This is a genomic window from Enterovibrio baiacu, assembly GCF_004120195.1.
Taxonomy (GTDB): Bacteria; Pseudomonadota; Gammaproteobacteria; order Enterobacterales; family Vibrionaceae; genus Enterovibrio; species Enterovibrio baiacui.
Map to the genome: position 1 here is coordinate 1 of NZ_SCHN01000016.1, position 57671 is coordinate 57671.

Genomic DNA, 57671 nt, shown 5'->3' on the forward strand with positions numbered 1-57671 from the left:
GACATTGTCGAAGCTCGGGGTGTCGCCGTCATCCACATCAGTGATCGAGAGCGTACCAGAGACACTGGTTTCTGGTGTGTCCGCGCCTAAATCAATGCCGCCAGTAGTAACGCCCGTGACCACAGAAGCATCATCGCTGCCTGTTACCGTGATGGTAATTTGGTGCTCAGAGCCGTCCGAGGCCGTCACTGTGATGGTGTCTGTCGCAGAATCTCCATCACCCAGAGACTGTGCATTGTCAGGGTTGACCGTGTAGGTCCATTCGCCGTCGGTCAGTGTCAGGCTGCCGTATTCACCTTCCACCGTGCCGTTTTCAAGGGTAGGTTGCACGGTGGCATCTGGGTCGCTGATGTTGATAGAGCCAGAGACAGATGCATCGCCGCCTTCAGCCACACTTGCACTCAAGTCGCCTGTGACGACTGCGGCATCGTCGGTGCCTTCAACCGTCACCGTGATTTGATGGGTGGAGCCATCAGACGCCGTTAAGGTGAAGGTGTCGTTTGCCGATTCACCGTCCGGTAAGGTTTGTGCGTTTTCGCTGTTAACCGTGTAGGTCCACTCGCCGTCAGTGAGTGTAAGGCTACCGTATTCACCTTCAATCGTGGTGTTACTGATGGTTGGGTTTTCACCGTTATCCACATCACTGATGCTGATAGAGCCCGACACCGAGGTGCCTTGATCCGTGGTGTTGCCCGTCGTATCGCCCGTCACCACCGCCGCATCATCCGTGCCTGTAATGGTAATCACGATGTCTTGCGTGGTGCCGTCTGAGGCGGTCACCGTGATGGTGTCCGTCGCGGTATCGCCATCAGCGAGTGATTGGATCGATGCGCTGTCCGCGGTATACGTCCAAGCGCCATCGACCAAGGTCAGCGAACCGTATTCACCCGCCAAGGTGCCATTTGGAATGGTTGGGGTATCGCCGGTGTCTGCATCGGTGATCGTGATGGTGCCCGTCGCGGTTTGCACTCCCACATCTTCAGTGATGCTCGCGGTGCTATCACCCGTGATAACCGCCGCATCATCTGCGCCCGTGACATCGACGGTAATTTGTTGCACCGTGCCGTCCGAGGCGGTGAGGGTGAACACTTCTTGCTCGGTCTGGTTGTCGTTCAGTGCATCCGCTTTAGACGGATCGACCGTGTAGGTCCAGTTACCGTCAGTCAGCGTGAAGGTACCGTAATCGCCGTCGATAGAGACATTGTCGAAGCTTGGTGTGTCGCCGTCATCCACGTCAGTGATCGAGAGTGTGCCAGAGACACTGGTTTCTGGTGTGTCAGCGCCTAAATCAATGCCGCCAGTAGTAACGCCCGTGACCACAGAAGCATCATCGCTGCCTGTTACCGTGATGGTGATTTGGTGCTCAGAGCCGTCAGAAGCCGTCACTGTGATGGTGTCTGTCGCAGAATCTCCATCACCCAGAGACTGTGCATTGTCAGGGTTGACCGTGTAGGTCCACTCGCCGTCAGTCAAAGTCAGGCTGCCGTATTCACCTTCGACTGTGCCGTTTTCAAGGGTAGGTTGCACGGTGGCATCTGGGTCGCTGATGTTGATTGAACCGGAGACAGACGCATCGCCGCCTTCAGCAACAGACGCGCTCAAGTCGCCGGTGACAACTGCGGCATCGTCGGTGCCTTCAACCGTCACCGTGATTTGATGGGTTGAGCCATCAGACGCTGTGAGGGTGAAGGTGTCGTTGGCTGATTCGCCGTCCGGTAAGGTTTGTGCGTTTTCGCTGTTAACCGTGTAGGTCCACTCGCCGTCAGTGAGTGTAAGGCTACCGTATTCCCCGTCGATGGTGGTGTTACCGATGGTTGGGTTTTCACCGTTATCCACATCACTGATGCTGATAGAGCCAGACACCGAGGTGCCTTGGTCTGTGGTGGTGCCGGTGGTATCACCTGTCACCACCGCAGCATCGTCAGTACCTTCAATGGTGATCACGATGTCATGGGTATTTCCTTCACTGTCAGTCAGTGTGAGGGTATCTGTGGTGCTTTCCCCTTCACCGAGTGACTGCCCTGCGCCAGGGTTGAGTGTGTATGTCCACTCGCCGTCGGTAAGGGTCAAGCTACCAAATTCGCCTTCAACCTTGGTGTTTTCAATGGTGGGTGTGTCACCAGTATCTGGGTCAATAAGCTCAACAGTGCCTGACGCGCTTGGTGCAACAATTCCAGAGCCTTCTGTCAGCGTGCCCGTGGTTTCACCGGTGAGAACAGCAGCATCATCCGTGCCAGTAACATTGATGATGAGCGTGTGCTCTCCACCTTCTGAATCGGTGATCGTGATGGTGTCGGACACTGTGACACCACCGTCGAGTGATTCAGCAAGTTCTGGATCAAGGGTATATGTCCAATCGCCATCCACCATGTCGAACGTGCCATACTGACCACTTTGTGTGGTGTCAGGTAACGTTGGGTTGTCGCTGGTGTCTGGGTCTTCAATAGACAGGCTTCCGCTCGCGACGAGAGACGCATCATCGTCTGTCACGTTGCCAACGAGATCGCCACTTATCTCGGCGGCACTCTCGCTACCAGTGATCGTGATTTCAATGTCATGCACTGTGCCGTCAGATGCGGTAATGCTGATGGTGTCTGTGGCCGTTTCCCCTTCATCAAGGTACTGCGCCAACTCAGGGTCTAGCGTGTATGTCCAAGCGCCATCGACGATTTCCAGCGAACCGTATTGGCCGCTGATCGTGCTGTTTGGCAAGGTTGGATTGTCGTTTGAATCTGGATCGACAAGGTCTACCGTACCGCTGGCAGTGAGCAGGCCACCTTCAGCGACGGTGCCCGTTGTGCTGCCTTGCAACACAGGTTCTTGATCTGTCCCTGTAATGGTAATGACGATGTCATGGGTTGAACCGTCAGACGCTTCAATCGTGATGGTGTCGGTTGTGATGTCACCTTCGTTCAGTGACGCAACGCTGTCAGGGTTGAGGGTATAGGTCCATTCGCCATCAACAAGGTCTAGTGAACCAAACGTACCGTCTACGGTGACATCTGGCAGGGTAGGGTTATCATCTGAATCAGGGTCGACAATCTCAATCGTGCCGCTGGTCATCAGATCGCCACCATCATCTAAATCGCCTGTCGTGTGACCGCGTAGTTCTGGCGCATCGTCCGTGCCTGTGACAGTGATAACGATACTTTGCGTTGTACCATCGGTCGCTGTCAGTGTGATGGTATCGGTGTCTGTATCGCCCTCTGGAATTTCTGAGGCAGCGTTTTTATAGAGGGTGTATGTCCATGCACCATCTACCAATTCCAACGCCCCGTATTCGCCTTCGATGCGGGTGTCTTCAAAACTTGGTGTGTCGTCACCATCAACGTCTGAAATACTGATTTCACCGCTGACTGTCAGGGTTTCACCGGTTGTTGTGTCTGTGAGGTCGCCTGTCACTTCCCCGCTAACAACGGGGAGATCATCCGTACCCACAATGTTAATAACGATGTCCATCGGCGTGCCGTCAAGTGAATACACCGTGACAGTGTCTGCCAGCGGGTCACCCGCGTCTAAGCCGTTCAGCATGTCGTTGTGAGACGGATCTGTGGTGTACGTCCAGTTACCGGCTTTGTCGATGGTGACTTCGCCGTACGTACCTGTGTAGGTGCCCGCGTTGAAGAAGTATTCGCCGTAATCGGCGTCCGATACCGTTGCGCGGCCTGAGGTGGAAAGCTGACCGTCTGTTTCGTTGATGGTGGCAGACTGCATGCCACCAAACGTCGCCACATCGTTTGTGCCATCAATGGTGATGGTGATGCTTTGCATGGTGCCATCTTCAGCGCGCACTGTGATGGTGTCGGTAAGGTGATCACCTTCACTTAGGCGATCAATCGCGCCTTTTTCATCAGTGGTGCTGTACGTCCACGAACCGTCTTCGGCAATGGTCAGTTCACCCCATCGGCCTTCAATAGTTTGCGCCGTGAAGGCACCGTCAGTGCCATCAACATCCGTAGACGTCAATGAACCTGTGGTTGACATGGTGCCATCTGATTCAATGACCGTACCGGTAATGTCACCGGCAATTTCAGCGGGATCGTTAGTGCCGATAATGGTGACAAGCAGTTCTGTTTCGGTGCCGTCTACAGAGCGCACAGTGATCGACTCGACCAGGGTCTCACCTTCTGCTAGCGCATCAAGTGCAGAGCTTTGGTCTGGGTCGGATGTGTACGTCCAGTTGCCCGCGCGGTCGATGGTGACAGAGCCAAAATCACTGAGATAGGTGCCTGCCAGCATGAAAGACTCACCGTAGTCGGGATCAACGGTATTGATTGAGCCGGAGACACTTATCACGTCGTTGGTTTCGTAGACATCTCGGGTTGAAATACCCGAGAAAACAGGCGCGTCGTTGACACCTTCAAGCGTGATAACGATTTGTTGTTCTGTGCCGTCTTCTGCACGAACCGTCACGACTTCGGTCAGGGTGTCGCCCTCACCTAGGCGTTCAATTGCGCCAGTCGGATCGGTAGACGTGTATGTCCATGCGCCGTCAGCATTGATAGTGAATTCGCCGCGCGGTGTCGCAATGGTTTCTGCAATGAAGACATTGTCATTGCCGTCGACATCCTGTGAAGAGAGTTCGCCAGATGTCGATAATGTACCGCCGTTATCAACGACAGTCGCGGTAACGTCACCATCAATTACAGCATCATCATTTGAGCCATTGATGGTGATGGTGATTTGGGTTTCGGAACCATCAAGTGAGTAAACAGTGATGGTGTCAGTAATATGTTCGCCGTCTGTGAGCGAATTGATGGTAGGTAGGCTGCTGTCGTTTGTCGCATAGCTCCAGTTACCTGCCGCATCAATGGTGAGTACGCCATATTGACCATCAATGTCACCGGCTTGCATGAAGGATTGACCCGCATCTGCATCTACCACATTGATAGAGCCTGCTGCAGACAAGCCGTCTTGACCTTCAGTGATGGTGCCTGTGCTGATGGCTGAGAAGACAGCTTCATCGTTCACCCCTTCAAAGGTGATTTCAATTTGTTGTTCTGTGCCGTCTGCGGCGCGTACCGTCACGACTTCGGTGAGGGTATCGCCTTCGCCAAGGGATTTAATCACGCCCGTTGGATCGGTAGAAACGTACGTCCAGTTACCTGCTGCGTCGATGGTGAGTTCACCGCGCAGAGTAGAAACGGTTTCAGCGACAAAGGCATTGTTTTGTCCATCGATATCTGTGGAAGAAAGCTGTCCTGTTGCCGTCAATCCGCCTTCTGTACCCACGATGGTACTGGAGACCTCGCCCGCGATTTCAGCTGGGTCGTTCGTCCCCGTGATGTTCATGACGATTTGATGTTCATCGCCATTGCTGTCTACCAAAGTAATAATGTCAACGGCTTGCGCACCCTCTGCAAGTGGTGCTGCGGCTTCTTTGTCGACGGTGTACGTCCAGTTCCCATCCACTAACACCAAGGTGCCATAATTGCCCTGAACGGAGGTGTTTGCGATGGTGGTGTTGTCATTTGTGTCTGGGTCGGAAATGCTAATGCTGCCTGTCGCAACCGCATTGCCTTGGGCGTTATCCTGCACTGTAGACGTGGTATCGCCAGTGATTTGGGCGACATCATCAGTGCCTGTGATATCAATGGTGATCTGATGCTGTGAACCATCAGATGCGGTCAGTGTAATCGTGTCTGTGCTTTCTTCGCCTTCCGCCAGCGACTGGGTTTTCTCACGGTCAACCGTGTAGGTCCAATTGCCATCAACCAACTCAAAGATGCCGTATTGGCCTTCGATACTTGTGTTATCAATTGTGGCTGTTTCGCCACTGTCAGGGTCAGTAACAGTAATAGAGCCCGTCGCTGTTGCAGCGCCTTCGGTGGAATCTTGAACCGCTGCGGTTGTGTCACCTGTTACCACGGCAGCATCGTTAGTGCCAGTTACCGTGATGTCAATGGTGTGTTGTGAGCCATCCGATGCGGTGAGCGTGATTGAATCAACCGCCTCCTCGCCTTCCGCGAGAGGTTCGGTCTTCTCGCGATCAACGGTGTAGGTCCAATTGCCATCAACCAATTCTAACGTGCCGTATTGACCTTCAATGCGGGTGTTATCAATCGTGGCTGTTTCGCCGCTGTCAGGGTCGGTAACAGTAATAGAGCCCGTCGCTGTTGCTGCGCCTTCGGTGGAATCTTGAACGGTTGCGGTTGTGTCACCTGTTACCACGGCAGCATCGTTCGTGCCTGTTACCGCGATTTCAATGGTGTGTTGTGAACCGTCTGATGCTGTGAGCGTGATTGAATCAACCGCCTCCTCGCCTTCCGCGAGAGATTGGGTCTTCTCGCGATCAACGGTATAAGTCCAATTGCCATCAACCAACTCAAAGGTCCCGTATTGGCCTTCGATACTTGTGTTATCAATTGTGGCTGTTTCGCCGCTGTCAGGATCGGTAACAGTAATAGAGCCTGTGGCTGTTGCTGCGCCTTCGGTAGAATCCTGAACCACTGCGGTTGTGTCACCAGTAACCACAGCTGCATCATCGGTGCCTGTTACCGTGATATCGATGGAATGCTGTGAGCCATCAGATGCCGTTAATATAATGGAATCAACGGCTTCTTCGTCTTCTGCCAACGATTGCGCTTTGTCTGGGTCGAGCACATAGGTCCAATCGCCATCGACAAGTTCGAAGGTGCCGTATTCGCCTTCAACGCGCGTATTTTCGATGGTGGCCGTTTCACCATTATCAGGATCGGTCACTGTAATGGAGCCGGATGCCGACGTGACGGATTCGCCATCGGTGACGTTAGCCGAGACGTCACCTGACACTTCTGCGGTGTCGTCTTTGCCGGTGACAGTGATGGTTACTTGATGCGTTGAGCCATCTGTGGCGGTGAGGGTGATGACATCGGTTGCTTCTTCGCCTTCGGCAAGCGGTTTGGCTTTATCTGGGTCTAAGGTGTACACCCAATTGCCATCGACCAGCACCAAGGTGCCGTATTCGCTTTCGACAGTAGTGTTCGGAATCGTTGTTTGATTGTTTGAGTCGGGGTCGGACACGTTAATTGAACCCGTTACGGTGATTGGGCCATCACCATCGTTGTCTTCGAGTTCTGCTTGTGTATCGCCAGACACGGTCGCGGGTTGATCAACTGTCGAGTCAGGATTAGAAGAGTCGGCGCCAGATCCTGTTGAACCAGACGTGTCGGTTTCATCCGTCTCTTGGTTTGCGAGCAAGCTATAGCGGGAGTTGCTGATGGCATCTATCTGTTGGGGCGATAAACCGGCTTCCGCTAACATGGTGCTGATGAAGCGTGGGATGCCTCCCTCTTCACTACTGTCAAATTGATTGCTTTCGATAACAACCTGCGCGCCCCAGCTTGAGTCGGAGACCTCTTCGCCTGCAGCGGTTTCAGCATCTTCGACTTGCCCTGGATCTTGCCCATCTTCGATTGCGGCAATGATATCAATGACATCTGAGGGCAAATTTAGGCTTTCAACGCCGTCTTCGCCGACCAACAATGCGTCGTCGAGAACATCAATTTGTTCTTGGTCTTCTGTAACAAGCCAAGCATTTTTTCCCTTTGGCACAGAAATTACATCGCCAGTGTTCAGCTGCATGTTTGGTTGAGCAGGGCTTACTTCCCCATTTTTATCAACCACAAACGCCTGACCCGCTACCTGGCTAAGCACTAAAGTGACGGCCATATCCTTCTCCCGAACGCTTCCGTTTTAATTATGGAATGTGTGTCTCACAATCAACTCGCTGTATAAACTTAGTACAGATCAATCGAAGCTGAGAAAACGATCAAGCCATCTCCAAGATAATGATTAATATGTGTTTCATATATGAGACTGGTGGCATTTAATGAGGATGTTTTTGGTCGAACTGTCTAGAAAAAAAGATAATAAATAACAATAAAGTCGGCATGGCTTTAATGTTTCATAGCAGCCAGTGCGTAGCAGTGGAACTAAGTAATTGATGAACAGTGGGCAAGTGGAATTGGCAGGTAGGCAAAAAAGCCACTAGTTTTATTAGATAAATACATGCATCCAAAGTGCGACAGAGAGAAAGGCGTGTACGCCACAAAAACGTTGATTGCGCGGAATGACAGGGGGTTCCTGCCATTGACTGTCCGTTTTATTTACAGCATTTCTCTTACTCTGCCTTTACGGGACGTTAAGCGTCTGCGCTTAGCGAACAACATCGAAAGGAATGTCTAATGAAAGGTTTGGTGAAAAATGAGCCCGTCATCGTGCTTGCTGATGAAGATCTTTCTCACATCGATTTCTATCAACAAGTACTCAGCGAAAATGGCTTTTGGCTCCGTTCTGTTGCCACACCTGGAAAACTTAACACCATTCTCGAACAGCACCCCGTTAACATTCTTGTACTGAACATGGATTTCCATTTTTCCGATGGCGAGTCGTTGCAACAAGAGATTCGAAAAATCCGCCAAATTCCTACTTGTAAAGACACCCGCATTCTTCTTACGACCAACCAATTCTCTTCAGAACAAAAACAATTGGCGTACCGCGTGGGTGCGAGCGACTACATGGTGTATCCTATCGCGCCCGATGAGCTGTTTCTGAAAATGGGGATGCATTTGATCGCGGGTGCGCGCAAAGGCATTCCGAGTGCACTTAGCCGAAGCTTTAATGTGTTGGCTGAAACCAATATGTCGCTGTACCCCTTACTGGCGACGGCGGCAAGTTGCGCACAAATGCTGAAAAAAACATCGCTCAGTAACAAGCAAGCGGTGTATGTGGATAGCCTTCATCGTGCCACGAAGCGTGCCACGGTGTTGAGCGACAACCTTCAAGATTTTGAAGAGCTTTCTACTCAGTTCCTGACGTTGGAAAACACGCCTTTTGACCTCGACCAATTGCTTGAAAGTCTGCGTGACTATTTACTGGGCGAAGCTGAAAGCCGAGAAGTTGAATTGCTGTTCAATGTTCCCCTCGACGTGCCGCGCTCTTTGATTGGCGACCCAGACAGATTGCGCCGCATTCTTCTCAACCTGATTTCAGAAGCCATTTTGATTGGCGAAGGTTGTCCGATTGTACTGAGCATTAACGCCGACAATCTTTCTGATCATTCAGTGACGCTGCGCGTCTCGATTCAAGAGAACATTGCGGAAAACGACGAGCCGTCAGATCACCTTGAGGAACTCGCTGAACGCGCCATGATGGCGATGTCTGAAGTGGACGAATCTCTCCACCTCCTTATCGCCAGCTACCTTATTGATTCGATGGGTGGTCGCGTATTAATGGACGATGAAGAAGAGGCATCGGGCGTTCATTTCTGCCTCGACATGCAAGTCTCTTCTGTGCCATCAAACAAAAGTTTTGCCGTGCCTGTCGACTTGCGAGAACTCCGTATTTTAGTGGTTGATGACAACCCCTCATCGATTGCTGTCCATTCCGCAATCATTACGTCTTTAGGTTTTGACTGCGAAGCGGTGAGCAGCGTGGATGAAGCCTTCAGTGCCATCGAAGAAGGGCACCTTGATTTAGAAGGCGAACCTTTTGACCTTGTGCTGCTTGATTGGCACATGCCGGGCAAAAAAGGTTACCACCTCTTAGACAAGCTTCAGGCAGACATGCCGAAAGAGAATATTCCCTTAGTGATAGTGATCAGCGCCTTCGATAAAGCACACATCGATCAAGAAAAAGGCAAAGGGAAAATCGATGGCTATTTGCACAAACCGATTTCCGCCTCTGTCATGTTCGACACCATCATGGATGTAATGGGGCAAAACTTACCGAAAACACACCGCCGTGTGCTGGACGCGCAGAACCGTTTGTCAGGCGTGTCTGTCAATGGCGCAGGCCGCCGTATTTTGGTGGTGGATGACATGCCAATCAACCAACAGATCGCGCAAGAAATACTGATCAGTAATGACTTCCAAGTCGACATCGCACAAACAGGCAAAGAAGCGCTGATGAAGGTGTGCCCAGCGCCTGAGTTGTATGACGTGATTCTCATGGACTTGGAAATGCCAGAAATGAACGGCTTAGAAGCCACGCGCATTATTCGCGAAACCGCAGACCCCGAAAACTTACCGATTTTGGCCGTGACGGCGCATACCATGGAGCGCGATCGACAGCGTTGTAGCGATGCTGGCATGAACGACCATGTGGCGAAACCCATTGAAGCGGAATCATTACTGCAGAAATTGGCGGTACACCTTGGGCTTGCGGTAACGACCACGGATTTACTGGTGTCTGAGACAGAGGAAGAGGAAGACGAATACGACTACGTTGATACCGAAGAAGGCATCAAACGTGTGATGGGCAATGACACCCTCTACTTCAAATTACTCAGTGATTTTGTGCATCAGGCGCGTGTGCAAGAAAACATGCTTTATCAGCACATTGAATCTGGGCAGTTAAAGCAAGCGGCAGAACATGCGCACACCATTGCGGGTAGCGCAGGGAATTTGTCGGTGATTGCGCTCAGAAAATCCGCGAAGCAATTGCAAAACGTCCTGATGGCGTTGGGCGATCATGATGCAGCGCTGAGCCAGTTCAAGCGTGATGTTGACAATGCCATTAAAGAAATCGGCCAGATTTTGCTGAAACGTGGCGGCATAGCCATCGATCCTAAACGCGAAGGTGCAACGCAAAACACGGCGGGCGCGACGGACAACGGCGCAGCGAATGCCTTCATGAACAGGATGATGCATTTTAAAAATCAGGTCATGGCCCAAGATCTCATGGCGATTGATACTTACTACCAACTGCTGGTGGATTACTGTGACGTGGCACCCAAGCTCAAACCGATCGGTGACAAGTTGATCAACCTTGAATACACGGAAGCCATGGTCGCTTTGAATGCCTATTTGGACGATGAGTTAAGCGGAAAACCTCAAGCGGAAGTGGTGGGAGGTGCGAATGATAAACGTTAGTCAGGATGCACTCGACAAAGACACCATACTGCTGATCGACCCGTCTCCGAACAGTATTCGCATACTCAATGCCATTTTGGGTGAGGAGTACCGCGTGATCTTTTCGACCACGGGGAAAACCGCCAGTGTGTTGGCGAAATCTGAAAAGCCCCGTCTGATATTGATGGATGTCGATTTGCCCGACATCGATGGCTTCGAACTTTGCCAGAAATTTAAAAATGACATTAGCACGCGCGACATTCCCCTCATTCTGATCACTGAATCTCAGGAAGACGAAGGGCGCGAGATGGGCATGAAAATCGGGTGTGCCGATTACATCAGCAAACCCGTGTCACCCGCAGAAGTGAAACTGCGTATTTATAACCAGCTTCGACTTCGCCGCAATGAAGAGCTGATTTTGCAGCGCGCGCTTTATGATTCGCTAACAGGGTTGGCTAACCGAAACCTGACCCTTGATCGTCTGCGTTACGCAATCACCCATGATTTACGCCGAGGGCAACTCACCGGCGTGATGCTCGTCGACATCGACGGCTTTAAACTGATTAACGACACCCTCAGTCATGATGTGGGTGACCAAGTCTTGGTCGAGCTGTCAAAGCGCATCACCAAAGTGGTGCGAGAAATTGATACCGTCGGAAGGGTGAGCAGTGATGAGTTCCTCATCGTCCTTCCGGGTTTGCACCAAACCGAAAACGCCTGCCAAATTGCGAGCAAGTTGCGCAAGGCCATCAATAAACCCATCTCCATTAACGGTGATGGGGAAGTGCATGTCACTGCCAGTATCGGGATTTCGATTTCGCCACTGGATTCGGATGACTTTAAGCGCCTATTTGCGAATGCCGATGTTGCTAAACAACAAGCCAAAAGTGGCGGAAAAGACTGCTACCGCCTGTTTACGTCTGAAATGAACGACAGCGTCCACGAGCGCGTGCGCATGGAGTATCACCTTGTGTGGGCGTTATCGAAAAATGAATTTTCGCTCGTTTATCAACCCCTGATAGACATGCAAACCAACAAAGTGGTGGCCGCAGAAGCCTTACTGCGTTGGAATAACGAAGAGCTTGGCTCTGTGCCGCCCGATAAGTTTATTGCGATCGCAGAGCAGTCCAACCTGATTTATGAAATCGGGAATTTTGTGCTCAGAACGGCCATTCGAGATTTTGTGAAATTGAAAAATTCCTCGGGTGAGCTGTTGCATTTGGCGGTGAATATATCTCCTCAGCAAATTCGCCAGCCTAACTTTATCGGCGATCTTGAAAAGCATTTAGACCATGACGGTTTTGACCCGTCTCGCTTAGAGCTGGAAGTTACAGAAGGTCTGTTGTTGACCAAGCAATGTCAGGTCAAAGAGATGATTGCACACCTGCACGACATGGGTGTGATGCTGTCTATGGATGACTTTGGTACGGGGTATTCTTCGCTAAGCTATCTGCTGCAATTCCCGTTCGATGCACTGAAAATCGACCGCTCGTTTGTCGATGGTATTACGGATGTGGAGCTGAATGAAACGCTGGCGACAGCCGTGATTGCAATGGCCAAAGGGCTGCGGATCAAGACGGTGGCAGAAGGTGTTGAAACGGCCGAGCAGTTTGAAATGCTCAAATCGAAAGGCTGTAATTTGGCGCAGGGCTACTATTTAAGCCGACCACTGCCGCTTGAAGGCTTCAAAGCTTTCCTTGAGGAAAACAAAGAAATCGTGGTGCCTGAGGCGACAGAAGTCAGCGATGACAAATCGGAAGACTTTTCCATCTAGTGTCGAATCTGAGCATATTATTTAATCTCACTGCCTCGCCGGGTGAAGGGCGAGGGAAGCGCGACTTAATTCGGGTAAGGGTTGTCTAACCAGCCTGCGACGGTTTGAACCGGGTCACCACCCTGAGGAGGCGTTAGCCACACTGCAATCGCATCGACTGAAATGTCGAGCGAAGTAGGTAGCGTATATTCCCAATGGTTTTTCCCTGCTTTCTTCGCAAAATCCACCACGACGAAATCATGGTCTAACGTTCTTCCTCGGTTCTCGCCACGCTTAACCTCGGTCGTTTGGTTCATTGCCACGAGCGCGATATTAGCAACCAAGGTTTGTGTTCCTTCGTAGTCGAGTCGGAGTTTTTTGTCTGACAGCATCACCGTCAATTTGGGGGCTCTTGGGCCATTGGCGTAAGGAATGGCTTGGCGAGCGAAAAAACCGCGCCATTCTTGGTCGTTAATGAACCACCCCGGCGTGTACACACCGCTCGATTGCCCTTGGTTGACCTTGTCTCGCTGACGCTGGCTATACGCGGGATCGGCAAAGGTGTCATCCCAACCGATGTAGTTCCAATAATCGACATGAAAGGCGAGGGGGATGACTTTCTTCCACAAATCAGCGTTACGCTCTAGGGCATTGAGGGTGGCTTCTGCAGGCGGGCAACTGCTGCATCCCTCTGAGGTATAGAGCTCTACGACGGTCGCGGGCGCATCAGCATTTACCCAAGTTTGACCGACGCTTGCAAAAGGAATTGCCGCCGCCATTAGCACTAACTTTTTCATTCGTTGTACCTACACCTGCATCTTGTTATGTCGATACCCATACAGACCTGATGATGAGTAGATTCCTTTCAGAGGGAGATAGGTGATGCACCATTGCGGAGAAATGTGACTGAACAATTGTTTGTGGTGTCTTTTTCTCCGACGAAAAAATTGGCGTGGCGCATACGAACTATCACTGTCATACCAACGTATTACGAATTAATCGCACACACACCGTAGATTGACTGCAAGGCAGTGGTCATAATAAAAACGACGCAATGAGGAAAGGAAGCAGCAACATGGCCGAAAAAATCAAAATTGATATTGTCTCTGATGTGGTATGCCCGTGGTGCATTCTTGGGTATAAACGCCTTGAATCGGCAATTGATGAACTCGGCATGCAAGATGACATTGATATTCAATGGCAGCCCTTTCAACTGAACCCGAATGTGTCTCCGGAAGGGGTGAATCTTCATCAACACTTAATGAAAAAATACGGCATGTTGAAGATAGATAGCGACCGCAATCGTCAACAACTGACAAAGCTGGGCCTGCAGGTGGGTTATGCGTTCAATTTTTTTGAAGACATGAAAACACTGAATACTCGAGACGCACATGTTCTGCTGGCGTTTGCAAAGTCAGTAGAAAAGCAGACTGCTCTGAAATTGCGATTATTTGATGCCTACTTCAAAGAGAAGCAGGACATTTCCGACCGTGCTGTGCTTTCAGATTTACTCGTCGACGTTGGCATTGACGCCGAATCGGCCATGGCACAGCTTGATGATCAAGACGTACAACAAGCCTTTGACGCGGAAAATGCGTATTGGAGAGAGCTTGGTGTTTCTTCTGTACCGACGTTTGTTTTCAATCGAGAAAGCGCAGTGTCTGGTGCTCAACCCGTCGAAACGTTAAAGCAAATTTTGCAGGAACTGGCTTCCTAGCCGTCGTACTGACAACGTAAAGAGAAACGCCGCGAAGCATCAATGGCTTTCGCGGCGTTTTTGTTTGAAGGGGCATATGCCGGGCATTTTGAGGTTGCATGGGTATTCTTGAATTACATGCGTTGTGTTAGTGCTAACTTCGCCCCTAGCCCAACAAAGATTCCACCAGTGATGCGATTAAACCAAAGAGAAACCACGTTTTTGGAGAGTGTCTTTTTCAGCACGTTAGCTGTTGTACCGTAAAACATGAGAGATCCAAATGACAATGTCATGAAGGTGATCGTCATGATGAAAAACTGGGGTGCAATGGCGATTTCAGTGTTTAAAAATTGTGGGAAAAAAGACGCAAAGAAAATAATGGGCTTTGGGTTTGTCACCGAAAGCAAAAGGCTCTCGAAAAAGTATGCGCGATAGGGTTTTGTAGATTTTGGTTCTATCCCTTTTTCCAATGGGTTTCGATTGCTTGAAGCAATAATTTTAATGCCAAGGTAAATCAAATAGCAGGCACCAACGGCTTTAAAAAGAGTAAACAATACCGAGGATGTTGATAGCAACGCACCCAGCCCTAACATTGACACTGCCGATAGCACAAACAAGCCAATAATGTTTGCCAAACTTGATGTAGCCACCACCGTCAGTTTTCCGGTTAGTCCATTTCGAATCGCGAGTAAAATTGCAGGGCCTGGGCTAGTGATATAGAAAAACGAGACCGTGGCATAGAGGATAAAAGTGTCCCATTGCATCATGCATTTCCTTTGCGTAACAGTGTCATGTAGAAAGCGTAACAACCGCCCATATACGAATCAGAGTCGGTGCTCAATGGCACTTTAACGTAACCCCTTTCCCTTTTTAAAGCGTTGTACTTTTGTTCGTATGTTTTTCATTGGCGAAGAGGTGTTGAATTGAATCATTCGTCCCAACGTCCACGTTTCATACCAGGGTTCGCCATAAAGTTCATCATCGCTGAGGTGGGCAATGAGCGTCAGAATTTGCGCGGTCGTTGTATCGAGTTTGTCCAGCAATGCTGCGTATTGCCATTCAATATATTCGCGTTGGAAGTGTTGGGCGAGCAAACCCAGTTGATTCCATTTAAAGCCCGTGTCGGGAAAATCAACAGGCAGGTCTTGCGATGTCAATGTGTGCCATTTTAACACCAACTGACCCCAACCAATCAGGTACGCCACGGTGTCGCAGACACTGATTTGCGTGCCTTTTACGTTGCCTTCCAAACCAAGTTCTCGCGTCATGTGTTCAGGCACAGCGCGGTAATCGCACATTAATTTAGCGTGGGCATCGCGGATCGCCTGTTCTAATGCATCTTTTGATTGTGGAATGGATGACATGCGTTCGCTTCTACGTGATAAGTGATTGGAGAGTCGTCATTAATCGTCACATTGAAAGTAAGCTGTTGCTCATCGTATTTCAACACTTTAGCGTGCTGATTTGATGGCGGTCTCTGTTAGTATCTCTCCCTCTAAATGTGATAAGGAAAGGCGCAGCAGATGGCGGTGACACACAGATTATTGATTGGTAGCTACACCCAACCGATGGGCAGCATTGATGGTGAGGGTGAAGGTATTCTTGCCGTTGACCTTAATGCTCAAACAGGCGCATTTTCTGCACCGGCTATCGTGTCGCGCTGCGAGAATCCCTCCTATGTGACCGTTGCTGACGAGCATGTATTTGCGGTGACTGAGTTCGCGCGACAAGAGGGCGCAAGCATCGGATTTCTGACGCATCGCGATGGCATTATCAATGAAGTGTCATCGGTCGCGATTGACGGCGATTATCCGTGCCACGTTTCAGTGAATGCAACACAGGATATGGTGGTGGCATCAAACTACGGTTCTGGCAGTTTTAGCGTGTATCGCCTTGAACAAGGGTCACTCACACACTTTGATACTGTGCAGCACACGGGTGCGGGGGCAAACCCTGATCGACAAGATGCGCCACACGCCCATTTCGCTCAATTTTTGGCAACGTCAAACACCTTAGTCACCGTCGATCTGGGCACCGATCGCGTGAGCTTTTACCCTGTGTCCGACGCGCACCTTGATCGAGAGAATGCGCAGCATGTGGTTTTCCCGCCCGGCAGTGGTCCGCGCCATTTGGTGTTTAATCAGCAAGAAACGCTCGCCTATGTGCTGTGTGAGTTATCCGAAGAAGTGACCGTGCTTGAGAGAGAGGAGAATGGTGTTTGGAAGATCGTTCAAGCGTTTTCGCCCTTTCAAAAACACAATGATGGCGGCGCTGCGGCAGCGATTCGTCTTTCCAATGATGAGCAGTTTTTATATGTATCAGGCCGTCAGCAAAATGTCATTTGCGTGCTTAAAATAGAAAACAACAACACGCTATCTTTACAACAAACGATAAGCACAAATGGTATCAACCCGAGAGATTTTAATCTCACGCATGATGGTGAATGGCTGGTGGTTGCTAACCAAAATACCAGCAACCTCGTGAGTTACCGCGTTGATAAAACAACAGGTTTGCTCTCGCCGTCTGGGCATGAATTTGCGACGGGCAATCCTGTGTGTGTTGCCTTGCTCTGCTAGTCAGAAAAACGAAGCAATACCTTTGCTTTGAATGCAAAAACGGCGCTCATCGCGAACGCCGTTTTGGATTACTTCATCGCGATGTTGTTGTTCTAGAGCTGAAAGCGATAGCCAAACTGCAAGCTAAGGTTCTTCTCCGTAAAGTCGTCCATAAGATCACTGTCTAACTTACCTTGTGTGTAACGAAGACCGACAAGGAAGTTCGAGAAGTTTCCATCCACACCCGCTCCCCAACGAATGCCATCAAGACGTTCACTGGCAGTATCGGAATAGACGCGAAGTGACGAGTATCCGATAAGGCCATACGCATCAATCGCATTTTCACCACCAAGCTCAAAACGTTTCCCAATTGGCACGTTGGCGGCAAGAGAGTAATCCTCTTTATCTCCCGAGTATCGCTTCTCAAAGTCATCGTTGGTGATTTTTGAAAACGCCAACTCACCCCCGAGCATAAAGCCGCCTTCGAAGATGTTTTTTCCACCAAAATGGATACCGAACTTTCCACCGGTTTCGTCCGCGAACTCATGCGCACCAAGGCTGGCAGCCAGGTAGATGTCTTGATCTGCTATGTTCGCGACGGCTGGCGTTGCCGCGAGTGAAAGGCAAATCAACCACTGACATTTCTGCATTACAAAATCCTTTTTATTTTATGCTTTTTACTAACCCTTCTTTGTTTGCACCGTTTTCTGCGTGTGTTCCTTTCTTTGCTTAAAAGTCACAACACAGGGCGGAAAAAGTGCGAGTTTACTGTACATCTACGTTTAGTGATAAATCTGTATCGAAAACAATACTTAGGCGAATAGATATGCACTCACTCAAGGCGAGGTGTGAGGTTGCGTTTGAAGGGAATGATGAAGGTGATGAGATGTTTAAATGAGAACGAATGTTGATGTTTGTTTGTCGGAATTTGTACTCCAAAACGGCATTTAACTGAGCGTGCAGCGAAGCTCAACGGTGTTGCCTTCGGGATCCTTGATATACAGCGAATTCCCATAACCTTGAGCGCCATACCGTTTTGTAAATGCGGGCGTTTCGACGCCGTGTTGGTTGAGGTGTTGAAGAATGTCGCCTTCGGACCGAGGCGCTATTTGCAGGCAAAAATGATCAAGGTTGTTGCCCGAAGCCTTTGGTGCACCGCCACCCATCGCGCCCAGTTCGCTGTCAACGGTGACGATATCAATCAATGCATTGCCAGCACGCAATTGGGTGAGGCCCGTTTGTTCAGACGTTTGACGCTCTATCGAACAGCCCAGAATGTTCACATAAAACGTGAGCATATCGTCAAGGTGGGTGGTTCTTAGTACGAGATGGTCAATGGCGACGATGTTTATCATTGTGTTGCTCTCAAAGGCAGTGAGATTGTTCGAGTCGCTTTCTTAATCGACGTTTGAAGCTTGCTTCTTTGGCATACCAAACCAGCACACTGTAGGTCATGACGACGAAAACGAATGTGAGTAAGTATAGTGGGAGATAAAGGAAGAGGATGTGAATGAACGAAGGGTCGGCATAGTTGAAAAGGCCAAGGAATGCGCCAATCAGGATGGGACAAGAAACCAGTAAAAAGAGGCGGAGAACGTACACGAACATACCCTGCTTTCGGCGATGTTTCCAAGTGTGAAATTTATCTTCGCTGCGCATCGCTAAGAATGTCCTTATTCTTTGGCAAAAGAGCAGGGTAATCATGAGGGGGGTGATTTGGCATTGGGAGAGGGAAAACTGCGACCGATTTAGTATTGAGTAGGTACTAAATTTCTTGTTATTCATCGGCGATCTGACGTTGCTCTCGCCTCCCTTTTTGCTTGCTGCTGGAACCTTTCGCAGTGCCGATACGAGGAGGAACGCATTAATTCCTTGGTATAGGTCGCATAACCTGAGACAATCCGCCCGATTTCCTTATACCTGAATGGTCTCCTATGAAACTTCTCGTTCGTAACCTTGCTCGCACTACCACTGAACATGAAATCCGTGTTCTGTTTTCTGCTCACGGCTCTGTAGGTCAGTGTTCGCTGGTATTAGACCAAGAAACAGGCCTGTCTAAAGGCTTCGCATTTGTTGAAATGGCCAATGATGATGAAGCGAAAAAAGCGATCGCTAGCTTGAACATGAGCAGTGTGGCAGGCAACGCCATTCGTGTGAAAATCGCGAAAGACTGATTGCCGAACGCAAGATACCAAAAAAAGCCAGTGCCTCAGAGATGCACTGGCTTTTTTGTTTCTGATGTCCTTTCACTCATCAAGCCCGATTGGCGAGTTTCTCTCGCGTTTTTATCTTGTTCTTGATGCCTGTCTTTTCGCCTGATTTGATCACAAAATAACTCAGCACCGCCATCAGGGCTGTGAAACCCGCAAATACCCATACAAAACTGCCAAACTCCTCAAAAAGATCTGACAAAGACAAACCATGATATTGAAACGCGGCCAACACATAGAAGTAGCTTGCACTTGTCCATACCAAAATGGCGAGCCAACGTGTTTCTGCCGACATCAGGGTTTCAGTCTTATGGCCAAAATAAAAGCCCGTCATCATGGCTGGTACTGCAGTAGAAATGACGCCTGCACTGGGCACTTCAAACCCAAGCATGTCTTCAATGACAAAAAAGAGTACGCCCATCAAGATAGAAAGAAGGCACAAAGCCAGCGAGACGTGCAAGAAGTTTGCAGCCTTTGGCGGGGTACTTTGTTGACGCGGTTTTTCGTTTGTGTACAGCATGGTGACGTCCTTGTTTAACCAATAGTTTCTGACGAATGAGGGCGTTTGCCTCTTTTTTCGACCATTAAATCACTGATGAAAAAGGGATGTTGGCTTATTGATGGGATCTTCTCGTGCGCGTTTTGCTATCTGCGGGGGGATTCAGATATTTGGTGATAGGAGGTGCTGTGTCTTCATGGTGTTCTTCAACAAAAGCATGCGCGACACGAGCATGCTTTGTTATGCCGTCACGCGATTATAAAACCGAGGCGCATCTTGGCGAGGTAGGTGAATAAGGTTGAGGTTTGTGGCGATCGCTGTGTTCACCGCCAACGAAGTGGGGGTGCCGAGCGTGATCAATGAACCCACCCCCGCCATGACGGCTTTTTGCACTAACTCAATGCTGCAACGGCTCGTGACTAACAAGGTGTGTGCTGGCTGCAACACGCGGCCTCGCATTGCGGCCCCCAGCGTTTTATCAAGTGCGTTGTGCCTGCCAATGTCTTCTCTGCACAGTAAAATCTCCCCCTGATGATCAACCAGCATGGCAGCGTGGATCGCTCCGCTGATGTGCCCGAGTGATTGCCATTGGCGAAGGGTTTCTCGCAGCGCCAAGATCTTGTCGTCATCGAGCGGCTTTTCGCCGCCCATGGGCGATAAATCAGGAATGGCTTGGCTTAAGGATTCAGCGCCACAAATTCCGCAACCGGTTCGTCCGGCCAAATGCCGTTTAGCTTGTGTGAGGCGAGCATTGGCGCGGTTAGCGAGTTGAACATCAGCAAGAATGGCGTCGTTTTCCTGATCGAGGCTGATCTCGTGGATCTCGTTGCAATCATTGATGATGCGCTCGGTCAGTGAAAAGCCATAAATAAAATCGTCGATGTCTTGCGGGGTTGTCATCATCACTGCATGACTGACGCCATTGAAGCTGATGGCGAGTGGCGTTTCGGTCGGCAAGGTAGAAAAGCAGGTTGAAGCATCTTGGCTACTGATGTAGTGGTGCAGCGAGTGTGGCGCGAGGGTGGAATCACTCTCAAGTTGCGGGATTTCTCTGAACGCTTTTTTTTTCTGCATATCGTGATGTTCTCTTCCTGACGAGCCTTTCATACGTTCCCTCACTCCCATCATAGCGTTTGGCCGAATGCCGTGCTTTTTATTGGTACTAAAAAGCGAGCTCACGCAGTGTCGCAATAACGTCAAACTCAGGCGCAAAACCGCACTTTACCCCACTGGGGGCGCATTACCATGTTTGAGATAAAGTCAGCGTTTTTGCGCGTGAGAGCAATGAAATAGCTACACTTTTTTAAGCAACCCGCATGCATCGGGAACGCGTTTGATTCATCAGTGATTCAGGACAACGGAATGACAAATTATTCAGGGTTTGGGTTGTTTAAACATGCGCTCACGTTTCACGAAAACTGGCAGCGTGCATGGCGTAACCCTACGCCAAAACCCTATTACGACGTGATCATTGTGGGTGGCGGCGGACATGGGCTGGCGACGGCGTATTACCTAGCCAAAGAGTGTGGCGTAAAGAACGTTGCTGTGGTTGAAAAAGGGTGGCTTGGCGGCGGGAATACGGCGCGAAACACCACGATTGTGCGTTCAAACTACCTGTGGGATGAAGCGGCACAACTCTACGAGCACTCACTCAAACTGTGGGAAGGGCTCTCGCAAGAACTCAATTTCAACTTGATGTTTAGTCAACGCGGCGTGCTCAACCTTGGGCACACCTTGCAAGACATGCGCGACATTGAGCGCCGTGTCAGTGCTAACCGTTTGAATGGCATCGACAGTCAAGTGCTCGACACCGCGGGCGTGCAAGATTTGGTGCCGTTGCTCGATTGCTCTGAACGTGCGCGCTACCCCGTGATGGGCGCTAGCTGGCAACCCCGTGGGGGCGTTGCCCGTCATGATGCCGTCGCGTGGGGTTTTGCGCGGGCGGCTGACCAGCTTGGCGTCGACATGCTTCAGCAAACGGAAGTCACTGGTCTTCGCATCGAAGGCGGCAAAATCAAAGGTGTTGAAACCCCGAATGGGTTTATTGGCGCGGGCAAAGTCGGCTGTGTTGTTGCGGGTAACTCCGGTGAGCTAGCGCGCATGGCAAACATGACGCTGCCGATTGAATCTCATCCTCTTCAGGCCATGGTGTCTGAGCCACTTAAACCCTGTATTGATACGGTGATCATGTCGAATCAGGTGCATGGGTATATCAGCCAATCTGACAAAGGCGATCTCGTTATCGGTGCGGGTATCGACAGTTATAACGGCTTCGGTCAGCGCGGTTCGTTCCCGATCATCGAACATACAATTTCCGCCATTGTCGAGATGTTCCCCTTCCTCAGTCGCGTGCGCATGAACCGCCATTGGGGCGGCATTGTCGATACCACACCAGATGCGTGTCCGATCATCAGTCAAACGGACGTGGAAGGGTTGTACTTCAACTGTGGCTGGGGCACGGGGGGCTTTAAGGCAACGCCGGGCTCGGGCCATGTGTTTGCCCACACGATCGCGAAAGACAACCCACATCCATTGGCTGCGCCGTTCAAGCTCAATCGCTTTATCAGCGGCCATTTGATTGATGAACATGGTGCGGCCGGCGTGGCGCACTGATGGGTGCTCATGGGGATTCACTCAAACAACATACACCGCGTTGCGCACTTCAAGTGGAACAAAACGCGTGTTGAAGAAGACGCTTTGTTGAGAAAGGAAAAGACATGCTAAGGATTTATTGCCCTTACTGTGAAGAACTCAGGGAAGAACCAGAATTTACGTATAGTGGCGAAGCGCACATCATCAGGCCGTTAGATCCTGATGCCTTGTCAGATGATGAATGGGGTCGCTATCTTTTCCACCGCAAGAACATCAAAGGCAGCCATCGTGAAATGTGGCAACACACGGCGGGTTGCCGAAAGTATTTCAATGTTCAGCGCAACACCGTCACCTACGAGATTGAAGCGGTTTATAAAATCGGTGAAAAGCCACCGAGTGATGACAGCGAAACAAACACACCTAACGGGGAGGCACGCGTATGAGCCAGAAAAATCGCCTCTCTGAGGGCGGGCGCATTGATCGCAATACCTCGCTGACGTTCACGTTCAACGGCAAAACCTTCCAAGGTCATCAAGGTGACACCTTGGCGTCTGCAATGTTAGCTAACGGCATCAAAGTGGTGGGGCGCAGTTTTAAATATCACCGACCTCGAGGCATTTTGGGTGCGGGCGCCGAAGAACCCAATGCGATCTTGCAGATTGGCTCAACGCCAGAATCTGAACTACCGAATCAACGTGCGACCCAAACCGAGCTTTATGACGGGTTAGATGCAAAGGTCGTGAATGCGTGGCCGAGTTTGGAAAATGATGCCTTGTCTGTCATCGGGAAACTCAGTGGCTCCATGATGCCAGCCGGTTTCTATTACAAAACCTTTATGTACCCAGAATCGCTCTGGCCAACCTACGAAAAACACATTCGAAATGCGGCGGGTTTAGGTGAAACCCCACGCGGGAATGATCCGGACAAATACGACAAAATGCAACAACACTGCGAAGTGTTGATCATCGGCGCAGGCGCGGCGGGTTTAATGGCTGCACGCAGGCTGGTGGGGCAAGGTTTACGCGTTATCGTGGTGGATGAACAGTCGGAAATGGGCGGCAGTCTTTTGCATTGCCGCGAGACGATTGACGGCAAGCCTGCCACAGAATGGCTTGATGAAACCCTTGAGATACTCAGGGCCGATCATCACTGCATGCTCCTATCAAGGAGTACGGCATTTGGCTATTACGACCATAATTTTGTCGGTGTGCTTGAACGCAAAACCGACCACCTTGGCGAGCAGCAAGGCGGGGTTCGTCAGCGAATTCATCACATTCGTGCCGAACATGTGTTGTTGGCAACAGGGGCGATAGAACGTCCATTGGTGTTTGGTAACAATGACCTTCCGGGCAGCATGCTGACATCTGCGGTGTCGATTTATTTGCGTCGTTACGGCGTGGCACCGGGGGATACTCTGCTGGTGATGACTTCAAACGACGAGGGCTACAACGCGGCATTGGATTGGCATGAAAGTGGCCGCACCGTTGCGGCGATTGTCGATACCCGTGCGTATGCTGAAGGCGATCGTATCGAACAGGCGAAAGCGCTTGGGATTAGGGTTATCTTTGGTCATGGCATCGCGAACCTGCAAGGCAGTGCTGAAATTACCGCGGCGGAAGTGGTGCCTATCGATAAAGAAGGCAAAACGGTGACGGGCGTGATGGAAGTCATTTCTTGTGACACCGTGGCATCGAGTGGCGGTTGGAGCCCGGCACTGCATTTGAGTTGCCACATTGGCGGTCGCCCCGTTTGGCGGGATGACATTGCGGCTTTTGTGCCTTCAGATTACGTCAAAGGGATGGAGTATGCGGGCGCAGTCGATGGCGATGGCACGTTATCTCACGCGATGTTGAGCGGCGCGGGTGCGGCGATGCGCATTTCGGAAAGCCTCGATGTGCACCTGGAAGATATGCCGTTACCTATGGTGGATGATTGGCTTACGGCGCCTGCCATGGCGATGTATTTGGTGCCTCACCGATTGCCAGTGAGCCGCGCACCCAAACAGTTTGTTGATTTCCAAAACGATGTCACCGCCGCAGGCATTGAGCTTGCGGTGCGTGAAGGCTATGAGTCCATTGAACACATCAAACGTTATACCGCGATGGGTTTTGGTACGGATCAGGGCAAGACCGGCAACATCAATGGCATGGCGATCGCGGCGAATGCGATGGGTAAAACCATTGCAGAAACGGGCACGACAATCTTCCGCCCGATGTACACCCCTGTCACGTTTGGCGCGTTGGCAGGGCAAGATGCGGGGCATTTGTTTGATCCATGCCGTTATACAGCCATGCATGCTTGGCACGTGGAAAAAGGCGCAAAGTTTGAAGATGTTGGTCAATGGAAACGCCCTTGGTATTTCCCGAAAGGGAATGAAACCATGGAGCAAACGCTAGCGCGTGAGTGCAAGGCGACCCGCGAAGGCGTCGGCATTCTCGACGCATCCACCTTGGGTAAAATCGATATTCAAGGCAAGGATGCGCGTACCTTCCTCAATCGTATCTACACCAATGGCTGGGACAAGCTTGCCCCTGGTCGCTGTCGATATGGCTTTATGTGTCACGAAGACGGCATGGTGTTCGACGATGGGGTGACCTCGTGCATCAGCGATGATCACTTCATCATGACCACCACATCTGGTGGGGCGGCAGGCGTGCTGCGTTGGTTAGAGTTGTGGCATCAAACGGAATGGCCTGAGCTTGAGGTGTTCTTCACGAGTGTGACTGACCATTGGGCGACCATGACCATTTCTGGCCCCCACAGCCGCAATGTGTTGCAGCAATTGGTTGGCGATGAAGATATTTCGGAAGAAACGATGCCGTTCATGAGTTGGAAGACCATGAAGGTAGCGGGCGTTGATGCGCGTGTGTTCCGTATCAGTTTTACGGGTGAGTTGTCGTTCGAAATCAACGTGAATGCGAACCACGGTCTGTTCGTGTGGGAACATGTGATGAGCGCGGGCGAACCGTTTGGGATCACGCCTTATGGCACCGAGACCATGCACATTCTGCGCGCCGAAAAAGGCTTCATCATTGTCGGTCAGGACACGGATGGCTCTGTGACGCCGCAAGATCTCAACATGGGTTGGATCACGGGTAAACAGAAAACCTACAGCTTCATTGGCCGTCGCTCATGGGCCCGTGAGGACACAATCCGTACCGATCGCAAACAGCTAGTGGGTTTGAAGTGTACCGAACCTTACAAGGTGATCCCTGAGGGTGCGCAAGCGGTGAATGACCCCGATGAACCCATTCCGATGACCATGGTAGGCCACGTCAGCTCTTCTTACTTCAGCGCAAACTTGGGGTACTCCATTGCGTTTGGATTAATCAAAGATGGCTTGAACCGCATGGGAGAGCACGTCTACTTCCCATTGGCCGATGGCACGGTGCTGAAAGCAGAAATCTGTAGTTCGATTTTCTATGATCCGAAAAACGAAAAGGCCGCTGGCGCAGAACCGGAAACGCCTGCATCGACGTTGATGGTGCCAGAAAACGGCGCGCGCTTTGAATCAGCGTTACATCATTTAGGTTCCAACGCGGGTACACATGCACCAGGTGTTCATTTGCATGAGCACAAAAACGTTAGCCATGTGATTTTGCGTGGTGAGCCAACGGCTGAATTTGCGTCAGCCGCTGAAGCGGCACTGGGACAAGCACTGCCTATCTCAGCATCAAGGTCTTCTGAAACCGATGAACGCCAAGTGTGGTGGCTCGCGCCGGACGAGTGGTTGATCTTAAGTGCATCGCAATCAGCGGCAGAAACAGAAGCGGCGCTGCGCGATAAGCTGCAAGGCCATTATTCGGTAACGGATGTCACCGGTGGGCAAACGCTGGTCACCTTGACGGGCTCTCACGCGAAAGATGTACTGAAAAAATCTGTGCCTTATGACGTGGATGACGGTTACTTCCCCGTAGGGAAATGTGTCGGCACCACGTTTGCCAAAGCGCAGGTGTTTATGAAGCACAACAGTGAAAACAGCTACGATTTGATTGTACGCCGGAGTTTCGCTGACTACATCGCGCTTTGGATGCAAGCCTCTGCCGAGGAATATGGCATGAACTGGGACGGCTAAATCTGCCCACACCGTTCACTAAGACCCGCATATTGCGGGTCTTTTTTCGTCATTCTCATGAGCAAGGCGAAGAATGACGTTGTGTTGAGCGATGATGACATGCTCACGAACTGCTGTTAAGGATGAATGCTTGGCGATCATTACCGACCCGATTTTCTATTTTCTGTCTGTTCCCGCGGTGCTGATTTACGGTATTGGCAAAGGCGGGTTAGGAGGGGCACTCGGCATTATCGCTGTTCCCTTAATGGCGTTTGCAGTATCGCCATTGCAGGCCGCAGCGATCTTGTTGCCCATTCTGTGTGTGATGGATGTGTTTGCGGTGCGCTATCACTACAAGAATGCGGATTACTCGGTAATAAAGAAGATGCTGCCAGGCGCGCTGGTGGGGGTGATCATTGCAGGTGTTTATATCAATGTGGTGCCGCAAGCAGGTTTGAAACTGACGATTGGTGTGCTGTCCCTGTGGTTCTGTGCTCAGTATGTCTGGTCAATGTTCGCGAATAGCGCACAGGCAGTGAAAACTAATAGCACTATTGGCGCAACCGTGTGGGGGACGGTGAGTGGATTTTCGAGCACGACCATTCATGCAGGTGGTGGACCTGCCAGTATCTATTTGTTGCCGCTAAAACTGGAAAAGGTCACCTTAATCGCCACCATGGCGGTATTTTTCGCGCTGCTGAATGTGGCAAAGCTTGTGCCTTATGCATTAAGCGGCGAGTTTGACGCCACCAATGTGCTGACAGCACTGGTGCTAATGCCTTTTGCGCCTCTCGGCGTGTCAATGGGGGTTTGGTTGCTACACCGAGTCAGTCAAACGCGCATCTACCAGCTTTGCTATTTGTTCTTGTTCCTGTCCGGCGCAAAGCTCTCGTACGATGGTTTACTGGCGTTGATTTAACCTGTTTGGCTCAAGCGAAACGCCAGTGAAACAGCGAGTGTTTGTGCCAAACACATACTCGCGGCTTGAGAACGAAAAGATTCCACTTCCGCTTCTTTCACCACAAAACACACATCACTGTTCGCCGCCAGAGGGCTGACTTGGCTATCGGTGAACACAATCTGCTTGGCATTTGATGCCGCAGCGCGTTCGCATAGTGATACCGTTTCCTCTGAATACGCAGGGAAACTCGCTGAAACCACCACATCGCGTTCAGACACCAATGCCATTTGCTCATTCGCCATGCCACCAAATCCATCCACCAGCACGACTCGGCGTTCGAGATGACGAAGGGCATAGGCGAAGTAGGCGGCGATACTGAACGAGCGACGCATTCCGACCACATAGATAGTCTCGGCGTTTTCTAGCAAGGTGACGGCATTGTCGAGCAACTCTGACGGAATCGTTGAAGGCATCTCTTGCAACGCAACGGCATTGGCTTGGCTGAACTGCATGAGCACATCTGCTGGGGTGTCGAGCGATTGATGCTCGCCCTCGCGCGCCTGAAGTAACTTCGCGCGTTCTGTGTAACTGCTGGTTTCTTCAACGAGGTTCTTACGAAAAAGCTGCTTCATTTCATTGAAGCCGCTGAACTCAAAGGCATTCGCAAAACGAATCAGTGTCGAAGGGGGAACGCTTGCATGTATGGCGATAACGGCGACGGTATCGAAGGCAATGCTATTGGGGTTGTCCAAGACATAATACGCCACCTGTTGGAGGCGTTTGCTTAGGTCATGGTAGCGGTGACGTATTTGTTGTTGCAATTCAGCGAGGTGAGTAGCCGTTGCCATAGAAAATTCCGATTCTTATCATCTCAACTCAGTGTAATGTTTCGAATTGAAATTGAAAATGGAATTTTCGTTTCATTGTTAAATCCCGAGATAAGAAGGAAACAGTGACTAGGCTTGGCCAAATGTCATTTGCTGGAAGTGAGGGTTTTTCACCAGCACGTCGATGGTTTGAATCTGGGTCAGTACCACCTCTGACGTTTGGCGATCGCGGCGGAGCACGAGGCACTCATCGCGGTCTTCATTGTGGGTTGTGTCTTCAGCTATACCTTCAACCACATCACCAGATTTCAGCGTGATCTTGACGGGGTAGTGGAACAAACAAGCAACTTCTACATAGTCGTAGTCACTGCAATTAATCATAGTGTGGCCTCGTGGCGTCGATTGATGTCACTTAATAGAAAGGTCTAAAGGGGATTTTCTTCCATGCCTTAAAGATAGTCGCAGATAAGAGGCAAGGAAAGTATACACCGCTATATCCAAACGACCTGAAGATGCAATACGCTTTTTCTTGCTTTCGCCAAAAATAAACATGCCGCAGTCATGCGACATGTTAAGAAGCGACGAGAACATATCTGTGTTACGGCGTGATAACCAACGCTTCTGAAGACGCAGGCTTAACCACTGGCGTGGTGACCGTCGCGCTTTTTGCTGACGCAACACGCACTTCAACACGACGGTTTTGCGTTTGTCCCGCCTTGCTTGTGTTACTTGCGATTGGCTGCGTTTCACCGCGAGATAATGTCGCGATGGTATCGCCTTTACCTGTGTTCGTAGCAAGGTATTGTTTGACCGATTCAGCACGGTTTAAACCAAGCTTGAGGTTGTAGGCGTGACTACCGGTGCTGTCTGTATGTCCTTCAATAGAAAGCCCAGTGTTTGAGCGCTTAATGTTATCAATGAGGCCCGCCAAGATCTTCTTACCCGTCGATGTCAGCGATGCTTTATCAAAGCCAAAATGCACCATCGCAATAAGCTGATTGTGATGTGTTTTCACTGTGGGTGTTTCCCGCGTTAAAAACTCCGCACATTTCTTGTTAAGCCCTGCATTCACTAATGCTTCAATGAAAAGCGGCGTGGTAGGCAAGCCGTCCACCGGGCGTTCCAGTTGCAGAAACTGCGCTCGGTGGAACAACACTTCGGTGGATTGTCCTAGTGAGACCGTAAACGCCACTTCCGTGTTTTTATCTGCACAAATATCTTCAAACACAGTGGCAGACAATTCAGCCGCAGCGCTCGAAAACGACGACACACTCATCGCCAAAAATAAGGCCGGCAGGGTAAAGGCAGTTTTCATAATGTCTCCAATGTTTATTCGTAGTTTTTGTAATATAAGTGGCCAACCTCTTCACTAATCAGCTCGAGAATGTTGTCGTAAATTTCTTGATAAGAGTTGGCAGATTGAACATTTTCAGCACCTGCACATGTCTGTAAGCCCGGGTTTTCAGCAATGTTGTAGTCAAATCCAATGACTGCAATTTTTGCCTCAACGGAACGGCCATCAACTTCTAAGGCTTCGAGATCATTAAGGATATTGCTACATAATCCGCCATTATAGAGTCGCGATGCGGCGTAGCCTGGGTACCTGTCATCATCGGAGTTGTTTTGATTTACCGAATCTTCGCCATCTGACAAAACAATGATGAGTTTCCGAACATTCTCTCCTTGTTCCAACAATTTTGCGGCAGCGATTATCCCTTCATAAGAAGCAGTACCGTGATTGGGGCTGAATTGATTAATTGTCGAACGGAAGTTTGGGAAGTCGTCGGTTAAGTCCACTGTTCGAAAATATGAGGAATCATCACCTGAAACTCGACCATTAATGCGTTTAGAACCAGTGTTTAAAGGGTTTGCAATGGTACTGGCAAAGGCAATGCGAGGCGTGTTAGTCCACCATTCTCTAGACAGGCTTGCGTTGCTTGTGTACGAAACATTACTAAAATATGAGGTCCCATTACTTGTATACAGGTTATAGCCAATAAATGCGGCTCGGTTTAGCAGACGTTTTCCGTCTAGCTCTTGCTCAGTAGATTCATTGAATGATTCAAGCTTCTCTGTAATATCTTCAATAACGTTGATAACGCCGCGATATTTCGTTTGGCCATTCCATGGGTCTTTCATTGAGCCAGAAAAGTCAGCGACAAAAGCGACATCAATGGTGAAACCTTGATACTTTCGAGAGACTGCGTTCGTTCCCATCGTGACAGTCTCGTCAAATCCATGGGCAAAATCATCTTCAGGATACCAAGAAGTAAAGTCAGACTTCACAACAACGTTATATTGCGTAAAAACAAGCCCTTCTTCGTCATAGACGTTTGGTTTTCCGCATTGCTCTCCGTATATCTCATCACAACTTTTTTTGATAATGCGTATTTTGGACAGATCAATGCTGCCATCGGGCACATATGCTTGAGCATATTCTTTGGCGAGTTTTTTGTTTTCTGAATCTAATGTCGAGGCGTTTGCAGCAACGGCTAATGACGCCATCTCGACGGCATCACCAAATCGTGCATGTGTTTGTAGATATCTTGTTGCCTCCACACCCAGCACGAAAAGAGCGAAAAAGGTGGGAAAAATAACCACAAACATGATGGCCGCTACGCCTCTCTGTTTCTTTTGTTGTTGTAGTTTCATCGTTTCTTACCTACCAAATGAAATGGAAGCGGATCTAACCCGTTCGTATTCTTCGTCAATTAATGACCCAAACCAGTTGTCTGTGCGGTAACACAACGTGACCTGATAGAGCGTTAATCTGTTGTCGAACTGAGTGATTGGTGCGAGTTCTTGCATGTCTGCCAGCGGTTCTATGGCCGGGCATGCATAAGGTCCCAAATTGAAAATGTGCTCATTGGTGTTTTGACTGATTGGGTTTTTATCCTCATCAAAACGCTGCTGTTCGATGAGTACACCCAAGCGAGATTCTTCAAAAGGGGCGAGAGTGTTAGTCAATGATTTCCGTATGAGGTTGTAAGCTTTGGTGGCCTCTTGATAAGATATGGTTTCATCGCCGTCGAACAGCTGAGTGCGTTCGCGCAAAACACTGACGAGTGAATATGAAAGACGATCTAGCTTTCCTTTTACTGACTGCTTTGCGACTAAATCCATCGTGAAGACAATCAAAAAACTAAAAGCCAGAAGTACAAAGGCAAATTCAATGATGAATACGCCGTTTTGATTACTGGTGTTGCGACACTTTCTAGTTATATTTTTCATGAGGTTAGGCATACTTTTTAGGGAGAATCACTGACTGAATTCATTGCGTTCAAATTCTTGAACACCAAATACTTCTCGTGACAATGTGACAGTGTCGCGCGAAAAGTAACCACTAAAAACTAATGAGTAGTCATAGCTGACGCGATATAACGCAATGGGCTTATCTTCTCTATCATCGCTCCCCGTAACGCTATCATCAGAGACTTGGTCAAAGGATTCAAAGTACTTTACAGAGACTTCAAACTTTTCTGTGTCGAGAAATTTTGCCCATAAATTGGTCTTTTTATTTAATTCTTGTTCAAAGATGGCTTTGTAATCTGAATTAGAAGATGTTCTTGCTATTCTTGATGCCTCTGATATTGAGTAATCTAAGGATGAAGAAATAAAACCCATGATGCATATTTCCGCCCAAAGGAAAAATACATAGAACAGGAAAATCGCTCCGATGGAAAATTCGATGGAGACAACGCCGCGTTGATTCTTCTTATGTGTTGTAGAGTGTTTCTTCATTCTTGTTGTGCTCACCATTGGATTAGCAATTTATTGCCTTCTATTCTGTGTTGCGGTCTTCTTTCTACCCCTTTTCTTGCCGTTAAGACGATGCGAATAAAGCTGTTATGCTCTCCAATTTCAATTGAACGTGCTGGGCCTGTTTTGTAATAGCGCTTTCTCTTGATGGTGAAATTTTTCGCTCCTTGAATATCAAATACCCACTTTCTTCTTTTTTTTAGATGAAGTGTTGTCACTTTTCCTAAGGGGAAATCTGATGTTGCTATATAAACAAAGCCATCCTTTGTTACTTGTTTTTCTAGATTTGTGAGAAGCATTTTGGGTGCTGGCGCACTTATTTTTTTCTTACTTTCATTCTTTGTTTTTTCAATTTCATTATTTCTTGCTTCTGTAAGGTGCGCGCGAAGTTTAGCAAGCGCTGTTTGTTCAGGGTTGGCGTCGGGAATATCCCCGTTTTTCACGGTTTCTATTTCTGTGGGCGTCGATGCTTCCTTTAATCTCTCAATTTGTACGTTGTTAGACGTGCTCTTTGCATTTTGTCTCTGAGGGTCTGCATCTATGTTTGTTTCGATAGCAGGTGCCTCATGACTGATCTGCTCTACCACACTCTGCTTTAGGGCGAGTTCTTTTTTATTGGTGTTTTGGACGGCAATGAGTTTGGCTCTTTCAATGCTGGAAATGCCTTCAAGGCTGCCCTTTTTTTCCAATGTTTGCTTCGCTGCGCCTGTGTTATCAATTTGCTGTTCTTTGTTCTCTAGGTTGGTCTCTATTGGGGTTGCCTGACCATTAAATAGCGTTGAGCGTGATTCACTTTTCTGGCGGCTGCTTGGTTGATTTAGGTGAGGTTGAGCGGCATTTAGACTTCGATATTTGTCTGCGAGGTGGATGTCGCTTTCGCTGTCCGAAAGCATGTTACTAAAGGCGCGAGTCTTCCCCGTTTTTGCATATGCGAGAAGCAAGTTAGCTTTAGCAGTATCATCAGCGCGTCCACTTTGAACCAACGGCGTCAATATGCTGATTGCTTCATGATAATTGCCCTGCAACATTGCAACCATAGAGAGATTGTTTTTCACATATGCGTCGTTATAGTGGTGCACCCTTGCGTTTTCAAACGCACGTTTGGCTTTGTCTAATTCGCCCTGTTGTGCGGCAATCAGGCCTTGTAGGTTATAGGCTTCACCCAGTTTTGACTCTGAACGTATTGCCATATTTACGTACTGGAGGGACTTTTGATAAGCACCTCTGTCGTAGTAAATATTGGCTCGGAGTAGCGAAAGCTCTGCCACGTCAATACTGTCAGGGTCTATCTGGGAAAGCTGAAACATCGCTGCTTCCCCATCTCCTGAAAGGTAATACGCATTTGCCAGTTTGAAACGGAGTGTGTCAGATTCACTTTCTTTCAAAGAGGCTTCATAACGTGAAATCAAGGAAGCATAATTTCCTGAATCTATGAGTATTTCTTCCCCTTTCTCTTTGACGAAATCGTTGTCGGAAAGTGTGCTGCTGCAACCGGTAATAATGACTGCCGCAATAAGTGAAAAGAGTATCTTCATACGCCCATAATCCTCATGATCCCAGGAGCTGTAATGAGTATCACGATCGGAATCATGATGAATATAATGAGAGGAACTGACATTTTTGAAGAAAGCTTTCCTGCTTTTTCTTCTAAGGAAAGTAGCTGAATTTCGCGAATATCTTTTGCTAAAGTAGACAGCACTTTATAAATCGACGTGCCGTGTTGCATGCTCTGTGTCAGTGTCATTACAAAACTGTGCATTTCAGGGGAGGGGATACGGTCGTACAATTCCTGAAGCGCTTTTTCCAACCCCATTGTTTGCGCTCTGTCTCTGAGTCGTTTGAGCATAAATGCCATGTCTCTATCAAACGCAGCCATTTCAGTTGTTAGATAAAATAACGTTGATTCGATAGTCATGCCCGTTTGAACACAAACCCCCATCATATCGAGTAAGTAAGGCAATTTACGCGTGAGCTTTAGCGCGAGAGAACGTCGACGAAACTCCAGATATAAATCGGGTAAAATGACAACAGCAAGAATGAGTAGACTTAGGTAGATAACCTTGTCTTGTATTGTAACAATCCCAAGACTATCTCCCGTTAACAGAATGACTAAAACCCCTATGCTACAAAGGGTGTATTTAAGCAGGAAATAATAAGGCGCTACTGCCGTATTATAGATGCCCGCACCGATCAGCTTCTCTGATATTTCATGGCTGGTCCCTGAGAAAAAACTGGTGGCGACATTGGACAAATTCGAAAATGTATTTGATGTACGCTGAGGTCGCTCAAGCATGTTTGTTAGCTGTTGGCGACGCATATAAACCCCAAAGAGTATGGTGAGTATGAATGCGACACCTAAAGCGACGAGTAAAGAGAAAATAAGAATGTGGGCGCTATTCATTACCTTACACTCCGCATCAGTAGCGTAATTATCGTCATTCCGATCGCTTCACTGATCAGCATGTAATACAGTAATGGTCGTCCGCTTGGATCGTTCATGACGTAGTCATAATTCTCAGGGCTCAAGATGGGCATTAGCGCAAAGAGAAAAATGAAAGGAATGGCACAAACGATGTAAGAAGATATCCGTGCTTCAGCCGTCATTGCGAGCTTCTTTTTCTCGATAGATCGGGCATCGAACAGTACTCGATTCAGCCTTGTAATGACTTCACGAAGTTGGCCACCTCGGTTTACATTGACACGCATTGTAATAACGAAAAACTGGAACATAGGTGTAGGGAATCTCAAGCAGGCTTTGCGGAATACAGCGTCTGTTGATTCCCCCATATGCAGACGTTCACCCATCCGCTTAAATTCTTTTCCAACGACGCTGTCGAGTGAATCTCCAACAAATACGATGGCATGCAGGAGACTCTCCCCTGCAGATACCGAGCTGGCAATCATGTTTAATGCATCAGGGAAGCTTTGCTCAAACGCGTGGTGAGCTCGGATTTTGAGGTATCTAAGCCCTAGAAACGTAACAACTGGCCATGTTATTAAAACGGAAGTGAGTATCTTCAAATGGAACAGCTTTCCCAACATGTAGTCGCCAGCGAATAGCGTGACGCCGTAGAAAACGAAAATCTTAATGGCCGAATAATCGCCAAGGTCTTCCAGCGTGTTTCCAATGTTTCGTTGTACCCGTTGTAGAAATGTCGTCTCTGTCAACGCATCCATATCAACGGCACGGTTTTCTAGAAATTTCGTCTCAGGCAGTGTGTTACTGTCGCGAAGCATGCTTTCACGCCGCTTCTTTAATCGGCTTTGGTTAAACAAGACGTACAAGCCGAATATGATCATTAGGCAATAGATAGCATTTGCGATCATGCGACGACCTTATTGAAAATACTGTTTAGCTCGGCGTCTAGTCCGAAATACCGTGCTTTTTCATACAAAACAGAACGCTGTAACAAACCCGACGTTGTAAAGTCGCCTTGCACCTTTCCTTTTTCAGAAATGCCTTGTTGGTCAAAGCGGAAAATTTCCTCCATCACAACGTTAGAACCTTCCATTCCAACCACTTCACTGATGCTCATGACTTTTCGGCTACCATCGTGTAGACGACTGATTTGGATAATGATGTCAACGGCGCTAACAATGGTTCTTCGAATGGCTTCAAGTGGAAGAGAGGCCGTTGCCATCATGACCATGCTCTCTATACGGGAAATCGCATCTCGAGGTGTGTTGGCGTGTAAGGTTGTCATTGAGCCATCATGACCGGTATTCATCGCCTGCAACATTTCGAATGCTTCTGAGCCACGGCACTCTCCAATAATGATGCGATCTGGACGCATACGGAGTGAGTTGATGACGAGTTGGCGCTGGCCTATTTCACCAGTGCCTTCGATACCCGCAGTTCGGGTTTCAAGCCTAACGACATGAGGCTGCTGGAGGCGAAGTTCAGCGGCATCTTCAATGGTAACGATACGTTCACTTTCAGAAATATATTGAGAAAGTGCATTCATCATCGTTGTTTTACCGGAGCCCGTACCGCCAGAGATAATGATATTGACGCGACAACGAGAGGCGATAACCATGAGCTTTGCAACTTCTGGGGTCATTGCGCCAAAGTCAATTAAGTCGCTAAAGGTAATGCTTTGCTTTTTGAATTTTCGAATGGATATGGAAGCCCCATCGATAGCGATAGGTGGCAGAACAATGTTTACGCGGGAGCCATCCATCAAACGCGCGTCACACATCGGCATGGAGTCATCAACACGTCTACCAACCTTTGCTGCAATGCGTTTTGCGACATTTTGTAGTTGGTCGTTATCGATGAAAGTTACAGAAGACTTTTCGACCAAACCATTTCTTTCAATAAACACCGCGTTTGGACCATTCACCATGATGTCTGAGATCGACTCATCTTCAATCAGAGTTTGCAAAGGGCCTAAGCCGCGCAACTCGTCATGCATCATTTTGACAAATTCATGTTTCAGCGTTGATGGCATTGGCACATTGTCTTGCTCTACAAGAATATCAATGCCTTGTGTTAATTGGCGCTGTAACTCGTCTTTGCTTAATGTTGCAATGGTTTCCGCGTCAATGGCATCGAAGATCTTCTCTCGAAGTGAACGGTATAACGCTTTTGTTCCTGAAATGGCCAATTATTTTCTCCCCAGTAAAGACATTGAAAACAATGATTTAGGTGGGGTGGAGAGATCTTCGCCGATGATGAGCGAGCATAGTCGGCGAATTTGGTTCCCGAGTTTCGACTTGCCTTCACCCAGATATGTACCGTTTAAGAGGTTTTCTTCTATCGTGACTTCATAAGGGAGGCTGATATCAATCTTGTGGTCGAGATACTTTTCAATTTCAGCTTCAGTAACGCTGGTAAAGCGTTGTGCTCGATGCTGATTTAATACCAATATAATTCTGAGTGATTTGCTTCGATTGTGCTCGTCAGCGAGTTTCTTCAATTTACCTAACGTTGCAGCAGTCTCTCGAAGACAAGCAATCGTTGGTTCCATAACTATGATGGCGATGTCCAACGTTGAGTTGATCACTTGAGGACTCACGTCAAAGCTGACAGATGCGGAGAAATCATCGATGGTAAAGTTGGTTTCATTTGATAATTGATTGATCACGAGATCATTCATTTCAAACAGGTCGGTTGAACGCTCATCTTGAAGTCCTAATGCTAGGTAATTCAATCGGTTATTAACTCGTGTGACGAGCGTTTTTGCTGAAGCCTGATCCAACTCGGTGCCGACTTCAGATTCGTTAATGATGCGTTTTTCGCGGTTTTTCAAACCAAGTAAAATATCGAGACTACTGGACATATAGTTATGATCGACCACTAAGCACGACGTTTGCTTTTCATGAGAGAGCATTCTACCTAGCTCGGCAACCAGCAATGAACACCCTACGCCCCCTTTGATGCCAATAACACCCACGCGCTTAGCGCGTCGTCTATTCCTAAAGTTAGATGCTTCAATGTGTCGTGAGGCGACGGATTGAATGAATTCCGCCAATTCCATCTTTTCTACAGGCCAAAAAAGATAGTAAAAACCGAGAGATTTTAGTTCTCTGACAACAGATATCGCATCAACGTCGCCGAGTACGATAACCGATACAGATGTCGGCAATCTTGAAGACAGTTGTTTTGATTCTTTTAGCGTGTCTGGGCATCCGCGAAGATCGAGGACAACCAACTGGGCACCGTGCTCTTCTATCTTTGATGCAATCTCTCTGAATTTATACGGGTAAGCGATAGGGGGGGGATGACCATCAAACCGAAAGGTTTCTTCAACCAAATCTTTCACTTCTTCTGAGCGAAAAAAATGCAGAGATGAAAGACCTTTTTGAGGTGCACTTGTTGTTTGGTTTGCGTCTTTTTTTAGTAGGTCGCTAAAATCTAACATGTCTCTTCTCTCGTTATTGTGTGTTAGGTGATGAGATAGAAAGACGTGGAGTGCCAGAAAGCTTCTTGTCTGGATAGACCATAGATTGCCAACGCATCACTTGTTGCGTGCAGCCATCGTCGCCATGGTGATATTCGCCAATCACAATCGGCGCACATTCAGGGGCTTGAACTTGGTGAACCGTGGTTGACAGCAAAATGCTGTTTTTTGCCAGTGTACTGCTGGAAACCAATTCAGCCTTTTCTGATGGCGTTCCTTGGCGTAGCAGCCATTGGCGAGCCATATTCGCGAGCGCTTTGCCTTCTTTGCCCTGCCATTTTATTTCTGCGCCATGAACTTGAAGGGCATAACGGTTCTGTTCTAAATACGCAAAAAGCTCCTGTTTGGCAGGTTGTCGTTTTTTATTTTTAAGGCTGATTTGGTACTCGTAAGTCACGGGTGTCACAAGAACGCTTGATGCCTCAATGGATGGTTTGGGCGCACAGCCAAGCATCATGAATAAGAATGTCGATAATAGAATGTGCTGGGTATAAGCTTTGCGCGACATCATTTCTTGAAGCCTCCAGTTGCTAGGATCTGTTGTTGCCACTTAGACACCTCGGGAGATGCACTTGATTTGATGCCGAAAAAGCGGGAAAGCGTTGATGTACGTTGCATGCCAGGGATTCTTACGTCTGAAGAACTAATGGGTTCCACAAGCGACACGGTTGCTACGATAATCAGTTCCGTCTTGCGTCGGGTTGTTGACGTGTTTCTAAATAAGGCACCAAGGATTGGGACGTCGCCAATGAAAGGTATTTTAGAGAGTTCTTCTTGATCTTCCGTGCTCAACAACCCACCAAGAATGAAGCTTTGGCCGTCGCCTAATTCAAGAGTCGTTCTTGCTCTGCGCACTTTAAACGAAGGAATATCTAATAATGTGTTACCAAACTGAACATCAACAGAACTCACTTGAGGTTGTATCGCCAATTTAATTTTGTCATCTCTCAGTACTTCAGCGGCTAAATCGAGGCCAATACCGAATTCTTTATATTGGATTCGATACCCGTCATCGACACGATAGGTAACGGGAATCTCACCACCGACGAGAAAGCTGGCAGACTCTCCAGAGATAACGGACACGTTAGGCTCAGAGAGAACTTGGCCGACACTGTCGTCATTGATTGCGGATATAAAGGTCGCAACATTTGTTGCGCCGCCACCAAAGCCAGATATACCCCGGAAGAATTGTCCGTTTCCGGCAAAACCATCGGTTAAAACCGTACCCCATTCGATGCCTAACTCGTTAACCAAAGCACTATTAACCTCGGCAATGGTGAGCTTGACGTTGACTTGCTTGGTGACCGATACCTCTAAGTTGTTAACCAGTCCTCGATAGTACCGACGAGCCATGAAGTCGATATCGAACTCTTCGCCTTCATCGGTTTTCCATTCTGTGCGCTTTTCGGTGAACTCTTTGTTCAATAGTTCTCCAACCATAGAGTAGATGTCGTTTTTTTCTTTTTGAGTCGGCACAAAGCCAGAGAGCACAACTTGCTCTCCTAGATTGAGTACGGAAACATTGATATCGGGATATCTGATCGCGATCGTTTGCTCTATGTTTGTAAGACTCTGATTTACAGCTATTTTTCTTCTTAATAACTCTTCGCTACTTTCGCCGAAAATTATCAATGTCGTGGTGCCAATATCACGTCCAAACACAACAAGACGATTGTTATCAATGACTTGATAATCTGCTACTTCAGGATTGGAAATAAACACAGTCCCTATGGTAGATTTGAAACTCAGTGGTCGAGCGTCTCCCGTACCTAAGTTCATGATTCCCGCAGCTTGTACCGTAAGCGACATACCGAAAACAATCGTGCACAGAGAAAAAGTGATTGTTTTAATAGAAGGCAACATATTCTTGTTCTCTAATTTAAGGCCTTTGATTGACCGCGAATTTCTACTACTGATTGAAAATTTGGCAAAACATCATGTGTGTCTGCATTTAAAATCGTACTTTGCCCTGTCGCTTGATTTGTCGTTTTTATTATTTCGACGATACCTATTCGTCGCGCAATGACCATTTTTGCGATTTGGTGTTGATCTAATTCGATGGTGAGAGGAAGGAATTCATCTTCTACTTCATCTATTGCGAGAACTTTAATGCCCTTAAATAGGGGAGATACGGCAAGTGAGCGGAATGACTTGATTGTGTTGGAGGCCGATATATTTGAAATATTTTGTTCATCGGACGTCAATATTATGATATCGACTAAATCACCAACATCAACGCCCATACCAATGAAATCCACTTGTCGAATTTTTAAAGGGTATGGTGTCATCCCTTCACCTGTTACAGCATCTAAATACCCTGGATCATTTGGAAGTAAGAAGTCATTAGCTGTAACGAATTCTGTTGGGTTTATCTCTCTTCTAGAAACCATTCCAGGTACATGCTTAATGTCAATATTGCCAGCGATACCATTTCTAAGAGCATCGTCTTCGGTGAGTTTGATGTAACGAAGGTTTTGGGGTGTAAGTAACTGTCCTTTGGATAAAGGTTCGTTAATTTGAGCAACTCTATACACAATACTGGGAGCAATCGCAGCACTTGTTGGTTTGCTCTGGAAGAATCCGCTTAGTCCTAAAAGTCCTATAAAGACAACTAGAATAGCGAATAAGAAAAAAATGCGCTGGCTCATCAGTTAACTCAATTTACTCAGGTAAATACTAAACAAGCTCGATAGGACGATGGGAATACCGTAGGGTACACCTCTATCAGCCTTGCTTTCAGAAAAATACTTTTTTACAAAGATAGGTACAGCAACTATCCCTCCAATAAATCCAATCAGAACAATGGAAAGTTGTATATATTCAGGGTTGATGACAAGTGAATATACTGCAAATAGCTTTGTATCCCCTGCTGCCAAAAGCCCAACCCTGAATAAAACCAGTCCAACGAGTAACACTAAAATTGATTGGTGAAAATGAATTGATAAGCTTGGTTCTTTAATGCCCATCAATATGCACATGATAAATATCGTTAGCACGAGAAAATTACTAATTTTACGATATTTTAGATCACTAACAATTACAGCTACGGAGCTGGTCGTTAAAACAATGTCTAGTAACATTGTTGATGTAACACCAAGTGAATATTAATCACCAGCACTAGGTACCAGTTGCTGCTTTCAAATTCTCTGTTATTTTAGCAAATGCTGCTTCTAAGGCGCCACCAAGACTAGAGTCACCACCAGTAAAAAGCGCTAGCATGATAGCTGAGACTGCCACACCCAATACCGCATATTCAATGGCTGTCACGCCGCGCTCATCTTTGAGGTAGCTCTTTAGATGTTGTTCGTAGATAAAGCACTTGGCTTTGTGAAAAATTGACATGGTTAGACTCCATTCATTTTTTAATCGTTTAATAATTTGTTAATGCAAGGACGACTTTATTTATCCGTACTAACGATAGGGCGTCAGTAAAAGCCAGACGATTTCAAAGTCAGTAATTAAGATATATCTCATGTGTAAAATAATCTATATGTTGTCCTCGTCTCACTTGGCTCTTATTGAGATCTAATGTCTCATAAATGAGGTGCTTGGGTGGTTGGGGTTAACAAAATAAATATGAAAATAGTTGTTTAAACTTGGCTGTAAATTTGATCGTTATCACAATAAAAAATATGAAACAAGTTTGTTTGTCTAATTTGTGGATCATCTAAATTAGCATTTGCCGAGTGATTTTTTTTGAAGGTCTTCACAATAATTTTTGATGAAAAGTTGTGTTTTATTTTAATTCTTAAGTGTCTAATTTCATTGTTCTTACTTCTATTGGAGCTGAATGATTACATGTCTATACAGGGTGACATAAAAAATAGTCAGGAATTCCATTTGATATTTTTTATTAGTCGCCAGAATTAAGAAACTGTGTGATTACAAATAATTAACATTGTCATATTTTTTAGGCATATTTGACGCGAAATTCGTGTGAATTTATTTAATTATTTCGCATTTATATTTACATTTTGGGTGCACATAGCCTTTGAAGTGGGATGTTGAATTTTTTTGTTAAAAATGCGGGTGAGAGAATATTAGAGTTTGGTGGTTTTTAACGAGCAGCGCTACCGAGATATAGAATAGGGGAGTGTATGTGTGGTTTGAAGGGTGTTTGGAGGTGTGCTCTCTGAGAGCCATTACGCCAAACACCGGAGGAAGATTATGCGGATTGATGCGTTGTTTCAGTTTGTGGTGTTGAACGCCTCGATGCTTTATCAACGACGAGCATGCCCATCGCCATGCTACTTATAAAAAGGACGATATTGAGAGAGCCTGAGCCTAATACTGTTATGGCGGGGCCAGGGCAAATGCCTGCCAATCCCCAACCCACACCAAAGATGGCTGAGCCCATGAGTAGGCGTCTATCAATATCGTTACGTTTGCTCATGTTGAAGTGCGTTTCAGCAATAGGCGCGGATCTTGGTTTTATCAGTAGCAGGTATCCCGGTATGAATACCATCAGTGCGCCACCCATGACAAAGGCAAGGCTGGGGTTCCAATTGCCATAAACATCAAGAAATCCAATGACATTGTCCGGATTGACCATACCTGACACCATCATCCCAGCGCCAAATAGTCCACCAGAGAACAGAGCACCGAAGTAAAACAGTATATTCTTGCCTGACATTTAGCCTCCTAATACATGCAGTCGAAGAAAGACAGTTATCGCAGCGGCTGCCATAAACGTGGAGGTAGCCACCAATGAGCGTCGCGAGAATCTACCCATCCCGCAGATACCGTGGCCGCTTGTGCATCCATTCGCGAGCTTTGTGCCTATTCCAACAAGTAGACCCGCTGCCATTGCGATGAAAGGGGTGATTCCTGCGCCTGACAGTGAGTAGTCAGGAAACCCTGAATTTAAAAAGGCGACGCCTGACCCTGCAATTACCATGCTGATAATGAACACGATGCGCCAAGCCTTGTCGGGCGTTTGCGAAGAGAGAAGACCTGAAAAAATACCGCTAATGCCTGCAATTTTTCCATTGATAATCAGCAAGCTCAGGGCTGAGATGCCAAGCATGAACCCACCGATCAATGCCTCCCAAGGGATGTGATAAACCATACGAATTCCTCGTTATACGTAAATATGTGGCGTGATAGGAATACTATAATTAGCGATAGCTAATATAGCAAATCCTAATTAAATGTTTGACGGATGGTTATGGTTTGAGCAACAGACGTTCTTGTCTCACTTCGATAACAGGGGGGCGCATTCTTCAATGGTAAGGTGTGACTTCAAAAGCTAACGGCTTTCTGACGCAAGACCTCAGATTAGAGGCTATTGTTAATAGAACGTGAGTTGAGAAACATTGTTAAGTGGCGCATGTTAGCCCCTTGTTTTTGATAGTTCTGTGGTTCAGCGAAATGTCTTTATCTGTTTATGCTGTCTGATGAGGTTATTGGTGAAAGCATTAGTACGGTTCGTTACTGAGTTCGTAAAATCGATTGGTTCAAGGTTATCTAAGTGGTCCAAAGATCTCGACGCCTATGATAAGCAGGCTAAGCAAATGCGTCGTGAAGATAGATTAGGCGAAGTAGACTATTCGCCAAGTAAGAATGATGATGCTAAGCAGTGATTGTCTTTGCTGTGATCACGACTTTTAAACCTTGATCTCGTTTTATCTCCTTTCTTTTCTTGTTCTCTCCTTTGTCTTTTCTACGTACCTCAATGGTTTGCTTGAATAGTAATATGCTAGACGTCCCAACTTCGAAGCGCTGTGTTCGCTGACGTTTCGCCATGCTGTAAGTAATACGTTTGGCGACCAAAGGTGGGTGCATGGTTGCAAAAATTCGTCGGCAATTGGGGCTATTTAGTTTTTTGGTCGTCGCCTTGTTTGTGTTGACGGCGTCATTGAGTAGGCATGTCCTATCAGCGACGCAGGACGCCAGTGTGTATTTTATTTCTCCTCAAGATGGCGACATGCTACCTCATCAATTTGAGGTTGTGATTGGCGTTGGTGATAACGTCAGAATGACAGGGCGGCGCTCACAGCGTGGTGAACGTTACCATGTGTTGATTAACCTTGATGCCCTTGGCGATTTCTCCGCGCCTCTGCCGAAAACTGGGCACATTCGCCATCTCAGTAGAGGTGAACAGTCAGTGGTATTAACCTTGCCAAGTGGAAAGCACACGCTGCAAGTGCTTGTCGGTGATGAAAAACATATTCCCCTTCTCCCGCCCGTTATGTCCGAGATAATCACGATACATGTTCGGTGATACTTTTTGCTGGTTTGGGTATAGAGACAAAAAAGCCGCGATAACGCGGCTGTAGAATGGTGGCGATCTGCAGTGACATCGCGAAGCGTTAGCTGTAAGGATGAATGATCCTTGCCACCAATGAACCTGCTGCTCGCATAGATTCGACATTCTGACTCAACAAAATGCCCGATTCCGGCGCGCGGTATTGGTGAATTTCTTCACCAAAACTGTCGTATTGGATCGCGAGCAATTGGCCTTCTTCCACAAATTGCATCAGCTCTGCTTGTGGCAAAATAAACCCGCCTTGTTCAGCGCGAATGCTCGTCACTTTCTCGCCTTCAACGGCAGGGACGAATGTCATTGTTTCGCCCTCTATCATGCCGTGGTGCTTAAAGATGTTCATCACGCCGCGAGTGGTGCGTTGAACCAATTCGACATCTGTGTAACGGCCCATGCCGACTTCAACGGTAATGCTCGGAATGCCATTTTCATTCCACACGGTTTCCAAAATGCCCGGATCGCCTGGGTCATTCAAGATGGCATCTGGGTTCATTAAGCGCGCCATTTGCACGGCATCATCAATGCGGAAATCAGCAAACGTGTACAGCGGGTAAACCGTGCCTGATGTTTGGGTATGCAGGTCAATCGCCAACTCGGCATTTGGCTGGAGCAAATGATGCCAAAGTGCGTAGATGTAGCGTTGTACATCGTTGCCCGTAGCATCTCCTGGGAAGAAGCGGTTCAAGTTGCCGTTTGATACATCAGGATCTGATGACACAAAATCACGGGTATGGTGCTTCATTCCCGTCAGGTTCACCGTCGGCACAATCGTCACGCAACCGGCGATGTCTTTGTCTTTCAGTTCGCGCGCAATCTGTTGTGCGGCGAGAACACCATTGTATTCATCACCGTGAACACCCGCCGTAATCACGATGTTCTTGCCCAGTTTGCTGCCTTTGAATACCCAAACAGGCAGGTGCTGATGCTGTGATAACGCATCCGTGGAAATGCGGAACCAAAACTTGTGCTGACCTGCTTCAAGTGTGGTGACATCAAGTGCGCTGATGACGTCTAGGCCATCAATTTTGTTGTTTTCAATGTATGTCGTCATTGCGTTTTCTTGCTGTAAAAAAGGCGAGATGGTGATCTCGCCTTTGTAAATGTATGCGGTATAGCGTGGAAGGCTTTTGCGGTTATGCAAAGCCCATCATGTGTCCACCCACAACGGTGATACTTGCCATGATGAACAACAACAGCATAAAGCGCCACACGAACTTCACCCAATTACCCCAATCAATACGACACACACCCAGTGTGGCCATCAAAGACGCCGAGGTAGGAACGATGATGTTAGTAAAGCCGTCGCCCAGTTGGAAGGCCAAAACTGAAACTTGGCGTGTCACTCCTGCGATATCTGACAAAGGTGCCAACAATGGCATGGTCAACGCGGCCTGACCTGAGCCTGAAGTCACGAAGAAGTTGAAAACGGACTGGAACACATACATCAACCAAGCTGCCATTGCAGAAGGCAATTCGCTGATTGCGCTGCCTGCGCTGTGCAAGATGGTATTCAAGACGCTTGGATCTTCGGAACCGCCGCCCAACAGCAGCAACACACCCTTAGCAAAGCCAACCAATAATGCCGGTGCTAGCATGATGCCAGCCCCTTCTTTGAAGGCGTCTGCTACATCGTTGAATGTCATGTTATTCAGGTTGAACGCGATGGCAATGATGGCAACCACAAAGCCCATGGTGAAGAACTGAGACGCGATTTCTGGGATGTACCAAGCGTGCATGACCACACCCCAGACAACCCAAATGGTGGTCGCAATAACCGTTAGGATCACCAATGTATCGCCGAATCCCCAACGAGACTCTTGCACATCGATGTCTTTGTTTTTCAGGTAGGCGTCGGATTCAAAACTGTAAGACGCTGAAGGATTCGCTTTGATGCGCGATGCGTACATCATGGTGAAGCCGATACCCACAAGGGTAAACACAGCCCACATCACCATGCGCATCGTCATACCTGACAGCACGGGAACGCCCGCAATGCCTTGTGCAATGGCGACAGAGAAAGGGTTCATCCAAGACGTGGCGAAGCCAACTTGCGTTGCAACGTAGGTCACCATCACAGTGGTGATGCCATCGTAGCCCAATCGAACCATCAAGGGTGCGATGATGATGGCAAACGCCACGGCTTCTTCGCCCATACCGAACACGGCACCGCCCAAAGAAAACAGCAAAAACAAAGCGGGAATGAAGAGTGCTTCGCTGCCTTTGGTCTTGTCGATCAGCTTTAAAATGCCGTTATCAATCGTACCTGTGCGCATCACGATACCGAATGCACCGCCGATGATGAGCATGAACATGATAACGCCAATTGCGCTGCCCCATTTTGAGCCTGATACCAAGCCTTCAAAGGGGAAGTTCATCAAGCCAATACCGCCGCCAGAGGCGAAGAATTGGACTTTGTTATAAACCATTTCGCCGCTTTCGTCGGTCACGTAGCGGAATGATTCTGGGTTGATGACTGTGCGAGATTTCTCGACACCGTGTGCCATGAATGACACTTGTTGGCTATCGAATTGACCCACAGGGATCAAATAGGTCATTGCGGCTGCCAATAACCCAACAATGAAAATCAGGATCAAGGTGTCTGGCATCTGCCACTTTTTTACACCTGATGATGCATCCTGAGTGGAAACATGAGGTTGAGACATTCCATCACTTCTCAATATCTATAAGGGGCATAAAATGTCGTTAAAGGCGAATAAAAAGTCAATTGATTTAGCTGTGTAGATATAAATAATCGATGACTACTTGTTTTTGCTCAAATGCCAGACGAAATAACCGCCTGCAAATTGAACAATTAATGGTGTGTAAGAGAAATGCAGATACGGGAATAGCGTTGGGAGAAGTGGAAAACAAATGGCGTCAGAAGGAAGGCGGTCGCTAGGTGCCATAAAAAGGCTGCGATGGAATAGATACGCAGCCTTTTTCCCAATCAGTCGTGATTAAGATCGCGACAATCTTGGCGCTTTCATCACCAAGTACACCGCCAGTGCACAACATGCGAAGCCAATCAATGTGGCACCAGAGAAGGTTTCGTCAAAAAATAGCCAACCTTGGATGGCAGCCAATGGCGGAACAAGGTAAATGTAGGACGTGACTTTTGACGCTGCGCCTTGACCGACCATATAGAGGTAAAGGAGAACCGCGATCACTGACAACACAAGTACCGACCACAACATAGTGAGGCTAAAGGTGATTGTCCATGTCACTTGGAAGCCTTGAATGAACCAAACAATCGGTAAAAAAACGGCAGTCGCTGCGACATATTGCCACATGGCAGAGGCGACCAAATTTATCCCGTGACAAAAGCGTTTTTGATAGAGCGTACCGAATGTAATGCCAAGCAGGGCGGAGCCGACAAACATGTAGGCGTAAAGTGGTTGTGCATCGAGTCCCCAGCTCATCTTGCCTTGCACCACAAAGGCAATACCGATGATCCCAGCCGCCAACCCAAGCCATTGCGCGGCGTTGAGTCTCTCTGAGGAGGTATTCACAACGATCACGGCGGTGAGAATAGGTTGAAGCCCCACTAACAAAGAAGAAAGGCCCGCTGGCATGCCGAGCCCAATCGATGCAAACACGCCCCCAAGATAAAATCCATGGATAAGTAATCCAGATACCAGTGCGTGCACAATCTGCATGCCTCTCGGCATGACGGGTTTCATGACCAACAATATTGCGACAAATACCAATACGTTTAGCGTCATGCGGATCAGAAGAAACGTTGCAGCATTCGAATCAATGAGCCCGAATTTCGCCCCAACAAACCCCGTACTCCAGAGCAAAACAAAAACAAAGGGAATAGTGGCGTTAAGCATGAGCGGGCGATCCTTGCATGTTGACAATCTAAGACATGAAGATTGATTAAAACCTAAGCAACGCAGGTGCACAAGGTTGAAACACAAGGAAGGTGTGCTTCTCGTGTTGTTTCACGCAGTGTCTTGAGACAAGGATATGGGTTTGCAGGCACTAAGAGTCGAATTCGTTCCCACAGTGGGTGCATTGGCGGTGTGCTTGCCCTGAAATCATGGAGCCAGAGAGGCCATTGAAGAGTGATTTGATAAAACTTGTGCCGATGGAGTCTGACGCTTTGTAATTTTCGACATTGGGAAAGTCATGAGGGGTGACAGATTTACAATCGGTGCAATAGAGACGGTAATTATAGGTTTCCATGAGAATGCCTTTTCAGTGACTGCTAAAAGCTAGCTCTATGGTTTTAAAATAGAAAAGAGGTTTGTGGAAACGATAAAAAATCACACCGTGAGCAAAATCTCATTCCCCAAATAGTCGCGAGAGAAAGTGTGCTTTATGCGTTGTTTTGCGTATTTTCTGGCAGAGTAAAAAACAAGCGAAGGGCGAAGCGTCAAGATAAAAAAGAGAAGGAAAACGCCCTTAAAGCAGGGCGCTTGCAACAACAGTTTGGCTATCAAGCGTCTTTTTTAGCCGCTTGTTTTTGTTTAACTCGATTCTGTAAGCCATGAGAAGGGCCGAAAGGTCGCCCACTTTTACCGTGCACTCCCCTTCATGGGAGAGAGAGTCGAGCGCATCTCGGTTGATGCGAGCGAGGGTATTTCGCATTGTCGCTGTATCGGTAATTACCGTCATGCTTCGTCTACTAAAATGAAAAACCGCCAACATTTAACCAAAACAAAGGCGAAATGTTTAGCGGTTTACCGAACTTGCCAGCGAGCTTGTTGATAGTTTAATCAATCACCGTTGAATGTGATTAATTTTGCACCGACAAGATCACCTCTTCAGTATCAAACCCTTTTTCTTCAGCCTGTCTTAAAAAGCGTGCGAGCAACGCATCTGAAACCGTTGGCGTGCGCGACAGTAACCACAAATAGTTCGTGTTGTAGCCCGATACAAAGGCATATTCGTAGTCTTCACCGAGGTCAAAAACGACGTAAGAGGAGAAAAACGGGCCAAAAAATGACACTTCTAGATGACCGACATCGTCGTTATTGACGAAATACGCTCGACCAACGGCTTCTGACCACGCCTGTTCCTCTGCTTTAAACCCTCGGTTGACCACTTTGATGCCGCCGTCTTCCCTCAAGGAGTATTCCGCTGTCACCTTGTTCATACCACGTTCGAAAGAATGGTCTAGGCGAGCGATTTCATACCACTTGCCAAGAAAACGGTCTTTATCGAACCCAGTGACAGGTGTGACGCCCTCAGGCACCGAATGACACCCAGCAACAACCAATAGCGCAAAGGCAATGACGATTTTTTTAATCATATCTCTTCTTCTTATTATGTGTATTTCCATATTAATACGCTTGAAAAATCCTTAGCGATCAACTGCTTTGGGTATTCCACTCGCAAAAGTATGTTCTAACGCGCTTGCAAGTCCCTCCGCTAAGGCCTTGTGGCCTTGCGCATCCAAGTGTAGTCCATCAATGGGGGAGGCTTCACATACCGAGGCAGCTTCATAGAATGTACAGCCTTCTTCTTTTGCGACTGAACGATAAAAATCGGCAAGCTGAAGCGACTTTTCTCGGCCATCAATAAAGCCCGTTGCCCAATTGTTTTGGTCATGCATTGGCGGTGGGGAGACGACAAGAATGTTTGGACTTGGATGGCCTGCATTGTCACCTTCACGCACTTGACCAATTAATTTGCGGATGCCTTCAGCAATCCAGGCGGGCTCAGATGGGAATTGTGATTTCAAATCGTTCGTGCCGAGCATGATCACGACCCAATCAAGGGGGCGGTGACTCAGTAACAGCATGGGAAGCGCCGCACTGCCATCTCGATGCGGCTTCATTGGGTCATTCCAAACAGATGTGCGCCCGTTTAATCCTTCTTCTATCAAATGCCAGCGCGCATCGGAGGGGGCTGGTTCATTCAAGGCAGCAGCCAGGCGAGATGTCCAACGAACACCTTCTGGCCAGCGATGGCCGTTGGAAGGGTTATATCCCCATGTGTTTGAATCACCGAAACACAAAATCCTTGGCATGGTTTTCTTTCTCCTTATTCAACCAGGATGAGAGTGTAACCCTAAGAAAGCGAGAGGTGGTATTCGAACATCCACTATTGGGTATGGTTTTCAGTGAGCTTTTGACGCGTTTACTCTCCGAGGTGTCGCGGCTGGAATACTGCATATTGAGAATTACACCCATCTTAGAAGCAGGAAAATGAAAGTGTAAACTGACAGAAAGGCTGTTGATAATACGTACAAAATAACGCACACGCCGTCAATTAAAGACAAATCGGTGGCGAAAAAAACGTGCGTTAGCCTCGGGCATTGACCAACATCAACCTATTGTACTTGCCGTTCTTGTCTACTTACGCCGCGATGCTTTATGTCACCGTGTTTATTGGTCATCGATCGTTTAGATGCCAAGAAAAGTACTTTCTAAAGAGCATGGTGAGATGCAATCACTCACGCGCCACCATTCCGACGCACTGGCAGGCTGGTGAATAATAAACATAACGCAGTACTGGTAGAGACCACTATGACAATGTTACCCCCTCCCGGCTCGCCGGATATTGATATTGCACGTGCAGTAAAACCGTGGCCTATCTTCGAAGTGGCGCAACGTAAACTCGGCATTGCGCAGCATGCGTTGATCCCTTACGGACACTACAAAGCCAAACTCGATTTGGCGCAGATTGATACCGATACCACGTTGGGTAAATTGGTGTTGGTGACGGCTATCACACCAACACCGGCGGGTGAAGGGAAAACCACCACGAGTATCGGCTTGACTGACGCATTAAATGCCATTGGCATAAACGCGAGCGTTTGCCTCCGAGAGCCATCTTTAGGCCCATGCTTTGGTGTAAAAGGCGGTGCCGCGGGCGGTGGTCGTGCTCAAGCCATTCCAATGGAAGATTTAAACCTGCATTTTAATGGCGATTTTCATGCCATTACCTCCGCGCATAACTTGCTCGCCGCATTGATTGATAACCACATTCATTGGGGAAATGAGCTGAATCTCGACCCTCGCCGCATCACCTGGCGACGCGTGATGGACATGAATGATCGCGCGCTTCGTAACACGCTGGTGGGGCTTGGTGGCCCCGCTCATGGTCAGCCAAGAGAGTCAGGGTTCGACATCACTGTCGCATCAGAAATCATGGCGATCTTGTGTCTAGCCGAAGACCGAAAAGATCTTCAAAAGCGCCTCGGCAATATCATCATTGGGCGTAACCGCGATAACCAACCTGTTACTGCGCGAGAACTGGGCGCTGAAGGCGCTATGACCGTATTGCTGAAAGAAGCGATTCAACCCAATTTAATTCAGACCCTCGAGCACAACCCTGCGCTGATACACGGCGGTCCTTTCGCCAATATCGCTCATGGTTGTAACTCCGTGATGGCAACCCGAACTGCGATGGCATTGAGTGACGTGGTTGTTACCGAAGCGGGATTTGGTGCCGATCTCGGCGCGGAAAAATTCATCGACATTAAATGCCGCATGTCAGGTTTAATGCCCGATGCCGTCGTACTGGTGTGTACGGTGCGCGCGCTGAAAATGCAAGGCGGCGTGCCTAAGTCGGACTTGGATGCACCCAATGTGGATGCCGTGATTGAAGGAGCTTCAAACCTCTCTCGCCATATCATAAACATGCAGCAATTTGGCTTGACGCCTTTGGTGGCGATCAACCGCTTCCCGACCGATGATGATCAGGAATTGGCGGCAATCAAAGACGTCTGTTTGTCATTAGGTGCGCCGGTTGAAGAAGCCCAACACTGGGCGGAAGGTGGCCTTGGTGCTAAAGCCGTCGCAGAAGGGGTAAAAGCCCTGTTGGATGGCGAAAAGCCAGACGTAAAGTTCCTTTATGATAAAGCATTACCGATTGACGAAAAAATTCGCACTGTCGCGACGAAACTGTACGGCGCTTCGGATGTGCAATTTAATATCGCCGCACAAAAGCAGTTGGACGAAATCCACGCGCTAGGTTTTGGCGACTTACCCATTTGTATTGCCAAAACGCCTTATAGCTTCTCTGCTGACCCACACATGTTGGGTGCACCAACTGACCATATTCTGCCCGTGCGTGAGCTTCGCTTAATGGCAGGCGCAGGCTTTGTGGTCGCCATCTGTGGCGACGTCATGACCATGCCAGGCCTGCCGAGAAAACCCGCAGCGTTGAGTATATCGTTGGATGACAACGGCGAAATTGTCGGGTTGTTCTAAATCCTGCTGAAACGTTTTCGCCAATATTGAGGCTAAAGTGACAAATAGCGCGACGTTGGGTCGCGCTTTTTGTTACTCGGGGTTTGTTGATTTGCGCTTGGGGTTCAAGTAGGTAGAGTGCCCTTAAATCAAGAGCTAATAGGGAGCCGTTATGTGCAAGAAGGACAAGCCTTATCAATATCGTGAACGACAGGTGGAGCTATATACCGATCGGGCGTTTCGATTTGGCGAAGGGAAAATCAGTGGTTATTTGTCTGTGTTTCTCGGGGCGATGTCTCTGCTTGCCGTGCTTGCTTACCTCTTTCCTTCCTATTTAACGACTACCGAGTTGCGAAAAGCGTACGATGCAGAAAGCCTGCAACAGGTCTTGAAATACGGCATGTACTTCTCCCTCTTTTTCGGCGCAATGACCCACTTTCTGAAAAAGTACCGCCGTCTCGGATGCACGGGCATGTTGCTGACACTGATTGCTTTCGGTCTTGGCGGATACACTGTCCCTGTTGGGCCCGTAGAACCTAAGTCATTATCCCTCGGTGTTGATTGGCTCATTCTGGCGTTTTTAGGCTCTGCGCTGGTGTTTATTACCCTCGAGAAACTGCTGCCAAAATACAAAAACCAAGTGATTTTACGTGAAGAGTGGGAGACGGATTTTTTCTATTTCTGTTTTAACCATCTCGCGATTTCCGCCATCTTGATTTATGCCAACTACCATACCAGCCACTTTAGTTGGGCGGTGAGTGGATCGTTTCAGGAAACGATTCAATCGCTGCCGACGATTGTGCAATTCGCGTTGATCGTGATTGCGGCTGACTTTGTGCTGTATTGGGAGCACCGTTTGTTCCATGAAGTGAAGCTACTTTGGCCAATACATGCTGTGCATCATTCAGTAAAAAATCTCGATTGGTTAGCAGGGTCGCGCGGCCATTTTCTTCAAGTGTTTTCGGAACGCGCGATGGTAATGGTGCCGCTGTATTTATTGGGCCCTTCTGAAAGTGCGTTGAATGCCTACGTCATCTTTGCAGCACTTCAAGCAGTGCTGATCCACTGCAACACGCGGATGCATTTTGGTGTGCTGAAATACATCTTCGTCACGCCGCAATTCCATCATTGGCACCACAGCTCTGAAAAACCGGCGATTGACACTAACTACTCTGCGCATTTGGTGTTGTTTGATTGGTTGTTTGGCACCATGCACATGCCGACGCAGCATTGGCCGGCGGAATATGGCACAACAAAGCCGTTGCCGAAAACCATCATCGGGCAATTGCTGTATCCCATCAATGCATTGAGAAATAAGACAAAAAATGAGGGAAATTAACGCGTGATTCAACGCCAAATTTTCTGAATATTTTATGGCGTCAGGGGCAGTATATTTCCCTGACGCATTCCCGCCATAAGTTGTCGCAATCGTGTCGCTGAAATTGAAGCTTGTTGGTTAACTTGGAAGGTATATCAAGGATAAAACCAACAAGGACAGCGCAATGTCGGACATCAATCCAGCCGCGGCGAAACTTCACAATGACGCCATCATCATTGATGGGCTCATCATCGCCAAATGGGACAGGGCTCTGTTCGAAGACATGGCCAAGGGCGGCTTAACGGCGGCCAACTGCACCGTGTCGGTATGGGAAGGCTTTCAAGGTACCATTGATAATATCGTCGAATTTAACCAACTCTTTGAAGAAAACAGCGACTTGATTCGTCCTGTTCACACCACGCAAGACATCCTCCGCGCGAAAGAAGAAGGCAAAACAGGGGTTATCCTCGGCTTCCAAAATGTGCACGCCTTCGAAGACAAATTGGGCTACATCGAGATCTTCAAAAAGCTCGGTGTGGGCATCGCGCAAATGGCGTACAACACGCAAAACTTGGTTGGCACTGGGTGCTACGAGCGTGACGGTGGTTTATCGGGTTTTGGCCGTGAAGTGGTCGCCGAAATGAACCGCGTTGGCATCATGTGCGACCTTTCACACGTTGGGCCAAAAACGTCGGAAGAAGTGATTCTCGCATCGAAAAAGCCTGTGTGCTATTCCCACTGTCTACCGCTGGGGTTGAAAGATCACCCCCGAAACAAATCCGACGCAGAACTCAAGTTTATCGCCGATCACGGCGGCTTTATCGGCGTCACCATGTTCGCCCCTTTCTTGAAGAACGGCATTAACTCCACGATTGAAGATTACGTTGAAGCCATTGATTACATCGTGGATCTGGTAGGAGAAGACTGTGTCGGGATCGGCACTGATTTTACCCAAGGCCACGGGCAAGACTTCTTCGAATGGATCACGCATGACAAAGGCTACGCCCGAAGATTGGTGAAATTTGGCGAAATCATCAACCCGAAAGGCATGCGCACCGTGGGCGAGTTTCCGAATCTCACGGAAGCCTTGCTTGCGAATGGCTGGTCGCCAGAAAAAGTGCAGAAAGTGATGGGCGGGAATTGGGTCAATGTCCTCAAAGATGTATGGGGCGAATAGTTTCTCCATCTGACCGAACGAACGTCAACAAACCATAACGGAACAGCCAACTGATAAGGAAAAACACCATGGGGCATCATCCACCAGAATTACCCATTAACGTCGACGACGAAACCGGCGTTTGGAGCACCGATGGCCTCCCCATGCTGTACGTGCCGCGCCATTTCTTCATCAACAACCATGCGGCAGTTGAAGAAGCGTTAGGCGCAGATGTCTACGCGGATTTGCTCTACAAAGCGGGCTATAAATCCGCTTACTTTTGGTGTGAGCAGGAAGGGGCAACCCACGGTATTTCAGGCGCTGAAGTGTTTGATCATTACATGAAGCGTCTATCGCAGCGCGGCTGGGGACAGTTCTTTATCGAGCAGCTTGATGTGTCGCAAGGCACAGCGCGTGTGCGCCTCGAAAACTCCGCATTCGTGTATTACTACGGAAAAAATAACCGCAAGGTGGATTACATGTTCACAGGGTGGTTCGCAGGCGCGATGGATCAAGTGTCCGAAAGCGTGGGATTCCCATTGAAAACGCAAGCAGTCCAATTGCAAAGCGGCTCAGAAGAAGGCTGCGATGTTGGGGTGTTTGAGGTGAAGCCGATTTAGAAGCAGGTACGAGAGATAGGGTAGAGAAAGAGCAGAGTTGAGAGGCGAGAAAAAGCAAAAGCTACAGAGCTTGAGTCGATGCATGGCTTCAACACACTTTTTCGAAACTCGAAACTCGAAACTCGAAACTCGAAACTCGAAACTCGAAATCTGCAATTAAAATAATAAGGAAGTGCAATGTCTCAGTTTGATGCCATTTTTCAACCGCTTGCGATCAACAAGCTGATGATCAGAAATCGCGTGATCAGTACCGCCCACGCCGAGGTGTATTCGACGGAAAATGGCATGCCGACTGAGCGCTATATCCAGTATTACGAAGAGAAAGCCAAAGGCGGTATTGGGCTGTGTGTCTGTGGCGGGTCAAGTCCTGTGTCGATTGATAGCCCCCAAGGTTGGTGGAAATCCGTCAACATGGCGTCTGACGACGTGGTCCCTCACCTGCAAAACCTTGCTGATGCCATGCACAAGCATGGCGCGGCAATCATGATCCAAATTACGCATATGGGGCGTCGCTCACGTTGGGATGGTGGCGAATGGCCATCATTGATGAGCCCGAGTGGTATCCGTGAACCGGTGCACCGTGCGACCTGTAAAACCATTGAGCCGGAAGAAATCTGGCGTGTTATCGGCGACTTCGCAAAAGCCACCAAGCGTGCAAAAGATGGCGGTTTAGACGGTGTAGAGCTCTCTTTCGCGCACCAGCATCTCGTCGATCAGTTTTGGAGCCCTCGCGTTAACAAACGCACCGATGAATGGGGCGGCAGTTTCGAAAACCGCATGCGCTTTGGGGTTGAAGTGCTAAAAGCTGTGCGTGAAGAAGTGGGGCCTGATTTCGCGGTCGGTATTCGCATGACGGGGGATGAGTTTCACCCTGATGGCCTAAACCAAGACGACATGAAAGAGATCGCCGCTTACTACGACAGCCTTGGCATGATTGATTTCTTCAGCATCGTGGGTTCAGGCTGTGATACTCACAATACGCTCGCGAACGTGATCCCGAACATGACCTATCCGCCTGAGCCATTTATTCATTTAGCAGCAGGCATTCGCAGTGTGGTCAATGTGCCTGTCATGCATGCACAAAACATCAAAGATCCGGTGCAAGCCGCACGAGCACTGGAAAGTGGCTTGATCGATTTTGTGGGCATGACTCGCGCGCACCTTGCAGACCCGCACCTCATCACCAAAGTCAAACTGGGACAGACAGATCAAATTCGCCAATGTGTTGGCGCGAACTACTGCATTGACCGCCAGTACCAAGGCATAGATGTACTCTGCATTCAAAATGCCGCGACCTCTCGTGAGCAAACCATGCCGCACATCATCCAAAAAACAGACGGACCCATTCGTAAAGTGGTGATTGTCGGTGGTGGTCCTGCGGGCATGGAAGCGGCACGCGTTTGTGCGGAGCGCGGGCACCAAGTGACGCTGTTTGAGAAAAACAGCGAGCTAGGTGGGCAGATCACCATTGCAGCGCAAGCGCCACAGCGCGAACAAATTGCGGGTATCACGCGTTGGTTCGATCTAGAGCTTCGTCGTCTAGGTGTGAACTTAGTGTTTGATGTAACCGCAGATGAAGCCATGATCAAGGCAGAAAATCCTGATGTGGTGTTACTTGCGGTGGGCGGTAAGCCGTTCGTGAATCAGATGCCTGAATGGGGCGCAGACGATGGCTTGGTCGTGAGCAGCTGGGATGTACTCAGTGGCGCGGTTGAACCGGGTAAAAACGTCGTCGTGTATGACACGATTTGTGAGTTTAGCGGTATGTCCGTTGCTGATTTTCTCGCCGCTAAGGGGGCGCAAGTTGAGCTGGTCACGGATGACATTAAACCCGGTGTCGCTGTCGGCGGGACAAGTTTTCCTACGTACTACCGAAGCCTGTACACCCGAGATGTGGTGATGACATCCGATTTGATGCTAGAGAAGGTCTACAAAGAAGGGGATGCGTTAATTGCACACTTTGAAAATGAATACACGGGCGTGAAAGAAGAACGTGTGGTTGATCAAGTGGTGATTGAGAACGGCGTCAGACCGGATGAAGCGCTCTACTACGCGTTCAAAGACGGCTCGCGCAATAAGGGGCAAATCGACATTGAAGCGCTGTTCGCCGCGCAGCCTCAGCCTATTTTCTCCGAACAGGGGGAGGGGTATTTGCTGTATCGCCTAGGCGATTGCAATGCGCCGCGTAATATTCATGCTGCGATTTACGACGCCTTGCGCCTCTGTAAAGACCTGTAGCATCTGGCGAGGTGAGCGATATGTCCACAACGCTAATTGGTCCTCTTCTTCTCCTTGTGATCGTGCTTGCCGCGGTAGGAGCAGGGAGAAGAGTCAAGATGTGGCGTCAGGGGAAACCTGACCACGTTCCATTTTTCAACGCCATCACCGCCATTCTTCCTCGCTACCTTCATGATTTGCATGACGTGGTGGCTCGCGATAAAAAGTTTGCGAACACGCACGTCGCAACAGCAGGGGGATTCGTTGCCTCTATGCTGGTTATGTTGGTGGTATATTTGTTCGGCGGTGACGCGCCGATAACGTATGGCTTATTGGCCGTCACGTTCTCCGTGATGAGTCTTGGTGCCTA

At 48.4% G+C, this 57671-nt stretch carries 49 protein-coding genes (1 of these 49 running past the window's edge); 16 read left to right on the plus strand and 33 right to left on the minus strand.

Going from position 1 to position 57671, the window contains the following annotated elements:
- Nucleotides 1-7650: VCBS domain-containing protein (locus EQP46_RS17305; RefSeq protein WP_194956841.1), on the minus strand; the 7650-nt coding region annotated here is incomplete at its 3' end.
- A gap of 515 nt (nt 7651-8165) precedes the next feature.
- Here EQP46_RS17305 and EQP46_RS17310 point away from each other — a divergent pair.
- Both EQP46_RS17310 and EQP46_RS17315 read left to right on the plus strand, forming a co-directional pair.
- Nucleotides 8166-10853 (plus strand): response regulator, encoded by a 2688-nt coding sequence (locus EQP46_RS17310; protein ID WP_129494840.1) that lies wholly within the window; start codon nt 8166-8168, stop codon nt 10851-10853.
- A complete protein-coding gene (locus EQP46_RS17315; protein WP_129494841.1) occupies nt 10840-12606 on the plus strand; it encodes a two-component system response regulator in 1767 nt (588 codons plus the stop codon). Before EQP46_RS17310 ends, EQP46_RS17315 begins: the two co-directional genes overlap by 14 nt.
- A gap of 65 nt (nt 12607-12671) precedes the next feature.
- Here EQP46_RS17315 and EQP46_RS17320 read toward each other — a convergent pair whose 3' ends face one another.
- Nucleotides 12672-13382, minus strand: a complete 711-nt coding sequence (locus tag EQP46_RS17320; RefSeq protein WP_192545524.1) for a DUF1223 domain-containing protein — start codon at nt 13380-13382, stop codon at nt 12672-12674.
- Nucleotides 13383-13660: 278 nt separating this feature from the next.
- On the opposite strand from EQP46_RS17320, the gene EQP46_RS17325 reads away from it, so the two are divergent.
- The gene (locus tag EQP46_RS17325; RefSeq protein ID WP_129494842.1) at nt 13661-14302 is read left to right on the plus strand and encodes a DsbA family oxidoreductase; all 642 of its coding nucleotides are present in this window, start codon (nt 13661-13663) and stop codon (nt 14300-14302) included.
- A gap of 113 nt (nt 14303-14415) precedes the next feature.
- On the opposite strand, the gene EQP46_RS17330 is transcribed toward EQP46_RS17325, so the two are convergent.
- A complete protein-coding gene (locus EQP46_RS17330; protein ID WP_338068753.1) occupies nt 14416-15048 on the minus strand; it encodes a LysE family translocator in 633 nt (210 codons plus the stop codon).
- Between the two features lie 81 nt (nt 15049-15129).
- Nucleotides 15130-15645, minus strand: coding sequence for a ClbS/DfsB family four-helix bundle protein (locus EQP46_RS17335; protein ID WP_129494843.1), 516 nt, complete (start codon nt 15643-15645; stop codon nt 15130-15132).
- A 159-nt stretch (nt 15646-15804) separates the two neighbouring features.
- Here EQP46_RS17335 and EQP46_RS17340 point away from each other — a divergent pair, with 159 nt between their 5' ends.
- The gene (locus tag EQP46_RS17340; RefSeq protein WP_129494844.1) at nt 15805-16857 is read left to right on the plus strand and encodes a lactonase family protein; all 1053 of its coding nucleotides are present in this window, start codon (nt 15805-15807) and stop codon (nt 16855-16857) included.
- 92 nt (nt 16858-16949) lie between these two features.
- Here the strand turns inward: EQP46_RS17340 and EQP46_RS17345 are convergent, their stop codons facing one another.
- Nucleotides 16950-17486 (minus strand): outer membrane beta-barrel protein, encoded by a 537-nt coding sequence (locus EQP46_RS17345; RefSeq protein WP_129494845.1) that lies wholly within the window; start codon nt 17484-17486, stop codon nt 16950-16952.
- Between the two features lie 297 nt (nt 17487-17783).
- Nucleotides 17784-18191 carry a VOC family protein gene (locus tag EQP46_RS17350; protein WP_129494846.1) on the minus strand — a complete coding sequence of 136 codons (408 nt, stop codon included), beginning with the start codon at nt 18189-18191 and terminating at the stop codon, nt 17784-17786.
- A gap of 579 nt (nt 18192-18770) precedes the next feature.
- Here EQP46_RS17350 and EQP46_RS17360 point away from each other — a divergent pair.
- Nucleotides 18771-19010 (plus strand): RNA recognition motif domain-containing protein, encoded by a 240-nt coding sequence (locus EQP46_RS17360; RefSeq protein WP_129494848.1) that lies wholly within the window; start codon nt 18771-18773, stop codon nt 19008-19010.
- Nucleotides 19011-19089: 79 nt separating this feature from the next.
- Here the strand turns inward: EQP46_RS17360 and EQP46_RS17365 are convergent, their stop codons facing one another.
- On the minus strand, nt 19090-19566 hold the full coding sequence (locus EQP46_RS17365) for an ABZJ_00895 family protein (protein ID WP_129494849.1): 477 nt from the start codon (nt 19564-19566) through the stop codon (nt 19090-19092).
- A gap of 219 nt (nt 19567-19785) precedes the next feature.
- Complete coding sequence (gene fdhD, locus EQP46_RS17370) at nt 19786-20619, minus strand: formate dehydrogenase accessory sulfurtransferase FdhD (RefSeq protein ID WP_129494850.1); 834 nt, start codon at nt 20617-20619, stop codon at nt 19786-19788.
- 288 nt (nt 20620-20907) lie between these two features.
- Here fdhD and EQP46_RS17375 point away from each other — a divergent pair, with 288 nt between their 5' ends.
- The 4 genes from EQP46_RS17375 (at nt 20908) to EQP46_RS17390 (ending at nt 27110) form a co-directional block, all read left to right on the plus strand.
- Nucleotides 20908-22158, plus strand: a complete 1251-nt coding sequence (locus EQP46_RS17375) for a sarcosine oxidase subunit beta family protein (protein WP_129494851.1) — start codon at nt 20908-20910, stop codon at nt 22156-22158.
- Nucleotides 22159-22262: 104 nt separating this feature from the next.
- Nucleotides 22263-22580 carry a sarcosine oxidase subunit delta gene (locus EQP46_RS17380; RefSeq protein ID WP_129494852.1) on the plus strand — a complete coding sequence of 106 codons (318 nt, stop codon included), beginning with the start codon at nt 22263-22265 and terminating at the stop codon, nt 22578-22580.
- Nucleotides 22577-26212 (plus strand): sarcosine oxidase subunit alpha family protein, encoded by a 3636-nt coding sequence (locus tag EQP46_RS17385; RefSeq protein WP_129494853.1) that lies wholly within the window; start codon nt 22577-22579, stop codon nt 26210-26212. The genes EQP46_RS17380 and EQP46_RS17385 overlap by 4 nt, the downstream gene beginning before the upstream one ends.
- A gap of 130 nt (nt 26213-26342) precedes the next feature.
- The gene (locus EQP46_RS17390; RefSeq protein WP_129494854.1) at nt 26343-27110 is read left to right on the plus strand and encodes a sulfite exporter TauE/SafE family protein; all 768 of its coding nucleotides are present in this window, start codon (nt 26343-26345) and stop codon (nt 27108-27110) included.
- On the opposite strand, the gene EQP46_RS17395 is transcribed toward EQP46_RS17390, so the two are convergent.
- From EQP46_RS17395 to EQP46_RS17480, 18 genes are all read right to left on the minus strand, one after another.
- Nucleotides 27107-27940, minus strand: coding sequence for a MurR/RpiR family transcriptional regulator (locus EQP46_RS17395; RefSeq protein ID WP_129494855.1), 834 nt, complete (start codon nt 27938-27940; stop codon nt 27107-27109). The genes EQP46_RS17390 and EQP46_RS17395 overlap by 4 nt on opposite strands.
- Nucleotides 27941-28048: 108 nt before the next feature.
- Nucleotides 28049-28300, minus strand: coding sequence for a Rho-binding antiterminator (locus tag EQP46_RS17400; protein WP_129494856.1), 252 nt, complete (start codon nt 28298-28300; stop codon nt 28049-28051).
- A 217-nt stretch (nt 28301-28517) separates the two neighbouring features.
- Complete coding sequence (locus tag EQP46_RS17405; RefSeq protein WP_129494857.1) at nt 28518-29234, minus strand: OmpA family protein; 717 nt, start codon at nt 29232-29234, stop codon at nt 28518-28520.
- Between the two features lie 14 nt (nt 29235-29248).
- Nucleotides 29249-30571, minus strand: coding sequence for a TadE/TadG family type IV pilus assembly protein (locus EQP46_RS17410; RefSeq protein WP_129494858.1), 1323 nt, complete (start codon nt 30569-30571; stop codon nt 29249-29251).
- A gap of 6 nt (nt 30572-30577) precedes the next feature.
- Complete coding sequence (gene tadF, locus EQP46_RS17415) at nt 30578-31150, minus strand: tight adherence pilus pseudopilin TadF (RefSeq protein ID WP_192545525.1); 573 nt, start codon at nt 31148-31150, stop codon at nt 30578-30580.
- 27 nt (nt 31151-31177) lie between these two features.
- Nucleotides 31178-31660 carry a TadE/TadG family type IV pilus assembly protein gene (locus EQP46_RS17420; protein WP_129494860.1) on the minus strand — a complete coding sequence of 161 codons (483 nt, stop codon included), beginning with the start codon at nt 31658-31660 and terminating at the stop codon, nt 31178-31180.
- A gap of 11 nt (nt 31661-31671) precedes the next feature.
- On the minus strand, nt 31672-33213 hold the full coding sequence (locus EQP46_RS17425; protein WP_129494861.1) for a tetratricopeptide repeat protein: 1542 nt from the start codon (nt 33211-33213) through the stop codon (nt 31672-31674).
- Nucleotides 33210-34079 carry a type II secretion system F family protein gene (locus EQP46_RS17430; protein WP_129494862.1) on the minus strand — a complete coding sequence of 290 codons (870 nt, stop codon included), beginning with the start codon at nt 34077-34079 and terminating at the stop codon, nt 33210-33212. Before EQP46_RS17430 ends, EQP46_RS17425 begins: the two co-directional genes overlap by 4 nt.
- Nucleotides 34079-35005, minus strand: coding sequence for a type II secretion system F family protein (locus EQP46_RS17435; protein ID WP_129494863.1), 927 nt, complete (start codon nt 35003-35005; stop codon nt 34079-34081). The genes EQP46_RS17430 and EQP46_RS17435 overlap by 1 nt, the downstream gene beginning before the upstream one ends.
- On the minus strand, nt 35002-36279 hold the full coding sequence (locus EQP46_RS17440; protein WP_192545527.1) for a TadA family conjugal transfer-associated ATPase: 1278 nt from the start codon (nt 36277-36279) through the stop codon (nt 35002-35004). Before EQP46_RS17440 ends, EQP46_RS17435 begins: the two co-directional genes overlap by 4 nt.
- A gap of 6 nt (nt 36280-36285) precedes the next feature.
- On the minus strand, nt 36286-37542 hold the full coding sequence (locus tag EQP46_RS17445) for a CpaE/TadZ family protein (protein ID WP_129494865.1): 1257 nt from the start codon (nt 37540-37542) through the stop codon (nt 36286-36288).
- A 13-nt stretch (nt 37543-37555) separates the two neighbouring features.
- On the minus strand, nt 37556-38092 hold the full coding sequence (locus tag EQP46_RS17450) for a hypothetical protein (RefSeq protein WP_129494866.1): 537 nt from the start codon (nt 38090-38092) through the stop codon (nt 37556-37558).
- The gene (locus tag EQP46_RS17455; protein ID WP_420841386.1) at nt 38089-39390 is read right to left on the minus strand and encodes a type II and III secretion system protein family protein; all 1302 of its coding nucleotides are present in this window, start codon (nt 39388-39390) and stop codon (nt 38089-38091) included. The genes EQP46_RS17450 and EQP46_RS17455 overlap by 4 nt, the downstream gene beginning before the upstream one ends.
- 65 nt (nt 39391-39455) lie before the next feature.
- Nucleotides 39456-40229 carry an RcpC/CpaB family pilus assembly protein gene (locus EQP46_RS17460; RefSeq protein WP_129494868.1) on the minus strand — a complete coding sequence of 258 codons (774 nt, stop codon included), beginning with the start codon at nt 40227-40229 and terminating at the stop codon, nt 39456-39458.
- 3 nt (nt 40230-40232) lie between these two features.
- Nucleotides 40233-40661, minus strand: a complete 429-nt coding sequence (locus EQP46_RS17465) for an A24 family peptidase (RefSeq protein WP_129494869.1) — start codon at nt 40659-40661, stop codon at nt 40233-40235.
- 37 nt (nt 40662-40698) lie between these two features.
- Nucleotides 40699-40923, minus strand: a complete 225-nt coding sequence (locus EQP46_RS17470) for a Flp family type IVb pilin (RefSeq protein ID WP_129494870.1) — start codon at nt 40921-40923, stop codon at nt 40699-40701.
- An 823-nt stretch (nt 40924-41746) separates the two neighbouring features.
- Entirely contained in the window at nt 41747-42214 is a 468-nt protein-coding gene (locus EQP46_RS17475) for a YeeE/YedE family protein (RefSeq protein ID WP_129494871.1), read from the minus strand.
- Nucleotides 42215-42649 carry a YeeE/YedE family protein gene (locus tag EQP46_RS17480; protein ID WP_129494872.1) on the minus strand — a complete coding sequence of 145 codons (435 nt, stop codon included), beginning with the start codon at nt 42647-42649 and terminating at the stop codon, nt 42215-42217.
- 714 nt (nt 42650-43363) lie between these two features.
- Here EQP46_RS17480 and EQP46_RS17490 point away from each other — a divergent pair.
- Nucleotides 43364-43804, plus strand: a complete 441-nt coding sequence (locus EQP46_RS17490) for a DUF4399 domain-containing protein (protein WP_129494874.1) — start codon at nt 43364-43366, stop codon at nt 43802-43804.
- 88 nt (nt 43805-43892) lie between these two features.
- Here EQP46_RS17490 and EQP46_RS17495 read toward each other — a convergent pair whose 3' ends face one another.
- The 7 genes from EQP46_RS17495 to EQP46_RS17525 all read right to left on the minus strand — a co-directional run bounded on the left by EQP46_RS17495 (nt 43893) and on the right by EQP46_RS17525 (nt 49823).
- Complete coding sequence (locus EQP46_RS17495) at nt 43893-44897, minus strand: succinylglutamate desuccinylase/aspartoacylase family protein (RefSeq protein WP_192545528.1); 1005 nt, start codon at nt 44895-44897, stop codon at nt 43893-43895.
- Nucleotides 44898-44979: 82 nt separating this feature from the next.
- Nucleotides 44980-46452, minus strand: coding sequence for a putative basic amino acid antiporter YfcC (gene yfcC / locus EQP46_RS17500; protein WP_206688289.1), 1473 nt, complete (start codon nt 46450-46452; stop codon nt 44980-44982).
- A 351-nt stretch (nt 46453-46803) separates the two neighbouring features.
- A complete protein-coding gene (locus tag EQP46_RS17505) occupies nt 46804-47679 on the minus strand; it encodes a DMT family transporter (RefSeq protein WP_129494877.1) in 876 nt (291 codons plus the stop codon).
- Between the two features lie 151 nt (nt 47680-47830).
- The gene (locus EQP46_RS17510) at nt 47831-48034 is read right to left on the minus strand and encodes a hypothetical protein (protein WP_129494878.1); all 204 of its coding nucleotides are present in this window, start codon (nt 48032-48034) and stop codon (nt 47831-47833) included.
- Nucleotides 48035-48253: 219 nt separating this feature from the next.
- Nucleotides 48254-48466: a hypothetical protein gene (locus tag EQP46_RS17515; RefSeq protein ID WP_240671761.1), complete on the minus strand. Its 213-nt coding sequence runs from the start codon at nt 48464-48466 to the stop codon at nt 48254-48256.
- Nucleotides 48467-48587: 121 nt separating this feature from the next.
- Nucleotides 48588-49103 carry a lipocalin family protein gene (locus EQP46_RS17520; RefSeq protein WP_129494880.1) on the minus strand — a complete coding sequence of 172 codons (516 nt, stop codon included), beginning with the start codon at nt 49101-49103 and terminating at the stop codon, nt 48588-48590.
- A 51-nt stretch (nt 49104-49154) separates the two neighbouring features.
- Nucleotides 49155-49823, minus strand: coding sequence for an SGNH/GDSL hydrolase family protein (locus tag EQP46_RS17525; RefSeq protein ID WP_129494881.1), 669 nt, complete (start codon nt 49821-49823; stop codon nt 49155-49157).
- 499 nt (nt 49824-50322) lie between these two features.
- On the opposite strand from EQP46_RS17525, the gene EQP46_RS17530 reads away from it, so the two are divergent.
- The 6 genes from EQP46_RS17530 to EQP46_RS17555 all read left to right on the plus strand — a co-directional run.
- Nucleotides 50323-52011, plus strand: coding sequence for a formate--tetrahydrofolate ligase (locus EQP46_RS17530; RefSeq protein ID WP_167482778.1), 1689 nt, complete (start codon nt 50323-50325; stop codon nt 52009-52011).
- A gap of 151 nt (nt 52012-52162) precedes the next feature.
- Nucleotides 52163-53329 (plus strand): sterol desaturase family protein, encoded by a 1167-nt coding sequence (locus tag EQP46_RS17535; protein ID WP_129494883.1) that lies wholly within the window; start codon nt 52163-52165, stop codon nt 53327-53329.
- Between the two features lie 163 nt (nt 53330-53492).
- The gene (locus tag EQP46_RS17540) at nt 53493-54485 is read left to right on the plus strand and encodes a dipeptidase (RefSeq protein ID WP_129494884.1); all 993 of its coding nucleotides are present in this window, start codon (nt 53493-53495) and stop codon (nt 54483-54485) included.
- A gap of 68 nt (nt 54486-54553) precedes the next feature.
- Nucleotides 54554-55084: a DUF5943 domain-containing protein gene (locus EQP46_RS17545; protein ID WP_074925333.1), complete on the plus strand. Its 531-nt coding sequence runs from the start codon at nt 54554-54556 to the stop codon at nt 55082-55084.
- A 177-nt stretch (nt 55085-55261) separates the two neighbouring features.
- A complete protein-coding gene (locus tag EQP46_RS17550; RefSeq protein ID WP_129494885.1) occupies nt 55262-57322 on the plus strand; it encodes an NADH:flavin oxidoreductase in 2061 nt (686 codons plus the stop codon).
- Between the two features lie 20 nt (nt 57323-57342).
- A protein-coding gene (locus EQP46_RS17555; RefSeq protein WP_129494886.1) for a (Fe-S)-binding protein crosses the window boundary here: on the plus strand, nt 57343-57671 show its start. Its footprint extends 1567 nt past the window's final position; 329 of the gene's 1896 nt are visible here — the first part of the coding sequence; its start codon is at nt 57343-57345; its stop codon lies beyond the right edge, outside the window.

Bases quoted from the DNA above. Each gene is read 5' to 3' on its own strand.
- EQP46_RS17310 (WP_129494840.1), top strand. From the start codon at position 8,166: ATGAAAGGTTTGGTGAAAAATGAGCCCGTCATCGTGCTTGCTGATGAA.
- EQP46_RS17315 (WP_129494841.1), top strand. From the start codon at position 10,840: ATGATAAACGTTAGTCAGGATGCACTCGACAAAGACACCATACTGCTG.
- EQP46_RS17320 (WP_192545524.1), bottom strand. From the start codon at position 13,382: ATGAAAAAGTTAGTGCTAATGGCGGCGGCAATTCCTTTTGCAAGCGTC.
- EQP46_RS17325 (WP_129494842.1), top strand. From the start codon at position 13,661: ATGGCCGAAAAAATCAAAATTGATATTGTCTCTGATGTGGTATGCCCG.
- EQP46_RS17330 (WP_338068753.1), bottom strand. From the start codon at position 15,048: ATGATGCAATGGGACACTTTTATCCTCTATGCCACGGTCTCGTTTTTC.
- EQP46_RS17335 (WP_129494843.1), bottom strand. From the start codon at position 15,645: ATGTCATCCATTCCACAATCAAAAGATGCATTAGAACAGGCGATCCGC.
- EQP46_RS17340 (WP_129494844.1), top strand. From the start codon at position 15,805: ATGGCGGTGACACACAGATTATTGATTGGTAGCTACACCCAACCGATG.
- EQP46_RS17345 (WP_129494845.1), bottom strand. From the start codon at position 17,486: ATGCAGAAATGTCAGTGGTTGATTTGCCTTTCACTCGCGGCAACGCCA.
- EQP46_RS17350 (WP_129494846.1), bottom strand. From the start codon at position 18,191: ATGATAAACATCGTCGCCATTGACCATCTCGTACTAAGAACCACCCAC.
- EQP46_RS17360 (WP_129494848.1), top strand. From the start codon at position 18,771: ATGAAACTTCTCGTTCGTAACCTTGCTCGCACTACCACTGAACATGAA.
- EQP46_RS17365 (WP_129494849.1), bottom strand. From the start codon at position 19,566: ATGCTGTACACAAACGAAAAACCGCGTCAACAAAGTACCCCGCCAAAG.
- fdhD (WP_129494850.1), bottom strand. From the start codon at position 20,619: ATGCAGAAAAAAAAAGCGTTCAGAGAAATCCCGCAACTTGAGAGTGAT.
- EQP46_RS17375 (WP_129494851.1), top strand. From the start codon at position 20,908: ATGACAAATTATTCAGGGTTTGGGTTGTTTAAACATGCGCTCACGTTT.
- EQP46_RS17380 (WP_129494852.1), top strand. From the start codon at position 22,263: ATGCTAAGGATTTATTGCCCTTACTGTGAAGAACTCAGGGAAGAACCA.
- EQP46_RS17385 (WP_129494853.1), top strand. From the start codon at position 22,577: ATGAGCCAGAAAAATCGCCTCTCTGAGGGCGGGCGCATTGATCGCAAT.
- EQP46_RS17395 (WP_129494855.1), bottom strand. From the start codon at position 27,940: ATGGCAACGGCTACTCACCTCGCTGAATTGCAACAACAAATACGTCAC.
- EQP46_RS17400 (WP_129494856.1), bottom strand. From the start codon at position 28,300: ATGATTAATTGCAGTGACTACGACTATGTAGAAGTTGCTTGTTTGTTC.
- EQP46_RS17405 (WP_129494857.1), bottom strand. From the start codon at position 29,234: ATGAAAACTGCCTTTACCCTGCCGGCCTTATTTTTGGCGATGAGTGTG.
- EQP46_RS17410 (WP_129494858.1), bottom strand. From the start codon at position 30,571: ATGAAACTACAACAACAAAAGAAACAGAGAGGCGTAGCGGCCATCATG.
- tadF (WP_192545525.1), bottom strand. From the start codon at position 31,150: ATGAAAAATATAACTAGAAAGTGTCGCAACACCAGTAATCAAAACGGC.
- EQP46_RS17420 (WP_129494860.1), bottom strand. From the start codon at position 31,660: ATGAAGAAACACTCTACAACACATAAGAAGAATCAACGCGGCGTTGTC.
- EQP46_RS17425 (WP_129494861.1), bottom strand. From the start codon at position 33,213: ATGAAGATACTCTTTTCACTTATTGCGGCAGTCATTATTACCGGTTGC.
- EQP46_RS17430 (WP_129494862.1), bottom strand. From the start codon at position 34,079: ATGAATAGCGCCCACATTCTTATTTTCTCTTTACTCGTCGCTTTAGGT.
- EQP46_RS17435 (WP_129494863.1), bottom strand. From the start codon at position 35,005: ATGATCGCAAATGCTATCTATTGCCTAATGATCATATTCGGCTTGTAC.
- EQP46_RS17445 (WP_129494865.1), bottom strand. From the start codon at position 37,542: ATGTTAGATTTTAGCGACCTACTAAAAAAAGACGCAAACCAAACAACA.
- EQP46_RS17450 (WP_129494866.1), bottom strand. From the start codon at position 38,092: ATGATGTCGCGCAAAGCTTATACCCAGCACATTCTATTATCGACATTC.
- EQP46_RS17455 (WP_420841386.1), bottom strand. From the start codon at position 39,390: ATGTCGCTTACGGTACAAGCTGCGGGAATCATGAACTTAGGTACGGGA.
- EQP46_RS17460 (WP_129494868.1), bottom strand. From the start codon at position 40,229: ATGAGCCAGCGCATTTTTTTCTTATTCGCTATTCTAGTTGTCTTTATA.
- EQP46_RS17465 (WP_129494869.1), bottom strand. From the start codon at position 40,661: ATGTTACTAGACATTGTTTTAACGACCAGCTCCGTAGCTGTAATTGTT.
- EQP46_RS17470 (WP_129494870.1), bottom strand. From the start codon at position 40,923: ATGTCAATTTTTCACAAAGCCAAGTGCTTTATCTACGAACAACATCTA.
- EQP46_RS17475 (WP_129494871.1), bottom strand. From the start codon at position 42,214: ATGTCAGGCAAGAATATACTGTTTTACTTCGGTGCTCTGTTCTCTGGT.
- EQP46_RS17480 (WP_129494872.1), bottom strand. From the start codon at position 42,649: ATGGTTTATCACATCCCTTGGGAGGCATTGATCGGTGGGTTCATGCTT.
- EQP46_RS17490 (WP_129494874.1), top strand. From the start codon at position 43,364: ATGGTTGCAAAAATTCGTCGGCAATTGGGGCTATTTAGTTTTTTGGTC.
- EQP46_RS17495 (WP_192545528.1), bottom strand. From the start codon at position 44,897: ATGACGACATACATTGAAAACAACAAAATTGATGGCCTAGACGTCATC.
- yfcC (WP_206688289.1), bottom strand. From the start codon at position 46,452: ATGCCAGACACCTTGATCCTGATTTTCATTGTTGGGTTATTGGCAGCC.
- EQP46_RS17505 (WP_129494877.1), bottom strand. From the start codon at position 47,679: ATGCTTAACGCCACTATTCCCTTTGTTTTTGTTTTGCTCTGGAGTACG.
- EQP46_RS17510 (WP_129494878.1), bottom strand. From the start codon at position 48,034: ATGGAAACCTATAATTACCGTCTCTATTGCACCGATTGTAAATCTGTC.
- EQP46_RS17515 (WP_240671761.1), bottom strand. From the start codon at position 48,466: ATGACGGTAATTACCGATACAGCGACAATGCGAAATACCCTCGCTCGC.
- EQP46_RS17520 (WP_129494880.1), bottom strand. From the start codon at position 49,103: ATGATTAAAAAAATCGTCATTGCCTTTGCGCTATTGGTTGTTGCTGGG.
- EQP46_RS17525 (WP_129494881.1), bottom strand. From the start codon at position 49,823: ATGCCAAGGATTTTGTGTTTCGGTGATTCAAACACATGGGGATATAAC.
- EQP46_RS17530 (WP_167482778.1), top strand. From the start codon at position 50,323: ATGACAATGTTACCCCCTCCCGGCTCGCCGGATATTGATATTGCACGT.
- EQP46_RS17535 (WP_129494883.1), top strand. From the start codon at position 52,163: ATGTGCAAGAAGGACAAGCCTTATCAATATCGTGAACGACAGGTGGAG.
- EQP46_RS17540 (WP_129494884.1), top strand. From the start codon at position 53,493: ATGTCGGACATCAATCCAGCCGCGGCGAAACTTCACAATGACGCCATC.
- EQP46_RS17545 (WP_074925333.1), top strand. From the start codon at position 54,554: ATGGGGCATCATCCACCAGAATTACCCATTAACGTCGACGACGAAACC.
- EQP46_RS17550 (WP_129494885.1), top strand. From the start codon at position 55,262: ATGTCTCAGTTTGATGCCATTTTTCAACCGCTTGCGATCAACAAGCTG.